Annotated in this window: 58 protein-coding genes and 1 tRNA gene (2 of these 59 only partly in view); 8 read left to right on the forward strand and 51 right to left on the reverse strand. The window is 41.8% G+C overall.

Going from position 1 to position 57,671, the window contains the following annotated elements:
• The 8 genes from RsY01_RS03315 to RsY01_RS03350 all read right to left on the reverse strand — a co-directional run.
• Window positions 1-1,718, reverse strand: the 5' portion of a protein-coding gene (locus tag RsY01_RS03315) for a valine--tRNA ligase (protein WP_094784131.1). 946 nt of this gene lie to the left of the window's left edge; only the first 1,718 of its 2,664 coding nucleotides appear in the window; it begins with the start codon at window positions 1,716-1,718; the stop codon falls past the left edge of the window.
• 62 nt (window positions 1,719-1,780) lie between these two features.
• Window positions 1,781-2,989: a YdcF family protein gene (locus RsY01_RS03320; protein ID WP_094784132.1), complete on the reverse strand. Its 1,209-nt coding sequence runs from the start codon at window positions 2,987-2,989 to the stop codon at window positions 1,781-1,783.
• 300 nt (window positions 2,990-3,289) lie between these two features.
• A complete protein-coding gene (locus RsY01_RS03325; protein WP_180745566.1) occupies window positions 3,290-3,589 on the reverse strand; it encodes a YbaB/EbfC family nucleoid-associated protein in 300 nt (99 codons plus the stop codon).
• A 150-nt stretch (window positions 3,590-3,739) separates the two neighbouring features.
• Window positions 3,740-4,492 (reverse strand): class II aldolase/adducin family protein, encoded by a 753-nt coding sequence (locus RsY01_RS03330; protein WP_094784236.1) that lies wholly within the window; start codon window positions 4,490-4,492, stop codon window positions 3,740-3,742.
• Between the two features lie 14 nt (window positions 4,493-4,506).
• Window positions 4,507-4,779, reverse strand: coding sequence for a hypothetical protein (locus RsY01_RS03335; RefSeq protein ID WP_094784237.1), 273 nt, complete (start codon window positions 4,777-4,779; stop codon window positions 4,507-4,509).
• 22 nt (window positions 4,780-4,801) lie between these two features.
• Window positions 4,802-6,157 carry a PTS galactitol transporter subunit IIC gene (locus RsY01_RS03340; protein ID WP_094784134.1) on the reverse strand — a complete coding sequence of 452 codons (1,356 nt, stop codon included), beginning with the start codon at window positions 6,155-6,157 and terminating at the stop codon, window positions 4,802-4,804.
• A gap of 5 nt (window positions 6,158-6,162) precedes the next feature.
• Window positions 6,163-6,471, reverse strand: coding sequence for a PTS sugar transporter subunit IIB (locus RsY01_RS03345; protein WP_094784135.1), 309 nt, complete (start codon window positions 6,469-6,471; stop codon window positions 6,163-6,165).
• Window positions 6,472-6,558: 87 nt separating this feature from the next.
• Window positions 6,559-7,035, reverse strand: a complete 477-nt coding sequence (locus tag RsY01_RS03350) for a PTS sugar transporter subunit IIA (RefSeq protein WP_094784136.1) — start codon at window positions 7,033-7,035, stop codon at window positions 6,559-6,561.
• Between the two features lie 257 nt (window positions 7,036-7,292).
• On the opposite strand from RsY01_RS03350, the gene RsY01_RS03355 reads away from it, so the two are divergent.
• On the forward strand, window positions 7,293-8,054 hold the full coding sequence (locus RsY01_RS03355) for a DeoR/GlpR family DNA-binding transcription regulator (protein WP_094784137.1): 762 nt from the start codon (window positions 7,293-7,295) through the stop codon (window positions 8,052-8,054).
• Window positions 8,051-9,004 (forward strand): 1-phosphofructokinase family hexose kinase, encoded by a 954-nt coding sequence (locus RsY01_RS03360; RefSeq protein ID WP_094784138.1) that lies wholly within the window; start codon window positions 8,051-8,053, stop codon window positions 9,002-9,004. The genes RsY01_RS03355 and RsY01_RS03360 overlap by 4 nt, the downstream gene beginning before the upstream one ends.
• Before the next feature lie 160 nt (window positions 9,005-9,164).
• On the opposite strand, the gene RsY01_RS03365 is transcribed toward RsY01_RS03360, so the two are convergent.
• The 4 genes from RsY01_RS03365 to rlmD all read right to left on the reverse strand — a co-directional run bounded on the left by RsY01_RS03365 (window position 9,165) and on the right by rlmD (window position 11,459).
• Window positions 9,165-9,250 (reverse strand) — tRNA-Leu (locus tag RsY01_RS03365).
• A 77-nt stretch (window positions 9,251-9,327) separates the two neighbouring features.
• Window positions 9,328-9,582: a DUF1912 family protein gene (locus RsY01_RS03370; RefSeq protein WP_094784139.1), complete on the reverse strand. Its 255-nt coding sequence runs from the start codon at window positions 9,580-9,582 to the stop codon at window positions 9,328-9,330.
• Window positions 9,583-9,627: 45 nt separating this feature from the next.
• Window positions 9,628-10,125 carry a GNAT family N-acetyltransferase gene (locus tag RsY01_RS03375; protein WP_094784140.1) on the reverse strand — a complete coding sequence of 166 codons (498 nt, stop codon included), beginning with the start codon at window positions 10,123-10,125 and terminating at the stop codon, window positions 9,628-9,630.
• Entirely contained in the window at window positions 10,122-11,459 is a 1,338-nt protein-coding gene (gene rlmD, locus RsY01_RS03380; protein ID WP_094784141.1) for a 23S rRNA (uracil(1939)-C(5))-methyltransferase RlmD, read from the reverse strand. The genes RsY01_RS03375 and rlmD overlap by 4 nt, the downstream gene beginning before the upstream one ends.
• Before the next feature lie 36 nt (window positions 11,460-11,495).
• On the opposite strand from rlmD, the gene recX reads away from it, so the two are divergent.
• Entirely contained in the window at window positions 11,496-12,290 is a 795-nt protein-coding gene (gene recX, locus RsY01_RS03385) for a recombination regulator RecX (protein WP_094784142.1), read from the forward strand.
• 241 nt (window positions 12,291-12,531) lie between these two features.
• Here the strand turns inward: recX and RsY01_RS03390 are convergent, their stop codons facing one another.
• Window positions 12,532-13,245 carry a pseudouridine synthase gene (locus RsY01_RS03390; RefSeq protein WP_094784143.1) on the reverse strand — a complete coding sequence of 238 codons (714 nt, stop codon included), beginning with the start codon at window positions 13,243-13,245 and terminating at the stop codon, window positions 12,532-12,534.
• A 96-nt stretch (window positions 13,246-13,341) separates the two neighbouring features.
• On the opposite strand from RsY01_RS03390, the gene RsY01_RS03395 reads away from it, so the two are divergent.
• Window positions 13,342-13,653 (forward strand): DUF960 domain-containing protein, encoded by a 312-nt coding sequence (locus tag RsY01_RS03395; protein ID WP_094784144.1) that lies wholly within the window; start codon window positions 13,342-13,344, stop codon window positions 13,651-13,653.
• A gap of 171 nt (window positions 13,654-13,824) precedes the next feature.
• Here the strand turns inward: RsY01_RS03395 and rpsR are convergent, their stop codons facing one another.
• The 5 genes from rpsR to RsY01_RS03420 form a co-directional block, all read right to left on the reverse strand.
• Window positions 13,825-14,070, reverse strand: coding sequence for a 30S ribosomal protein S18 (gene rpsR, locus RsY01_RS03400; RefSeq protein ID WP_003140392.1), 246 nt, complete (start codon window positions 14,068-14,070; stop codon window positions 13,825-13,827).
• 47 nt (window positions 14,071-14,117) lie between these two features.
• Entirely contained in the window at window positions 14,118-14,627 is a 510-nt protein-coding gene (locus RsY01_RS03405) for a single-stranded DNA-binding protein (protein ID WP_094784145.1), read from the reverse strand.
• Between the two features lie 36 nt (window positions 14,628-14,663).
• Entirely contained in the window at window positions 14,664-14,963 is a 300-nt protein-coding gene (gene rpsF, locus RsY01_RS03410; protein WP_094784146.1) for a 30S ribosomal protein S6, read from the reverse strand.
• 191 nt (window positions 14,964-15,154) lie between these two features.
• Window positions 15,155-15,466, reverse strand: a complete 312-nt coding sequence (locus RsY01_RS03415; RefSeq protein WP_094784147.1) for a hypothetical protein — start codon at window positions 15,464-15,466, stop codon at window positions 15,155-15,157.
• 213 nt (window positions 15,467-15,679) lie between these two features.
• Window positions 15,680-16,516: an undecaprenyl-diphosphate phosphatase gene (locus RsY01_RS03420; RefSeq protein WP_094784148.1), complete on the reverse strand. Its 837-nt coding sequence runs from the start codon at window positions 16,514-16,516 to the stop codon at window positions 15,680-15,682.
• Between the two features lie 408 nt (window positions 16,517-16,924).
• Here RsY01_RS03420 and RsY01_RS03425 point away from each other — a divergent pair, with 408 nt between their 5' ends.
• Complete coding sequence (locus tag RsY01_RS03425) at window positions 16,925-18,523, forward strand: ABC transporter permease subunit (protein ID WP_094784149.1); 1,599 nt, start codon at window positions 16,925-16,927, stop codon at window positions 18,521-18,523.
• Window positions 18,520-19,260 (forward strand): amino acid ABC transporter ATP-binding protein, encoded by a 741-nt coding sequence (locus tag RsY01_RS03430; RefSeq protein WP_094784150.1) that lies wholly within the window; start codon window positions 18,520-18,522, stop codon window positions 19,258-19,260. The genes RsY01_RS03425 and RsY01_RS03430 overlap by 4 nt, the downstream gene beginning before the upstream one ends.
• 485 nt (window positions 19,261-19,745) lie before the next feature.
• Here the strand turns inward: RsY01_RS03430 and dnaX are convergent, their stop codons facing one another.
• Complete coding sequence (gene dnaX / locus RsY01_RS03435) at window positions 19,746-21,374, reverse strand: DNA polymerase III subunit gamma/tau (RefSeq protein ID WP_094784151.1); 1,629 nt, start codon at window positions 21,372-21,374, stop codon at window positions 19,746-19,748.
• Window positions 21,371-21,871 (reverse strand): GAF domain-containing protein, encoded by a 501-nt coding sequence (locus RsY01_RS03440; RefSeq protein ID WP_094784152.1) that lies wholly within the window; start codon window positions 21,869-21,871, stop codon window positions 21,371-21,373. Before RsY01_RS03440 ends, dnaX begins: the two co-directional genes overlap by 4 nt.
• A 56-nt stretch (window positions 21,872-21,927) precedes the next feature.
• Here RsY01_RS03440 and RsY01_RS03445 point away from each other — a divergent pair, with 56 nt between their 5' ends.
• Together RsY01_RS03445 and RsY01_RS03450 are read left to right on the forward strand one after the other, a co-directional pair.
• Window positions 21,928-22,197, forward strand: a complete 270-nt coding sequence (locus tag RsY01_RS03445; protein ID WP_094784153.1) for a chorismate mutase — start codon at window positions 21,928-21,930, stop codon at window positions 22,195-22,197.
• Window positions 22,194-23,402, forward strand: a complete 1,209-nt coding sequence (locus RsY01_RS03450; RefSeq protein WP_094784154.1) for a chloride channel protein — start codon at window positions 22,194-22,196, stop codon at window positions 23,400-23,402. Before RsY01_RS03445 ends, RsY01_RS03450 begins: the two co-directional genes overlap by 4 nt.
• 78 nt (window positions 23,403-23,480) lie before the next feature.
• Here RsY01_RS03450 and RsY01_RS03455 read toward each other — a convergent pair whose 3' ends face one another.
• The 31 genes from RsY01_RS03455 to RsY01_RS03605 all read right to left on the reverse strand — a co-directional run.
• The gene (locus RsY01_RS03455; protein WP_094784155.1) at window positions 23,481-24,671 is read right to left on the reverse strand and encodes an MFS transporter; all 1,191 of its coding nucleotides are present in this window, start codon (window positions 24,669-24,671) and stop codon (window positions 23,481-23,483) included.
• Window positions 24,668-25,693 (reverse strand): inositol 2-dehydrogenase, encoded by a 1,026-nt coding sequence (iolG, locus tag RsY01_RS03460; RefSeq protein ID WP_094784156.1) that lies wholly within the window; start codon window positions 25,691-25,693, stop codon window positions 24,668-24,670. Before iolG ends, RsY01_RS03455 begins: the two co-directional genes overlap by 4 nt.
• An 80-nt stretch (window positions 25,694-25,773) precedes the next feature.
• Entirely contained in the window at window positions 25,774-26,556 is a 783-nt protein-coding gene (locus RsY01_RS03465) for a sugar phosphate isomerase/epimerase family protein (protein ID WP_094784157.1), read from the reverse strand.
• 4 nt (window positions 26,557-26,560) lie between these two features.
• Window positions 26,561-27,544, reverse strand: a complete 984-nt coding sequence (locus tag RsY01_RS03470; RefSeq protein WP_094784158.1) for an aldo/keto reductase — start codon at window positions 27,542-27,544, stop codon at window positions 26,561-26,563.
• A 4-nt stretch (window positions 27,545-27,548) separates the two neighbouring features.
• Window positions 27,549-28,277: a glucosamine-6-phosphate deaminase gene (locus RsY01_RS03475; RefSeq protein WP_094784159.1), complete on the reverse strand. Its 729-nt coding sequence runs from the start codon at window positions 28,275-28,277 to the stop codon at window positions 27,549-27,551.
• A gap of 41 nt (window positions 28,278-28,318) precedes the next feature.
• Window positions 28,319-29,620 (reverse strand): PTS sugar transporter subunit IIC, encoded by a 1,302-nt coding sequence (locus RsY01_RS03480; protein ID WP_094784160.1) that lies wholly within the window; start codon window positions 29,618-29,620, stop codon window positions 28,319-28,321.
• Between the two features lie 20 nt (window positions 29,621-29,640).
• Window positions 29,641-29,982 (reverse strand): PTS sugar transporter subunit IIB, encoded by a 342-nt coding sequence (locus RsY01_RS03485; RefSeq protein ID WP_094784161.1) that lies wholly within the window; start codon window positions 29,980-29,982, stop codon window positions 29,641-29,643.
• Window positions 29,983-29,985: 3 nt separating this feature from the next.
• The gene (locus tag RsY01_RS03490; protein WP_094784162.1) at window positions 29,986-30,327 is read right to left on the reverse strand and encodes a PTS sugar transporter subunit IIA; all 342 of its coding nucleotides are present in this window, start codon (window positions 30,325-30,327) and stop codon (window positions 29,986-29,988) included.
• Between the two features lie 24 nt (window positions 30,328-30,351).
• Window positions 30,352-32,265: a BglG family transcription antiterminator gene (locus tag RsY01_RS03495; protein ID WP_094784163.1), complete on the reverse strand. Its 1,914-nt coding sequence runs from the start codon at window positions 32,263-32,265 to the stop codon at window positions 30,352-30,354.
• 250 nt (window positions 32,266-32,515) lie between these two features.
• On the reverse strand, window positions 32,516-34,624 hold the full coding sequence (locus RsY01_RS03500) for a glutamine synthetase III family protein (protein WP_094784164.1): 2,109 nt from the start codon (window positions 34,622-34,624) through the stop codon (window positions 32,516-32,518).
• Between the two features lie 183 nt (window positions 34,625-34,807).
• Entirely contained in the window at window positions 34,808-36,148 is a 1,341-nt protein-coding gene (gene glnA, locus RsY01_RS03505; RefSeq protein WP_094784165.1) for a type I glutamate--ammonia ligase, read from the reverse strand.
• 68 nt (window positions 36,149-36,216) lie between these two features.
• Window positions 36,217-36,579 carry a MerR family transcriptional regulator gene (locus RsY01_RS03510; protein WP_094784166.1) on the reverse strand — a complete coding sequence of 121 codons (363 nt, stop codon included), beginning with the start codon at window positions 36,577-36,579 and terminating at the stop codon, window positions 36,217-36,219.
• Window positions 36,580-36,693: 114 nt separating this feature from the next.
• Complete coding sequence (locus RsY01_RS03515) at window positions 36,694-37,008, reverse strand: rhodanese-like domain-containing protein (protein ID WP_094784167.1); 315 nt, start codon at window positions 37,006-37,008, stop codon at window positions 36,694-36,696.
• A 77-nt stretch (window positions 37,009-37,085) separates the two neighbouring features.
• Entirely contained in the window at window positions 37,086-38,129 is a 1,044-nt protein-coding gene (ruvB, locus tag RsY01_RS03520; RefSeq protein WP_094784168.1) for a Holliday junction branch migration DNA helicase RuvB, read from the reverse strand.
• Window positions 38,130-38,220: 91 nt separating this feature from the next.
• Window positions 38,221-38,802, reverse strand: coding sequence for a Holliday junction branch migration protein RuvA (gene ruvA, locus RsY01_RS03525; protein WP_094784169.1), 582 nt, complete (start codon window positions 38,800-38,802; stop codon window positions 38,221-38,223).
• A gap of 120 nt (window positions 38,803-38,922) precedes the next feature.
• Window positions 38,923-40,848, reverse strand: coding sequence for a DNA mismatch repair endonuclease MutL (mutL, locus tag RsY01_RS03530; protein ID WP_094784238.1), 1,926 nt, complete (start codon window positions 40,846-40,848; stop codon window positions 38,923-38,925).
• Window positions 40,849-40,907: 59 nt separating this feature from the next.
• Window positions 40,908-41,825: a hypothetical protein gene (locus RsY01_RS03535; protein ID WP_094784170.1), complete on the reverse strand. Its 918-nt coding sequence runs from the start codon at window positions 41,823-41,825 to the stop codon at window positions 40,908-40,910.
• Between the two features lie 104 nt (window positions 41,826-41,929).
• On the reverse strand, window positions 41,930-44,446 hold the full coding sequence (gene mutS, locus RsY01_RS03540) for a DNA mismatch repair protein MutS (protein WP_094784239.1): 2,517 nt from the start codon (window positions 44,444-44,446) through the stop codon (window positions 41,930-41,932).
• Window positions 44,447-44,480: 34 nt separating this feature from the next.
• Window positions 44,481-44,843: a YlbF family regulator gene (locus tag RsY01_RS03545; RefSeq protein ID WP_157905772.1), complete on the reverse strand. Its 363-nt coding sequence runs from the start codon at window positions 44,841-44,843 to the stop codon at window positions 44,481-44,483.
• Window positions 44,824-45,300, reverse strand: a complete 477-nt coding sequence (gene argR, locus RsY01_RS03550) for an arginine repressor (RefSeq protein WP_094784172.1) — start codon at window positions 45,298-45,300, stop codon at window positions 44,824-44,826. The genes RsY01_RS03545 and argR overlap by 20 nt, the downstream gene beginning before the upstream one ends.
• Window positions 45,301-45,358: 58 nt before the next feature.
• Entirely contained in the window at window positions 45,359-47,050 is a 1,692-nt protein-coding gene (gene argS, locus RsY01_RS03555; protein WP_094784240.1) for an arginine--tRNA ligase, read from the reverse strand.
• A gap of 34 nt (window positions 47,051-47,084) precedes the next feature.
• Window positions 47,085-48,965: a DUF2264 domain-containing protein gene (locus RsY01_RS03560; RefSeq protein ID WP_094784173.1), complete on the reverse strand. Its 1,881-nt coding sequence runs from the start codon at window positions 48,963-48,965 to the stop codon at window positions 47,085-47,087.
• 51 nt (window positions 48,966-49,016) lie between these two features.
• A complete protein-coding gene (kduI, locus tag RsY01_RS03565; protein ID WP_094784174.1) occupies window positions 49,017-49,862 on the reverse strand; it encodes a 5-dehydro-4-deoxy-D-glucuronate isomerase in 846 nt (281 codons plus the stop codon).
• 1 nt (window position 49,863) lies between these two features.
• Window positions 49,864-50,697: a hypothetical protein gene (locus RsY01_RS03570; RefSeq protein ID WP_094784175.1), complete on the reverse strand. Its 834-nt coding sequence runs from the start codon at window positions 50,695-50,697 to the stop codon at window positions 49,864-49,866.
• 12 nt (window positions 50,698-50,709) lie between these two features.
• A complete protein-coding gene (locus tag RsY01_RS03575) occupies window positions 50,710-51,357 on the reverse strand; it encodes a bifunctional 2-keto-4-hydroxyglutarate aldolase/2-keto-3-deoxy-6-phosphogluconate aldolase (RefSeq protein ID WP_094784241.1) in 648 nt (215 codons plus the stop codon).
• A 57-nt stretch (window positions 51,358-51,414) separates the two neighbouring features.
• On the reverse strand, window positions 51,415-52,224 hold the full coding sequence (locus RsY01_RS03580) for a gluconate 5-dehydrogenase (RefSeq protein ID WP_094784176.1): 810 nt from the start codon (window positions 52,222-52,224) through the stop codon (window positions 51,415-51,417).
• A gap of 53 nt (window positions 52,225-52,277) precedes the next feature.
• The gene (locus RsY01_RS03585; RefSeq protein ID WP_094784177.1) at window positions 52,278-53,228 is read right to left on the reverse strand and encodes a sugar kinase; all 951 of its coding nucleotides are present in this window, start codon (window positions 53,226-53,228) and stop codon (window positions 52,278-52,280) included.
• A gap of 20 nt (window positions 53,229-53,248) precedes the next feature.
• A complete protein-coding gene (locus RsY01_RS03590; protein ID WP_238594937.1) occupies window positions 53,249-55,552 on the reverse strand; it encodes a polysaccharide lyase 8 family protein in 2,304 nt (767 codons plus the stop codon).
• Window positions 55,553-55,637: 85 nt separating this feature from the next.
• Window positions 55,638-56,462 (reverse strand): PTS system mannose/fructose/sorbose family transporter subunit IID, encoded by an 825-nt coding sequence (locus RsY01_RS03595; protein ID WP_167373213.1) that lies wholly within the window; start codon window positions 56,460-56,462, stop codon window positions 55,638-55,640.
• Window positions 56,449-57,249: a PTS mannose/fructose/sorbose/N-acetylgalactosamine transporter subunit IIC gene (locus RsY01_RS03600; protein WP_094784180.1), complete on the reverse strand. Its 801-nt coding sequence runs from the start codon at window positions 57,247-57,249 to the stop codon at window positions 56,449-56,451. Before RsY01_RS03600 ends, RsY01_RS03595 begins: the two co-directional genes overlap by 14 nt.
• Window positions 57,250-57,258: 9 nt before the next feature.
• Window positions 57,259-57,671, reverse strand: partial view of a PTS sugar transporter subunit IIAB gene (locus tag RsY01_RS03605; RefSeq protein ID WP_094784181.1) — the final stretch only. The gene runs 508 nt beyond the window's last position; 413 of the gene's 921 nt are visible here — the last part of the coding sequence; its start codon lies off the right edge, out of view; its stop codon occupies window positions 57,259-57,261.

A 57,671-nucleotide genomic window follows, 5' to 3' on the forward strand; every position in this document is an offset into this window, starting at 1 on the left:
TTCCAAGCAGCATCCATTTTTTCATAAGAGAAACGGACGTCTTGACCGGGTGCAGAACCATTCGACAAGAACCAACGCAAGGCATCTGCACCATATTTTTCGATGACATCCATGGGGTCAATGCCGTTACCGAGTGATTTCGACATTTTGCGACCTTCTTCATCCCGAATCAAACCGTGAATGAGAACGTCTTTAAATGGGCGTTCATTTGTAAATTCCAGACTTTGGAAAATCATGCGGCTGACCCAGAAGAAGATGATATCATATCCCGTGACAAGGGTCGAAGTCGGGAAGTAACGCTTGAAGTCTTGGGCTGCCTCATCTGGCCACCCCATGGTTGAAAACGGCCATAAAGCTGATGAGAACCATGTATCCAAAACGTCAGAATCCTGTGTCCAACCGTCACCTTCTGGCGCTGTTTCGCCGACGTACATCTCGCCGTCTGCGTTGTACCAGGCAGGGATTTGGTGTCCCCACCAAAGCTGACGTGAAATCACCCAGTCATGGACGTTTTCCATCCATTGCGTGAAAGTATCGTTAAAACGTGGTGGGAAGAACTCAACTGCGTTATCAGTTTTTTGGTTGGCGATGGCATTTTTCGCCAGCTCATCCATTTTAACAAACCATTGCGTAGACAGACGTGGCTCCACAACGGCACCTGAACGCTCAGAGTGCCCGACACTGTGAACCATTTTCTCGATTTTAACGAGTTGCCCCATTGCATCGAGTTTGGCGATGATTTGTTTGCGCGCTTCAAAGCGATCCATATCCGCAAATTCTGCCGCAAGCTCATTCATTGTGCCGTCATCGTTCATGACATTAATCATGGGCAAGTTATGTCCTTGAGCATTAAGACGCTCAACCACATCAAAGTCGTTGGGGTCATGCGCCGGTGTGATTTTCACGACACCCGTTCCCTTTTCCATGTCCGCGTGTTCATCTGTGAGGACAGGAATTTCGCGATTGACAAAGGGTACGGTCACCGTTTTACCGATGATATCTTGGTAGCGTTCGTCTTTGGCATTGACGATAACCGCCACATCGCCGAGCAAAGTTTCTGGACGCGTTGTTGCGATTTCGACATTGCCTGAGCCGTCCGCCAAAGGATAAGTGATGTGGTAGAAAGCACCTTCGACATCTTTGTGGATAACCTCGATGTCCGATAACGCTGTGCGCGCCGCTGGATCCCAGTTAATGATGAATTCACCACGGTAAATAAAGCCTTTTTCGTACAGTTTAACGAAAACTTTTTTAACCGCTTTTGAAAGCCCGTCGTCTAGCGTAAAGCGTTCGCGCGAATAATCAAGCGATAGCCCCATTTTGCCCCATTGTGCTTTGATTGTCGCGGCATATTCGTCTTTCCATTCCCAGACTTTTTCGAGGAATTTTTCACGACCGAGATCATAGCGCGAAATACCTTGTTCACGCAAGCGTTCCTCAACTTTAGCTTGCGTCGCAATGCCGGCATGGTCCATCCCTGGTAACCAAAGTGTGTCATAGCCTTGCATCCGTTTGGCACGGATGATGATATCTTGCAGCGTTGTATCCCAAGCGTGTCCGAGGTGAAGTTTACCCGTGACATTTGGGGGTGGGATGACGATGCTGTAAGGTTTAGCTTTCTTGTCGCCACTTGGTTTAAAAACGTCAGCTGCCAGCCATTTGTCGTAGCGGCCTGCTTCTACTTCTGTTGGGTTAAATTTTGTTGATAGTTCTGTCATGTTTTTTCCTTTTCTTTTCTAGCATTAAATGATTTTCAGTCCAGTGAAAATAATCCCATCCCCTACCCCGCAAACTTAACATTAATCACAATAATCGCAGCAATCACTATCAAAAGCAGCACGGTAAAGGCAATATGCCGTTTTTTATGCATGAGAATGATGGCAACAAATTCTCGAATGAAAGCGTTGGGGAGGAAATATCTAGCAGTTCTGCTGCCGATACCATCACTGTTTAGCCCGACTTTTTTAGCAAACAGACCCGCTCTAAAAATATGGTAATCGTTGCTGACAAAGGCGCTTTGATAGGGCTTGCCTTGACTTCTTTCATCCATCAGGGCTTTGGAAAACTGCAAATTTTGCTGGGTCGTTTTACTGTTTTCTTCCGTGATAATCTCAGCTTTCGGCACCCCTTGTGACAGGGCATAGTTTGCCATGGCTACCGCCTCCGGCATTTTTTCGTCTCGACCTTGCCCCCCACTCATGATGAGTAGCGGCTGCTTTCCTGTCCTTGCTTGCTGTTCCTTCGCAAACGCCAAGGCTGCATCTATTCTACCCGCGAGCAACGGTGTCACAGTCTCACCGTTGAGTAGACCTGAACCCAGAACGATGAGATAGTCTTGATTGAACTTGGGTTTGATGTGATTAAAGAGGAGACTGCTGGTTAGGATGGTCATGAAGCTGAAGAAATAATAGATGAGGAAAATGACGATAACCATGTAGAGATAGGCAAAAACGCTGCCGGCTTTGAGTAAGAAATGTTGGAAAAGAATCAAGGTCAGGAAAGCTAGACCTAATAAAAGCGTCAACATATTGCCTAGCGTACGGCTTTCTTTTTTCAAGACGATGCGGGCATTCCAAAGGAGGTAGATGATCAAGGCATAGCCACCAAAGGAAAGTAGGACAAACGACATGATGCCGATGATGAGGCTGAGAAGGATTGGCAGTGGTGTGGTAAAAGACACACAAAGGATGACCAGATAGCCGATGGTGATGACAATACCGAGGTTCACGATGTAGCCTGTGAGTAAGCGTCGTTTGTCTTTTCGTATCACGAGGTAGGAGACGAGCCAAGAACCCAAGACCATAACCAGCATAAAGGTAAAGAATGCGCCTAAATCTATCTTGCTGTAAGTGATGATGGTGTCGACCAGCAGGACGATGCCTAGCCATAGGGCAAGTGCTGTCAGGCGAAATCTGACTTTTTTAATGCGAACAAGAACCAGATAAATGATAAGCGCCAAGATTAAAATAAGGTCTGGAATGATAACCATGTGGATGCCTTTCTAGTGATTAAACGTAATGAGGAGGGTGGTGATAACCGCCCTAGAGCGGACAAAAAGCGCTCTAATCTATTATGATTAGGGCGCTTTCACGTGGTACCACCTAAATTCCCAGACATCATGTGTCTGGACACTCATTTTTTTATTTATACTCACTTAACTATTGAGTATACGATTATCAAGAAGCAACAATCATGAGGACGTTTGTAGGATTTTCAGCACCCTCCTACTCTCTTTATAAACGCAGTCTCACGATACTCTTCTCGTTTCCTTTATTCTATCAATTTTTAATTAGAAAGGCAATCCTTTTGTGAATTTACCAAGTTTTTGCTCTGTTGTTTTATCAATGTCCACCAAGGCTGCATTAACGGCTTGTGTGATCATGTCTGACAAGGTTTCTGAATCTTCTGGGTCAATCAAGTCTGGTGAGATATCAATCTGTGTCATTTTACGGTCACCTGTGAAGGCAACTTTTACCAAGTCTTGAGCAGACGTACCATAAAAGGTTGTCGCTTCAATTTCAGCTTGCGCAATTTTCATATTTTTTTGCAAGTCTTGGGCTTGTTTCATCATTTTTTGCATATTCATCATGGTCGTTCTAGTTCTCCTTGTATTTCTTTTCTCATTATACCATACAATCATACAACCATGAAGACACTTACAATCATTTTATAGCTATTTATGATTCAAAAATAGCACTTCAAACTATATTTATCTGTTTTGAAGTGCCATATTTAGTTATTAATCTCCACCAGCTCCGATTTCTGTGTGATTGTAGATGGCGATATTTTGCTTCAAGTCATCTAAACTTGCGATATCTTCGCCTTTAGAATGAAATTTATCTGTGATACCTAACGCTTGAAAAATTGCTTGTTTATAGGCAATTTCTGCATTCCACTCCACCGTATCTAAAATGGATAATGCTTTATGAATCGCTTCCATTCCTGTTTTTCCTGTTGCATTAATCAAAACACCATGGCTGTCCAACAATAACATATGAGGTACTGGCAACTGGTTCTCCCGAATATAAGTACTTGTAATTACTGCTAGTTCTTCTGAGCAATTAGGTGCAAACTTCATGACTGGCATAGATCCAACTTTTTGCGTAGCTTCGGTCAAATTAGGCATTGTTAAACCAGTCGTTGCCCAAAACATTGCATTTGGTGCATGTGCATGTAAAACAGCCCTAATCTTAGAATTAGTGCGATAAACCGCTTGGTGCATATTGATTTCACGTGTTAAACTACCGACACCACTCACAATTTCACGATTATCTGGATTTACAACCAAAATTTGAGCTGCCGATAAGTCTCCTAAATAAGCTTCAGACATCATCGTTGGTGTCATGATAATGAAATCTTTTCCAGTTTCATCTGTTGCTAGAAAGGAAAAATTCCCACCTGCAACATTTGTATTTTTTCTTGTAAAAATCAATTTCACAATTTTGGCTAAATCTTCTCTCTCTCGTTCAAAAATCATTCGACCATCTGACATTTTTATTTCCTCCATCACTTTTTCTTAAATAAATTACCTGAATTAAGGACTTCCTGCGCTGCTTGACGAACAGTAGTTACTTCCTCTATTTTCTGTTTTCGTCTTTCATCATATGCTTTAAATAGAATCGGCTGCCCATACTTATAAATATAGAGAGCTAAGCCAATAACAATCAAATTCAGTATCATCTGCTGCATGACTAAGGCAGCAAAGAAAAGACTTATCGCAACAAATAATAATAGATACCATTTTAGTTTCATTTTTTCGTCTTGTTTCACGATTATCATCTCCTTCAACAGTGAGTCAGCATTATTTTTCTTCATAACGTTTACTTGGCACGTCTATTTGTTTCATGTATCGATTTAGTGCAACAAACAAACCTAAGAAAATTACAACGCCTACAATCGCTAACGGATTTAACTTAAATGCTTCTGCAAAAAATATCCTAAATTCTGGACCCTCGATAGAGGCCCAAGTTATTTTTTGACCCGCTTTAAACCCTTCAACAGCACCTGTTTTCTCTGCTAATCCAGTTAAAACAGGCGCTAAGTAAGTCGCTGCATACAGATAAATTGGCATTGAAACAATCCCTAAAACCAACATCCGCACTAGATTACCACCTGTCAATAACAAACCACCAACTGCAATAGCATAATTAATAATGCCGGCTAGAGGCAAGCACTCATTACCAGGTAAAATAATCGCATAACCGATAAAGACAGGGACTAATAAAATGGCTGTTACCCAAATTTCAGACCGGCCTGCTAAAATTGGCCAATCCAAGCCAATATAAACTTCACGATTTTTGAATTTACGTTTCATAAATTCAGACATAGCATCTGCTAAGGGAGATAGGGATTGCATAAACATTTTAGAAATCATTGGGAAAAGCGCCATAGCTGTTGCAACTTGAACAGCGAGATTTAATGATCCTGAAATCCCATAAGCCGCTGCTAACCCTAAGGCTAAACCGATAATGAATCCCATCACAGAATTTTCTGAAAAAATCCCTAATTTTGCTTTCAAGGCTATCGTATCTGACCGTTTATTAAAGAATGGTATTTTATCCATCAACATATTGAAAGGCAGCAATAAAACAGCAGAAGAAGTCATGAAATGGGTCACTGTTACTAGTGGAATTCCTGTTAAATCTTGGATATGTTTTTGGAACATATCTCCTAATTTCAGTTCCAAAACAACTTGTATACTTGCCGTCGCAAAACCAGCAATCAAGCTACCTGATACATAATAAACCAAATAGGCTGTCAAGGCTTTCCCCCAAACGTTCCACATATCAACATTCAGCGTTTTTGTCAAATTTAGAACTAATAAGAGGAAATTGACACCAATTGTCACGGCGAAGAAAACAAAGGCATAAGACCACGACCAAGTGATACTCGCAGCACCCGTCCAACCTAAGTCCAATGCTGGTAAATTAATTCCCGTATGCTTCGCCAATGCCTCAGATGCCGGACTTACTGCATTTGACATGAAACCAATGACCATTGACATCCCTGTAAATGCAATGCCTAATGTCAAAGCAGATACAAAGGCTTTTTTCAATTTCATTCCCGCGAGTAGTCCTAAGAGCAAAATGATTAATGGCACAAAGATAGCCGAGCCCAATCCCAAAATGTAATTAATAATGTCTTGAAATATTTGCATAGTTTTTATCCTCTTTCATTAATTACTGTGACAATTTCCTGATAGACTTCAGCCATTCCCATACCTGTCAAAAATGGAATGCCTGGAAAAACTTTAATCCCTAATTCATCCGCCTTGGCTAAAACCGCTTCATCAGGTTGTGCGACATAGACGTAAATACCCGCTGATGGCAATTCATTTTGAATGGACTTATAATCAACAGCTTCAACCACAAAGTCGATGCCATCATCTTCAAATTGACTAGCAATTTTACTGGCAATCGTCTGACTCGTTGCCACACCACTACCACATGCTACGATTAATTTTTGCTTCATTTTCTTTTCCTCCTTAAGATATACTCATTTAAAACAATCATTTTAACGCTTTATGATCAATCAACACAAGCATCAATACTTGCCATTTCAAGCTAGAACTTGCTTACCTATATTTTCGACAAACAGTTGATAGACTGATTCGGGGCATTTTGTGGCTTGATAAGTCTGCACAAAACTTTCAGTCATAAATAAATCCATGAAAGCTTGTAATAAACCGACTTGATTTTTACCATCCTTAATGCCTAAAAAGAATAAATCCTTCACTTTCATCCTTTGATTATCTCCCATCTGGTAACACGCCACTTCTTGATCCAAGCGACAAATAAAGACAAACGGCTTCTGAATCAATTCAGGTTCTGAATGTGGTAAGGCAATATTCAAATATTGTGTCACCAATCCTGTTGGAAATGCTTCCTCTCGTTTCATAAGGCCTTCCAAATAACCATCATTCACCATGCCAATTGCTTTTAATCGCTTTGCGACAATTTGAAACACCTCTTTTTCTGTTGAAGCATTGATGTTCAAATCAATTAGCTGAAGATTAAACATATCTCTAAAATCCATCCAAACCTCTCCTTCATTTATAAATTGCAGAACGATTGTTACGATTTGTTTTATTTTGTTCTACTTTGTTCTTTATCTATATCATAACACAAAAAAATGGTTTGTCAACGCTTACAACTGAAATAAATGAACAAATTTAAACACATTTTTACAATCACTCTTGCAAAATACTTCTTTTTGCGTTACAATTAAGCTGTAAAACACTTTTTAAAACAAACTTTAACATTCTAAAACAAATAAGGGAGAATTCTTACTCTATGCTTAAACAAGAGAGACAAGAAGAAATTTTAGAGCTAATTCATCAACATACCTACCTTTCAATCGTAGAAATTGCGCAACATTTAGAGGTTTCTGAAATGACGATTAGACGAGATATCACCGAGTTAGCCCAAAAAAACAAACTCACAAAATTATATGGTGGTGCTCAAAAATTAGATCTCCTAGATAGGGAATTATCCACTGATGAAAAAATTCAAACACAAGTTGAACAAAAAAAATATATTGGCAAAATCATCAATAGTTTAATTAAAGATAATGCGATTATATTTATCGGTGCAGGTACTACCATTTATTATGCGCTAGCAGAAATTCAGCGAAAAAATTTATTTATCATCACTAATAGTCTGATTGCCTTCATGTATCTTAAGGAAAACACTGATTATCGTATTTTACTAACTGGTGGAGAATTTTCACCTACGACAGAAGAATTCGTTGGCGAAGTAGCCATTCGCGCATTTGATAACTTAAATATTGATATCGCTTTTGCAGCAACAAATGGTATTTTTGACAATAATGTCACAACTGCTCAATTTGATGAAGGCGCTGTCCAAAATGCTGCATTCGCTAAATCAAAACTATCCTGTATCGTTGCCGATAGTTCCAAGTTTGGCGTTTCTGATGTTTATACCTTTACACGTCTGAGTGATCTTGATTATTTGATAACGGATAACCAAATTTCAGATGAGTTGTTTTTACATTATAGTAAATACACGATGCTATTAAGAGAGGAAATCCAATGATTGTTACCATAACCATGAATCCATCACTTGATTTTACTTATCTTATTCCACATTTTGATCTTGGAAAAATGAATCGCTTTGCTCCACCAACAAAATCTGTCGGTGGAAAAGGGGTTAATGCTGGTCGTACCGCTGCTTTATCCGGTTCTGAAGTTTTATTAACAGGATTTCTCGGCGGAGATTTTGGTACCTTAGTCAAAAAATATTTGGTAGCAGAAAACTTATTTCAATTAGAGATGTTGACAACTTGTGAAGAGACACGCAATGCCATCACCATTATGCATGATCAAGATATTCATACGGAAATTGTTGAAAATGGTCCTAAAATTTCCGATGCGGAAGCCTTCGATCTTTTAAACAAAATTGCTACAACTTCTACCTCACAAAAAATAGATTTAATTTGTCTCTCAGGATCTGTTAATTCTGATAATCCTCAATTATATTTAGAAATGCTGACTTATATTAGAGAACAGATTAGTCGCGATATTCCTGTTTTCATGGATATTTCAGGAATTCAATTGGAAACTATACTTAAGAGCAAGGGTTATAAACCAAATTTTATTAAGCCAAATATTCACGAATTAAGCGATATTTTAAAAAAAGACATTCAGACAAAAGAAGAAGCCAAAAAAGAACTCAATCATCCTTATTTTTCAGGCATTGATTATATCATGATTTCTTGCGGTAGCGAAGGCGCGATTTGTAAAGCCAAAAACACTTTTTATGATATTGACATCCCTCAAATTCATATTACAAATACCACAGGTTCTGGAGATGCTTCTGTCGGTGGATTCGCCCATGCCTTTAACCATCATTACGACTTAGAAGATGCTTTAAAATACGCAATGGCATGTGGTATGTCCAATGCGCAACACGGCGCTGTCGGTGTGATTGATGTTGGCGATGTTACTGACTTTATCAAACAAATTACTGTTAGAAAAATAGATTAAAATTACAAAAATAAGAAAACCAGATGAAGTCAACACACTATAAACGTTGACCTCATCTGGTTTATTTAATTTCTAACTGACACAAATTTTAAATATTAAAGACTTGATTCTTCTTTTTAAAAATCATACAAAAAAACCGAGCACATGGCTCGGCGATTAGTGCGGAGAAAGGGACTTGAACCCTCACGACCAAAGTAGGTCACAGGATCCTTAATCCTGCGCGTCTGCCAATTCCGCCATCTCCGCGAAACAGTACTTTATTAGTATATCAAAGTAGCTGGCACTCGTCAAGAGTTTTTAAAAAAGTTTTTTACTTTAGACAATCAATACTCAACTTGGTCAAACAAGCCGTCAGGTAAATCATGGAAACCTTTGCCTGCTTTATAATTTTCAAATTTGCCTAGCAAAAATTTATAGGCATCCATCCGGCTTTCGTAACGGATAATGGCGTCTTTAGCGCGTTCATCATCTGTTTCATCCGCAACTTGCTGGCTTTGCGTCATCGCCATTTCATTGACCATAATTTGTGTCGCTACCCAAGCCTCAAATTCTTGCATAAATTCTTGTTCGTATGTCATTTCACACTCCTTCTCTGTTTTCTTTACCCTCAGCAAGCCTGAGCATCAATCTCCTGTCACTTTCTGAAATGCCCAACGGGCACCCTCAAACATGACCACCCCGCATTTTTCAAAGCCGAGTTTGGTTAAAATATGCTGCATGATGTGATTATCTGGGTGTGTGTCGACACGAAAATCTTGATAAGCGCTGAAAGCATCAAAAACGGAAGCTAAAAACCGCTGTCCCAGAGCCTGACCACGAAACTGCGCTGACACCGCTAGGCGATGCACGGTCACATAATCATGATTGTCATTGCGCCACGCACCTTGAATCAAATCATAAGCGGGGTCAAATCCAGTTATCACCGCCCCATAAGCTGCAATTTCCCCGTCCACTTTCAAGACATAAGCCACATCATGCGCAATGTCTGCTCTAATATCTACCAAAGCAGGATAGGCGCTTTTCTGCCACTGATCAATGCCCTGCGCCTTCAAAAAAGTACGCGCACTCTCAATCACTGCCACAATTTCTGGCAAATCCGTCAGTTTTGCTTTTTCAATCATTTGCGCACCAACTTCACAACTGCCTCCGTCCTTGCCGTATGCGGGAACATATCGACTGACTGGATATATTTGACATCGTAGACCGTGGCTAACTTGACCAAATCACGCGCCAAAGTCGAGACATTGCAGGATACATAGACCATTTTTTCAGGCTGCGTCGCGATGATTGTCTCCAATAACTTGTCGTCCAATCCTGTTCGAGGTGGGTCGACAATCAAAGCTGTCGCTCTGAATCCCTCCGCCACCCATTTGGGCACCACCGTCTCAGCCGTCCCGACTTCATAGATCCCGTCCGGCACATTGACCTTGGCATCTTCTATCGACGCTGCAATCACATCCATGCCGCGAATACTTCGAACCTTGCCGACAAAGGCACGGCCAATGGTGCCAGTCCCAGAATAGGCATCTATTAAATCATCGTCAGCACTCGCAGCCATCGCCTTTACCGCCTCGCGGTAAAGCACATTGGTCTGTTCAGGATTGAGTTGATAAAAGGCCCGCGGGCTGAGTTCAAAGGTATAATCAAGCACACCCTCTAAAATCGCGCGCTCGCCCCAAAGAATCTCCGTCTCATCGCCATATATCTCAGACGACTTCTTGCGATTGATATTCAAAGCAATCGTTTTAATTTCAGGAAATTTCTCTGTCAAACTCGCAATCGTCCGTGTCAACTCCACTAGAGTCGATGAGATGAAAATAATCTGGACTTCGCCTGTATGATTAGCCCGACGCACCATGACCGTCCGGATACCGTCGAATTTTCTTTCATTATATATCGGAATCCGATGAAAAGTCAGGAGTTCCGTGACTTCATTGATAATCGCTTGCGTTGTTTCATCTTGCACCAAACAATTTTTGATTTCGACTAACTTGTGCGAATTCTCTGCGAAAAGCCCTGCTCGGACTTTCTCGCCCAAAAATCGCGTCTGAAATTGCAATTTCGCCCGATAGTGCTCAGGGTTTTTCATCCCAATCGTCTGACGGACTTCGTAAGTTTCATACCCTTGCGGTTTAAACTTTTGTAGCGCCTGCCTCAGCACATCTTGCTTAAAAAGTAGCTGTTGCGGATAAGCCAAGTGCATGATTTGGCAACCCCCGCATTGCTTGTAAATATGGCACATCGGTACCACACGGTGGGGTGATTTTTTATTGAGTTTGAGCACCTTTGCCGTCGCATAATTGCGCTCGCTGGTCACGATTTCCGCATAGACCTCCTCGCCCTTGAGCGCCCCCGGCACGAAAACCGTCGTTCCCTTAAAATTACCAACGCCTTCGCCATTGATACCGATTTTTTTGATTTTTAGTGGAATTTTTTGATTAATTTTTAGGCTCATGTCTCTATTTTACCATTTTTTGACGTATAATAAAGTATGCCTAAAATTATTTCACTCGAGAAGAAGAAACGTTTATATAAAGTCGTTTTTGACGACGATCGCACGCTCTATGTGACTGAGGATACGATTGTCCGGTTCTTTTTGTCAAAGGGTGCTGTATTTGAAAACGCTGAGATTGAGAAAATTGCTGAATTTGCTGATTTTTCTAGGGGAAAAAATCTAGGGCTCTACTATATTGCTTTCAAACAACGAACTAAAAAAGAAGTCATTCGTTATCTAGTTGACCATGAGATTCCAAATCTGCAAATCACTCAAATTATTGACGCGCTTGAAACGTCACGTTTTATTGATGACAACGCTTATGCTGAGTCTTTCATTCGTGGCAAAGTCCTTAGTAAATCGGCAGGCCCTTATCAAATCAGACAAAAGCTAGTCGATAAAGGTATTGATAGAGCCTTAGCTTTGGAAAAACTAGAACAGCTCTACGACTTTGACACTCAAGTTGACATCGCCACACATCTGGCTGAAAAATTAGTCATGAGCAAGTACAGCCGCCTGCCCCTTAAAGCGCTGAAAATGAAAATCGCAACGCATCTGACAAGCAAAGGCTTTTCCTATGATATCAGTAAAATCGCTATCGCCAATTTAGAACTCGAATCTGACCAAGAAAATGAATCCGAACTCTTGCAAAAAGAATTAGAGAAAATCATGCGCAAATACAGTCGAAAATATGACGGCCATGACCTCAAACAACGTGTCAGTAACGCCTTAGCTAGAAAAGGCTTTGACTTTGATGTCATCAATCGTGAATTGCGCGAGATAGACTTTTAATATAAAAAATACAAAAAAATCTATTATCTACTATCAGATTAGTATTGGATCAACTAGAGGAGGTTGTCGCATGTTTCAATTACTTCTATCAGTCATGATAACGGCACTGTCTACATGGGCACTGGCCAAGTATGCCAAATCAAACAAATTGAGTTCATAGTTCATGCTAAGATTCTAATTTTTTAAGCCAAAAAAGCACCGCATCTTGCTTGATGGGGTGCTTTTCTGTCTTTATCGAGCTTTACTTATCCTTAAAATACGGTGCCAAACTCTGAATTTCAGATTTCGTCAGCGCGCGATAGTCGCCAGACTTCAGCCGTTCATCCAACTGTATCGTCCCGATTTGGATTCTCACCAGTTTGGTCACGAGCTTGCCGACACTCAAAAACATCTTGCGAATCTGACGATTTTTCCCCTCGCTGATGCTAACAATGGCGGTGTGGTCTGACAGGATTACTAATTTGGCAGGGGCTAATGACACATCCCCATCTATCACGAGACCTGCTCTGAATTTTCTGACATCGTCTGCATCCAGTGGCTCCTTCACCTCTACCTGATAGACTTTTTCAACGTGGGCTTCTGGTTTGATCAAATTGCGCCCCAGCTTACCATTATCGGTAATCAAAAGTAGACCCTCAGATAGAAAATCGAGCCGTCCGATGATGTAAAGATCGGCCTTGTCGATGTCGTCTGGAAAAACGTCAAAAACGACTGACAACTCAGCATCTTTGTTGGCTGAGAGGGTACGTGGCGGCTTGTTGACCATGAAATATCGGTGTGGCGGAAAAGTGATGGTGCGACCGTCTAGCCTGAGGTCATGTACGTTACTGTCAACTTGTTCGTTGCGCGCTGTGATGACCTGACCGTTGACTGATACGCGGTGCTCACGCAAAACTTTTTTGATGTCGGACTTTTTGACACCACCATATTGAATTAAAACAGCATCTACTCGCATTTTAGTTCCTATTTCTTGACCTTTTTTGACTTTTAAAATATAATTTAATTATAAGCACATGATACCAATTTAAGATAGAAAAAGCGAGGTAGACCTATGGCTTTTACAAATACAATCGCCCGTTATGCCAGTTTCGGCACCATTCAATCCATCCCTGGTGAGGTCATCGACAGTTTTTGGTACATCATTGACAATAACCTCAAAGGCGTTTTCATCTTGGAAAACACGATTAACTTTGAATTGATGAACAACCACGGGGCACTCTCAGTCCGCTTTTCGCAAGACGATGACCCGAACACGTCGATGGTCATTGACTTTAATTACGAATTTGACAATGACTGGCCACGACTCTTTCATGCCGTTGATAATATGGGACGCGAAACGATCATGACGCCGATGGAAATGTAGGCATTTGCCGAATCACGACACACAAACTGACTGCTAAACGTCAGTTTTTTTTTACTCAAATGCTCCAGACAAACCATCAAAGTGCTACTATTTATTTGTCTACTCCCATCTTCCAGATGCTCGCAGACAAACCAAAAAAACAAGCCTCGTAAGACTTGCCTTCACATTTTCTTATTCAGAATCGTTTGCTACGAATGGAAGCAAAGCCATGATACGTGCGCGTTTGATTGCTGTAACCACTTTACGTTGGTTTTTAGCAGAAGTACCCGTCACGCGACGTGGCAAAATTTTACCACGTTCTGAGATGAAACGTTTCAAAAGCTCTGTGTCTTTGTAGTCAACGTTTTCGATTTTGTTAGCTGCGATAAAGTCAACTTTTTTGCGGCGTTTAAAGCCACCACGACGTTGTTGTGCCATGTGTTTTCTCCTTATATTATTCTAGACAGTTGTCTGTCCATCAGTGATTAAAACGGTAGATCATCATCACTCAGGTTCATGGGTGTGCCACCTGAAAATGGATCGCTATCGCGGCCAAAATCAGGTGTAGCAGATGAAGGCTGAGCTTGTGATGATTGATTGCCACCGAAGTTTGCGTTTGTAGGTTGAGATGGTGACGGTGTGTAACTGCCACCAGTTTGACCACCCTCGCGCGCGCTACGACTTTCTAGCATTTGGAAATTATCAGCGACCACTTCCGTCACGTAAACACGTTGACCTTGTTGGTTCTCATAATTCCGCGTTTGGATACGTCCAGTTATACCTAGAAGCGCACCTTTTTTCGCCCAATTTGCTAGATTTTCTGCGGCTTGACGCCAGATGACGACATTGATGAAATCCGCTTCACGCTCACCATTCGCATTTTTAAAGGTACGATTGACCGCTAAGGTAAATGTCGCCACTGCTTGATTGGCGGGGGTGTAACGGAGCTCAACGTCTTTGGTCAAACGACCTACTAAAACAACATTATTAATCATGTTTTGTCCTTCCTGAAAACTAAAGTGGGCTTAAAATTAAGCGTCAACCTTAGTGATCATGTGACGTAAGATGTCGCCATTGATTTTCGCAAGACGGTCAAATTCGCTTGTCGCAGTTGAAACTGAATCAGCTTCAAGTGTGACAAGACGGTACAAACCTTCGCGGAAATCATTGATTTCGTACGCAAGACGACGTTTTTCCCAATCTTTTGATTCAGAAATCGTTGCACCATTTTCTGTCAAGATTGTGTCAAAACGCTCAACAAGCGCTGTTTTGGCATCTTCGTCAATGTTTGGACGAATAATGTAAAGAATTTCGTACTTTGTAGTAGCCATTGATGTATCTCCTCCTTTTGGTCTAATGACTCGAGTCTTTTCCCGAGTAAGTGAGGGTTGCTCACAAGTACTCATTATAACATAAAATTTGACCTTTTGGCAAGCTTTTTTATTTTGGGATTGGCAAAGCCTTAATCGTAAACTAAAAACCTAGAACTTGACTAGGTTATCAGTTTTTCAGATTTGCTTGTCTAATTTAGCATACTTTTTGAAAAGACGAGATTATGATTTAACTCGTCTTGATTATGGTAGGTCAGCAGCTTTTGTTCATGAATGTCAGCCATTGTTGGACGGTCAATAACCCGACCATCCGTCAAAGTCATTTTCGTGAATTTAAAACCATCATTTTTGTCAGATTCGGTGCTTGTCACACCATATATCATGATTGACGGGTTTTGAATGGGGTGGACTTGCAGCGTAATGGCTGTGCCAACCACAAACATAATCGGTGCCAAAGCATATAGGATGTACCACTTATTTGCTAACAGCTTCTTTTTAAGCATCCGTCTTCTCCTAATTCTTCTATTTTCATTTACAGTAACATTTTAACCTTAAAGCAAACATAACTATCATTAATCAGAAATTTTAAACAAAAGATCCCTATCTCCACCTATCCGACATTAAAAAAACTGATATCGGATTTATATCCAAGATCAGTCAATCTGATGACGTATCTGACAATTTATCTTTCCTCAAAAACCTGCCACTTGAATTTTTCATCCGCCAAATACCGCTGAAATCGCCGCATAGACTAATAAAACAGCACCGAGCGCAATCCGATACTTCCCAAAGAAAGTAAAGTCATGTTTTTTGATGTAATCCATCAGGAATTTGATGACCACGATTGACACCAGAAAGGCAGTGATACTGGCTACCAGTAAAATGGCAAACTGAGACAAACTAAAACCTACACCACTTATCATAAATTTGAAAATTTTCAACAAACTCGCCCCGAACATAACGGGAATCCCAAGAAAAAAGGTAAACTCCGTCGCCACAAAACGTGACGCACCAAGAATAATTGCCCCAAGAATGGTCACCCCAGAACGAGACGTCCCTGGCATTAATGACAAGACCTGAATCAAGCCGATATAAAAGGCAAAGCGATACGACATCTTATCGAGGTTGGTCAACGTATCCGGACGTGTTTTCGCCCATTTCTCGACATAAATGAAAGCAAAACCATAAATGATCAGCATCAATGCAATCGGGACAAATTTATGAAAATGTGCGTCCAACCAATTATCCAGTGGTAAACCGATAATCACTGCTGGAATACAAGCGATAATCACTTTCAACCACAGTTGCCAAGTCAACTGCGTTTCACGGGGCGTTTTACTGGTATCAAAAGGATTGAGCTTTTTAAAATAAATGACCACAACCGCTAAAATTGCCCCTAACTGAATCACGACATTAAACATGTTCATGAATTCAGTCGATTGTTTAAGCTTGATAAACTCATCAGCCAAAATCAAATGACCCGTTGAACTGATGGGTAGCCACTCCGTGATCCCTTCGATAATCCCTAAGATAATTGCTTTAATAAATTCCATTTGATCTACTTTCCATATTTGAAGTTTACGTTTGAACTTCAAGCTAACTTCTTATCAACGCCTAAGTGATAAATCACTAAGGCACGTTGCCTTTGGCTTTTCCGTACGCCGCTAAAGCGACAACTGCAATGCCATAGGAAAATAGATGTTTGATGAACCTGCGCAAGCGCAGAACCATCAATCCCTAAGATCTACAGAAGTTTACGACTATGTCGTACTGCTTTTCAGTATCACTATTTTTACAACTGTTTGATTTCATTATAACAAAACCCCATCAAATTTTGTATATCATGACTGTTTTTTAATGATAATTCTAGCAAGAAGCAAAATACTCTGCCATCTATATTGAACATTCAGTCAATTTTTAGTAGAATTAAAAGATAACCTATGGAGATTAGAAAGAGACCTATGAAAAAAATATTGTCACTTATCTTTGCGACACTGCTTGTCCTCAGTCTTGTGCCCACGACGCTTGTCAGTGCGGCCAGCGATGACAAGGAATTCCGTGTCGGCATGGAGGCAGGCTACCCACCCTTTAACTGGACCCAGAAAACAAAGGCCAATGGTGCTGTCAAAATTGATGGCAGCAACCAATACGCCAACGGCTATGATGTCCAAATTGCTAAAAAAATTGCTGAAAAACTCGACAAGAAATTGGTCATTGTCAAAACAAGATGGGATGGTCTCTTGCCAGCCTTAACCTCTGGCAAAATCGAAGCGATTATCGCCGGCATGAGCCCAACTGCTGAACGTAAAAAAGAGATTGATTTCTCACAAAATTACTATACCAGTCAGCTCGTTGTGATGGTCAGAAAAGATAGCAAATATGCGAAAGCGACATCTATCGATGACTTCAAAGGCGCTAAAATCACAGGTCAACAAGGCGTTTTCCATTACGATTTAATTCCTCAGATGGTCGGTGCCATACAAGAACCTGCTATGGGCGATTTTTCGGCCATGCGTGTTGCCCTCGAGGCTGGTACCATTGACGGCTATGTCGGCGAACGCCCTGAAGGCATCACGGCTGAATCTAAAAACGCGAAATTTAAAATGATTAGCTTTGCTGCAGGCAAAGGCTTCAAGACCAATCCTGAAGATACACAGACAGCTGTCGGCCTACGTAAAGGCGATAAAAATCTCGATAAAATCAATGATATCCTTGCGGGCATCAGCCAAGCTGAGCAGACTAAAATCATGGATGACATGGTCAGCCTCCAAACACATGCGGATAAAGAAACTGGTTTTTGGGCACAAGTCGGCACCATTATCAAAGATAATGGGGGTGACTTCGTTCGTGCAGCTGGCATGACCTTGTTTATCTCAATCATCGGGACTTTCATCGGGACTTTCATCGGCCTTTTAATCGGTGTCTTCCGGACTTCTAAAAAATCAGCGAATGCTGTCCTCGCTTCCCTGCAAACCCTTGTCGGCTGGCTTATCAATATCTACGTTGAAATCTTCCGTGGTACGCCAATGATCGTCCAAGCCATGGTCATCTATTACGGTTCGGCGCAGTTCCTAGGCATTTCCATGGATAAGACTTTAGCCGCCCTCCTCATCGTCTCAATCAATACCGGAGCTTATATGAGTGAGATTGTCCGCGGTGGTATCTTCGCCGTTGACACAGGTCAATTTGAAGCCGCTAGTGCTTTGGGGATGAATCATGGACAGACCATGCGTAAGATTGTCTTGCCACAGGTTATCCGTAACATTCTCCCTGCGACAGGTAATGAGTTTGTCATCAACATCAAAGACACCTCTGTCTTGAACGTGATTTCCATCACCGAGCTTTTCTTCCAAGGGAACACGGTCGCGCAACAAAACTACCAATATTTCCAAACCTTTACCATCATCGCAGCCATTTACTTCGTCTTGACCTTCACGGTCACACGTATCTTGAGATTTGTTGAGAAGAAACTAGACTCTGATACTTACACGACAGGTGCCAACCAAATGCAGGTAGAAGTCAACACGGAAGCAACTGCTAAGTTAGGAGGCGAAAAATGAGCGAAATCGTACTTGACATTAAAAATCTCAAAAAATCATTCGGTCAAAACGAAGTCCTCAAAGACATCCACATGACCGTCGCTTCTGGCGAAGTCATCTCGATCATCGGTAGCTCAGGTAGCGGTAAATCAACCCTCTTGCGCTCCATCAACTTACTCGAGCAACCCACATCTGGCGAGATCCTCTACAAGGGCGAAAACGTCCTCCAAAAAGGCTACGATCTCAACAAATACCGCACCCATCTGGGCATGGTTTTCCAATCTTTCAACCTCTTCAATAACCTAGATGTCCTAGAAAATGTCATCGTGGCACAAACGACAGTGTTGAAACGTCAGCGTGCTGAGGCGAAACAAATCGCCCTCGAAAACCTGACGGCTGTTGGCATGGACAAGTTTGTCAACGCCAAACCAAGTCAACTTTCAGGTGGACAAAAACAACGTGTGGCAATTGCCCGCGCCCTGTCAATGAACCCTGATGTCCTCTTGTTCGACGAACCAACCAGCGCCCTCGACCCTGAAATGGTCGGCGAAGTGCTGAAAACGATGCAAGAGTTAGCCGAAAGTGGCCTGACCATGGTCATCGTTACCCACGAAATGGCCTTCGCCCGCGAAGTCTCTGACCGCGTCATCTTCATGGATAAAGGTGTCGTCGCCGAAAGTGGCACACCAGAAGAAATCTTTGTTAATCCAAAAGAAGAACGGACAAAAGAATTTTTGACCCGTTTCTTGCAGGATTAAAAGCGTACCAAACGGGCAACTCAGATGACATGAGTTGCCCGTTTGATTGTTTTTGGCAGCTAGCCTATCAGGCTATCGCTACGACAACTTTTTGCTACTGCTCCGGTAGTTTTTGGCTACTGCTCCAGTAGTTTTTCGCTACCGCTCCAGTAGTTTTTCGCTACTGCTCCGGTAGTTTTTGGCTACCGCTCCAGTAGTTTTTCGCTACTGCTACGGTAATTATTTTTTACTGTGCCTACAACTATAGCTATCAAAAAACAGCCTTTCAAACATGAAAGGCTGTTTGATTAAAGTGCTTTATCGAATCTCAGCATATTAGCACACTATTTTTTATTTTTCCTGATTATCGGCAACCAAATCAAAATTAAGACTAACACAGTTAAACTGTTCAAAAGCGATTTTGGCAGACTTAAAATGGGGCTATTGCCTAGTACAATCATAAGCAGCATGATTGTACATAGCATGTTACGCAAGAGTGTCATATTTTAGTCCTCAATCACTTCAACCACATCGCCAAACAGGGCTTGCGCTTGATCAACAACGCCATTTTTTTCTGGCGCTGTCTCAGCTTGTGACGTCTCCTCACCACCTCCTACCTGTTGCTTGCGGTGTTGCGCGTAATCTGTTCTGATCGATACCCAATCATCATCGGTCAGAGCGATGATTTCCGGCGCAAACCCGACGATGCTAGACATAAAATTGCCGAATTGGACTTGCAAATCCTGATTTTCACTAGCTTTTCGAGCTGTAAATTCGCTCTTGAAAGTCACGACGACGAATTGCTGAGAGGCCGCAACGGCTGAGGTATTTTGCAACATGGACTTGCCAAAGCCGCTGTCAAAAGAGTTGATAACCTCGTCCCAAGCGTCTTGAATCGCTTGCCGCGCCTCATTTGTCGCCTCGGACAGCGCCTTGAAAACGAAGTCTTTGCTGAAATAATTCCCCGACGTTTTAGGTGCGACTTTTTTCTCTGGCAATGCTTGCTGAGGCGCTTGCCCCGACTGAAACTGACCAGATTGGAGCTGGTTTGTCAGCTCTGTCACTTGGCGTTGCAAGTCCGCAATCATTTGTGAATAGTCAGCGGTTTTGAGGGTTTCTGATAACCGCATGGTCATCACGTCTGCTGCAATTTTTTCCTGCGTCGTCTGTTTCAGAGTCTGCAAAGTCTCCGTTGCAATCTCAATCCAAGCAAAAACCTGAGCCTTGCTCACATTTACCGCCGGTGTCTCAGCTAGGAGCATATCTCGAAAATGCGCCATCAAATCTTCAGTAAAGCGAATCATGTTCTTGCCGTCAGCGAAAATGGTGTCGAGCTGGGTTAGGGCGGCTTCAACCTGCTGATCAGCAATCGCTGAGATATAGGCGTCGAGGGCTTGCTTAGAAATGGCACCGGTCACGAGGAGCGCAACATCAAGCGTCAGGCCGTTTTCTGCAAAACTCAGGGCTTGGTCAAGGGTTGAGAGGGCATCCCGCATCCCGCCGTCAGCCGCATTGGCAATCAAAGCAAGGGCGGCTTCATCGAAAGTCACGCCCTCTGCTGTCAGAACTTCTGCTAAATGCTGGGTGATGTCGTGGCTGGTAATGGCACGAAAGGCAAAGCGCTGCACGCGAGACAAAATCGTCGCTGGAATTTTCTGAATCTCGGTCGTCGCTAGGACAAAGACGACATTTTCCGTCGGTTCTTCTAGCGTTTTTAGGAGGGCGTTAAAGGCGCCCGTCGTCAGCATATGGACTTCATCGATGATGTAAACTTTGTATTTGGCACGAGACGGTGCATAGGTCGACTTATCCCGGATGTCACGGATTTCGTCGACACCGTTATTCGATGCCGCATCCATCTCAATCACGTCTTCTAGCGAGCCATTGGTGACAGCCTGACAAATTTCACAGGTATTACACGGTTCTCCATCCGTTTGATTCGGACAGTTAATGGCCTTGGCGAAAATTTTCGCTGCAGACGTCTTCCCCGTTCCTCTAGGACCTGAAAAAAGATAGGCGTGGGAAATTTGATCGGTGATAATGGCGTTTTTTAAAGTTCTCGCCACCACTTCTTGACCGACCATTTCGTCAAAGCGTTGACTGCGATATTTGCGATATAGGGCTTGATAACTCATTTTGCTGCCTCATTTTTTAGGGTGAACTGACTAAACTGCCAGTCTGTTTTCTCGATTAAAATTTCGGTAAATCGTTCTAAGAAGTCTTGCTCTTGCTGATCATAGTCAGCAAGGACAGCTGAATCTAAATCTAACACACCGATAAGTGCACCATTTTTAAACATAGGTACAACGATTTCAGAGCGTGCTGCCGAGTCACAGGCGATATAATTTTTGTGTTGCGTGACATCTGGCACAATCATCGTCTGTGCTGCTTTAGCAGCCTGACCACACACACCTTGACCTAGGGCAATATTGACACAGGAAACGCCACCTTGAAAAGGACCTAGGACAAGTTTTTCACCGTCAAACAGATAAAAGCCGACAAAGAGTGAGCGAGGTAAAACACCACCCAGTAAGGCACTGGCATTACTGAGATTGGATAAAGCATTGCCCGTCTCATCTAGTAAGGCATCAAGTTGTCGGAGAGCTAAGTCGTACTTTTCTGTTTTCGTCATATTTCCACCTATTTTTTGCTATAATAGTTATATTATAGCAAATTTTGGAGATAAAAATGAACCTGGATGATATTCGCTCAGATATTGATGCCCTAGATGCCCAATTAGTTCAGCTATTGGAGGAACGAATGACCTTAGTGTCGCAAGTCGCCACCTTTAAAAAAATGACCGGCGGCAGAGTGCTGGATAATTCACGTGAACTCGTGATTTTAAATCGGGTTGCCAGTCGCGTTGAAGATTCTGAGTACACGGAGACTGTCGTCAACACCTTTAAAGATATTCTGAAAAACTCACGCGCCTACCAAGAGAAAGTGTTAAAAGATTGAAAAGTTATTATCGCAATATCGTGATTTGGTCACTGTTGGCAGTCGTGATTGGGCTGGTTGTTGGCGCACTAGATGCGCTATTTGGTCGCGTTTTGATTGGCGTGACAAACTTTCGACTGCAGCACTTTAACTATCTGATTCCTTTTTTACCTTTGATTGGTCTACTGATTGTTTTCTTGTATGATCGATTTGGTAAAACCGCGGGACGAGGGATGGGACTGGTCTTTAGTGTTGGTCATCAGTCAGATGAGGTCATCCCTAAGCGGCTCATCCCCCTTGCCATGATGTCGACTTGGCTGACGCATTTGTTTGGTGGCTCTGCGGGTCGTGAAGGCGTCGCCGTTCAAATCGGGGCAACCTTTGCTAACTTTCTAGGCGATATCTTCAACATTAAAAATCGCCATATTATCGTGATGATTGGGATGGCAGCGGGTTTCGGCGGCCTTTTTCAAACACCTTTTGCGGCAACTTTATTTGCACTTGAAGCCTTAATCGCAGGCGCTATCTATTATCGAGCGCTTGTCCCTGCCCTTATCGCCAGTACTGTCGCCGCACAGACCTCGCATTTTCTGGGATTAGAAAAATTTTCATTTCCGCTGACAAAACTACCAACACTTGATGCTAGCCTCATCGCTAAACTAATTCTCATGGGTGCGATTTTTGGCCTCACAGGTTTTGCATTTGCTTGGCTTTTAGCACAGGCAAAATCTCGCTTGACGACTTGGTTACCAAATCCTTACTTGAAAGTTGCCGCTTGCGGCGTCATACTCTCCGTCGCCTTTACCATTCTTGGGAATGGGCGTTATTCAGGGCTTGGGACTGACTTGATTGCGACGACCTTTGGTGGCGGCCATATCTTCCCTTGGGATTTCGCTCTGAAACTGATCCTGACCGTCCTGACGCTTGCGATTGGCTTTCAGGGTGGCGAAGTAACGCCTTTGTTTGCCATTGGGGCTGCGCTCGGTGCAACGCTTGGACTGGCGCTCGGATTGCCCGTGACATTCGTTGCTGCGCTTGGCTATGCTGCCGTTTTCGCTGCTGCTACCAATACTTTTTGGGCGCCAATTCTGATTGGTTGCGAAGTCTTTGGCTATGCGCTCATGCCCTATCTCATGCTCGTCGTCATCACGAGCTACATGCTCAACTTCAATAAATCCATCTATACCGCCCAAGACATGCTTCAGAACATGTTCGAGGGGAAATAGAAAGACTGAAAATAGATAAAAAGACTGTGAACAGATGCCCTGACTTATCGGGGGTGTTCACAGTCTTTTTGAGTGAGCTCAATCTATCGGCATTAACAAAAAGCTTGACAGAAAATAAAGGATAGCGAAAATAAGCAAGGTTTTAATGCCACCTAGCGCAAAAAATAAAATCGAAACTAATCCAGGTCCAAGGACACTACTCAGTCCTGTCCCCATATTTAAAACAGACACACCGATTGCCTTATCACCAGATATCATATGAGGTATCAAGGCAGATAATGGTCCATATCCCGCTAGTCCAATCCCAAAAAGAATGAAGGCAGCAAAGACAACTGGCAGCGACTGTGTCAAATAGAGCGACCATAAAATCAATAAGCATGCCATACCAGTGAGCGGACCGCCAACATACATCACTGTTCTTTTCCAACCTAATTGATCAGAAAGATACCCAAATAGGACACCAGCTAAGGTATTAGCAATGAAAGTCACGCTCCATACCGCACCCCACGTCACTATGCTTCTCCCTTGCGCTTGAAAAATGATTGGCATCATAATCACAAAACCAAATTGTCCAATCGTATTGATGATTTTCGCACCTAACGCTAAACATAATTTGGGCTGCTTTTGATAAATCACTAAACCAGCCCATAGTTCTGATAATAATTTTGGGTTTTTCTTACCTTTTATCTGAAAACTGGTCTTTCCAACACGCAGCATCAATAAAGCCCCAAGTACACCGATAGCCGTCGCAACATAAAACAATTGACTGATGCCCATCATTTTTAAAAGCATAGATGACAAGACTGGCCCGATAATTGTCATTCCTAAATTAAAGGCCAACCAAAAATAAGCGGTCACTTTTCCTAATTGATAGGGTGCTGTTGTGACAATGACAAGTGTCAAGGTCGCATAGGCAAATAAGGGGTAGACCATCCCCTTAAGCGTATAAACAATCAGCAGAAGAATGGCAATATGTTGCTGCAGACTGTAAAGTATCCCAAGCGTTGTCACGATTAATGCTAGTGATGCTACACCGAACATCTTTTTCGACCCAAATCTGATGGTTAAAAAACTGCATAGCCATGAACATATGGCAACGATTAAGCCATTCATCAGCATCATCTGCCTGATAAATAGGTCTGAATAGCCTTCCGATAATAAAAATGAAGAAAGCCAACTGTTTTCAATGGTTGCGCCAATCATGAATAGGGTTAAAGACAAAAAGGGCAGCATGTTTTGATAGCTTTTAGGCTTGCTAATAGTTTTCATACAATCGGTTCTTTTGGATCAACAGGCACCGCTTTTCCTGTTTGAATAGATGCTATGGCAGCCATCGCCACACGTTGAGCCATCACAACATCAAGCGGTGTCGCAGCAAATGGTTGACCTGTCACAAGATTTGAGACAAAGTCAATGATTTCTTGACGATAGGCTTGCTGATAGCGGTCATTGAAAATGGGCAGGGGCTTATCTAATAGCGTTGCTTTAGAGGTATAGTGTTCGACAGTAGAATTTGAAACATTCTCAGCTTTTAACATGCCTTTTGAACCAAATACTTCGACACGTTGGTCATAGCCGTAAACTGCTCTTCTTGAATTATCAATGAGGGCAAACCCGCCATTTTCAAACTTCAAAACAAGGGCAAGCGTATCAATGTCATTAATTTCAGATAGCGTTGGATCGATTAAAGTGGCGCCATTTGCAAAAACTTCAGTCACATTGCTGTGCATCATATACCGTGCCATATCAAAATCATGCATGGTAAAATCAAAAATCAAGCCACCAATACGTTGAATCAGAGCATGAGAAAGCAAATCTGGATCCCTAGACGTAATTTTGACAATCTGTGGTTCACCAACCTCACCCTTTTCAACCTTTTCCCAAATCGTCCTAAACTGATGGTCTAAGCGCCTATTAAAACCGATAGCCATCCGCACACCATTTTCTTTCACGCTTTGCATCACGGTAAGTGAATCTGCTTCTTGACCCGTCATACTTAGAGGTTTTTCACAAAAAATATGCTTCTTAGCCTGCGCTGCTGCTAAACAAATGGCCTCATGTGTATCTGTAGATGTAAAAATAAAGACTGCCTCAATTTGTGGCACTGCTAGCAGCTCATGATAATCTTTAAAAGTTTGTTCAATTCCTGCCTCATGAAGTTTTTCTTGCACGTTTTCAATCAAAACATCTGCGACTGCAACAAGCTCAATGGTGTTGAGCGTTAACATATTTTCAATATGCATCATACCTGCGCGTCCTGCACCGATAACCCCCACTTTTACATTCTTCATATTGTTTTCCTCCTAATTTTTATTGACATGACCATTTTTAAGAAAAACTGAGACAACTAGGTCCCAGCTCATCCTTTACTTTAAATTTCTGATTCTAAGGAAACGAGATAGTCAAAGCCTTTTTTCATACTCTCAAACATCCCAATTTTGGAATAATCTTGTTCGATACAATAGTACTCAACACCATTTTTTTCGCCCCATGCGACAACAGCTTTCATATCAACTTCACCATAACCAACTTCCGTTAAGCTATTTGCCATGTCTTCCTTGTCAAAACCACTGAGGTAATCTTTCAAATGGAGAATTGGTGCACGACCGTTATATTTTTCCAGCGCAGACATGACATCTTCTCCTGCTAATGTCATCCAATAGGTATCTGGTTCTGCGTAAATACCCATGTTATACTCTAAGTCTGTGATGAAGGTCATGACATTTCGCCCATCAATTTGATTGACATAATCATATTCTGGATTATGTAAACCAATGCGATAGCCTTGACCAGAAAGTGTTTGAGCTGCTTTGATAAGGGCTGCCTTAGTTTTACGGTAGCCCGCTTCATTTTGATCCTCATCATCAATATATTTATCGTAAATCGTTCGACAATCAAACAAGTCACATTCATGGACAATACCCTCTAAATCATTCATGAATCGGTCATGTTTAATGTGCATCCCCGCAATTTTAAAGTCATATTTTTTGATTAGTCTTGCAATTTCAAGCGGGTCATGCCCACGCATGCCATCTATCTGAACAGCTTCAAATCCTATTTCTTTTAAAGTTTTCAAAACATTTTCAGGATCTGCTTCAAATTCTTTACGCAAAGAATATAATTGTGCTGCGATTTTCTTTCTCAATGCTGCCATCTGTTTATGCCCCTTTCCATGAGTTTGACCGAAGATCCAACCATGCCATTTGTTCATTAGTCAATTTAATCGTCGTTGCTTCAATAGATGATAACATTTCTTCAGCATTTTCTGAACCAATGATAGCCGCAACTGGAAAATCATAGTTTAAAACAAAGGCTAAGGAAAGTTGAATAGGTGTGATACCAAGTTCTTTTGATAGCACATTCACACGTTCATAACGCTGCCAATTTTCATCAATATAGTAAGCATTGACCATATCTTCATCAGTTCTGTCCTCAGGTGTAAAACGTCCTGAGAAGAAACCGCCTGCTTGAGATGACCAAGAAAATAATGGCAGACCTGTTTGTCTATGCCAGTCAATCATAGCATCATTGGCAGAGACACAATCTGGCCATCTAGGTTCTAACGTTTTGGCAAGGCTTAAGTTGGGACTATTTAAACTAATCGTGTTCAAACCATGCGTTTCACAATAAGCCATAGCTTCCTGAATACGAGGAAGTTCCCAATTCGAAACACCAAAGGCATAGGCACGACCACTTTCGACGACTTCATGCAATTTCTCCATGATTGGTCCAACTGGTTGCGTTTCATCATCACGATGTAACAAAAGCATTTCGACATGATCTGTTCGGAGCAAAGATAAACTAGTTGTCAAATCTTCTTCAATCGCTTCTGGTATGACCCGTGGGACATCAAGCGCACCACGAACTGGATGACAACATTTTGTTAGGATATTGATCGCATCGCGATTGCCTTCTTTCTCCATCCAAACGCCCAAGGCATTTTCACTATGACGATAATGGCGACCTGTGTCAAAGGTATTACCACCCAAAGCTAGAAATTGCTTCATGACCGGCCCTGCCACCTCAAGGTTATCTTCACGGAAAAAATCTCCTGAGCCCATGATAATATTTGAACAAGGCATATCAATGGCTTGTCCATCTTTCTTGCCCTTTACGATAATATTTTGTGTTAATTTTGTCATTTGATTAATCCTCTACTAGTTCTCCTGCTGCTGCATCGACATAAAAATTCGTCTCATTCACTGATTTTTTAAGTATTGTTGACGGAATTTGGCGTGTCATATCAGAAGCCATTGTTTGCTTCACAATTTCACGTTTTTTCTCACCAGTTGCCATGAGAACAAGATGCTTTGTTTGAAGTATTTGACCAAAGCCTAATGTCATCCCTTGTGTTAGAGGCAAGTCGTCATCAAAGTATTTTGACATCACTGTCGTTGTCACCGTGTCTAAATCAATGACATGTGTCATCAAGTCGTCACCAACGCCTGGCTCATTAAACCCGATATGACCATTCATACCGATGCCAAGCAACATATAATCAATCCCATACTGTTCAACAAAAGCATCTGTTTTATCAATTTCTTCTTGCAAATTAGCGTTGTCACCCTGAAAGAAATGAATATGCGCTTCTGGAATAGCCAATGGGTGATAGAGATTGTCATAGAGCGTTTGACGCGTACTCCCTTTCGTATCATACCCTAAGCCCACCCATTCATCTAAGCCAAGAAATTGAACTTTTGAAAAATCAATACTGCCATTTCGCTTTAGGTCAACCAACCGCTTCATAACCGGCAAAGGCGTATCTCCTCCAGCAATACAAATGACGGCATCTGTTTTTTGAGCGACTAGTGCTTGAATTTCATCTCCTATTTGCCCAACAATCGCTGCCGTATCTTTAAATTTGGTTAATCTCATCTCACTTTTACTCCTCTATTTGAACTTCAGTATCATCGCCCTTAAAAATCTAAGTTTAATTCTGATAGAAGCGCATTTTCTTCAGCAGCTGCCGCATTACTTTTCTTCATTTCACTTGTTTCGTACATTTTGAAGAAGGGGTAATACATTAAAACGCCTAATGCTAATACGAGTGCCGCTAAGATCGGCGCCTTCCAATCCATGGTTGCCAAATAATTCGCTAGAAATATTGGTGTCCCACCAACATTTGCTACAGGTGCTCTTACGATACCATAATGGAAAATAAACCATTCCGCCGTTGCAATAATGGGGGTACCAAATACAAATGGGATAAAGAGATAAGGGTTAAAACAAATCGGTAAGCCAAACACGATAGGTTCACTAATTGAGAAAATCATCGGCACAACTGATACTTTACCAATTGCTTTAAGTTCTGCCGATTTACTAAACAAGGCTAATAAAACAAGAGCGCCAGTAAAGCCAGACCCTGTGAAAGCCATAAAATAGTCCCAGAAATTCGGTGCAAAGACATGGGATACAGGCTCACCCGATTGAAAAGCAGTCATATTTTCTGCTAAATATTGGGTCATAAATGGCATGACAAATCCAACCAGTATAGCATAACCATTCAAGCCAATGAACCAGAAGAGCATTTCAAGCAAACTAATCACGAAGACAGCTGTAGGTGTGTCAATACTATTCATGGCTGGTGCCAAGAATGTTGTCAAGACTTCTGGAATCGCCTTGCCGCCAGAGCCAATAGAAACCGTTACGGATAGGGCTACTGATCCAACTAATATCGTTAATAAGGGGGCAATCGACTCAAAAGTTGCTGCTACCATTTCTGGCAGACCTTTAATTCTTATCGTTAATTTTTTCTTAACAAATAAATTCAGCACTTCAACTGAAATAAGGGCACTAAAAATAGCGATAAATAGCCCTCTAGAATCTAAGTAACCAACTTGAAAATTACCATCTACCATTTGACAATCTAAAACAAGCGTCGTAATGGCTGCGCCAATCATACTTTGTAAAATAGGTGCTTCCAGTTGATGCGCATGCGCATAAGATATCGTTAAGGCTGCATAAAGCGATAAAAGGCCAAAGGTAAAGTTAAATGGCAATTGTAGAATCGCAGCATTTTGAATGAAAAACTCTTTAACCACTGTTCCATTAGGAAAAAGATTACCGATTGATGAGATAATCAAAGTGAATGAGCCGATAATCAGTACAGCAATCAAGCTCACCATCCCATTTTTGATAGAGGAGATAAACCGATTTTTCTCTACTTTTGACGCAATCGGCGAAAATCTATTCTCCATAAAATCCATAAATTTATTCATGATGTTTCCTCTCCCACTCTCTATACCTCTGGTTTCAATTTCATCAAAATGGCCGCTTTCAAAATGTTGCCACCATTGACCGCACCATAATCACGTGAGTTAATCACTTCGATGGGTTTATTGAATTGGGCTGCAACTTCTGTTAAAGCATTCAATTGATGTTTCATTTGTGGCCCAACCATCACCACATCAAAGTCTTCAATATACTCTTTTAATTCTCCAGCAGGATGGGCTTCAATTTTAATGTCGACATCTTTTAAAGACTGTGAATTTTCAGCAACTTCTTTCATTTTTGTAACCATAATGCCTGTTGAATAGCCTAAATTGCAGACTAACAAGACGTGTAATTTATCCAATGCCATAAGTCATTCTCCTAATTTTTCTAATTTTGCTTCTAGTTGATTGATTCTATCGTTTAATGCGATCATTTCATTGACAAAAGTTTCTGCTAAAACTGTATTCATCAGCGTATCCTGTGCATGAATGAGTAAGACATTTACATCTGTTTTTTCACCGTTTGCATCAGCCACTAACAAAGAGGTCTGCGCATTGTGCGCGTCATTCAGCAACGCTTTGCCTTCTTGCACTAGTGCATGTGCTTGCGTCATCTCACATTTTTTAGACGCTTCCATCGCTTCGAATAATTTCCCCATTGCATCTCCTGCAATTGAAATTAATTGAAATGAAACTACTTCACTATTAGCCATTACTTATTTTCCTTTTTCTATAAACTAACCGATGTGTTCGGATAATGATGAAAAATCATCGATATTTTTGAATTGATAAATCATCTCGATTGCTTTCTTACTTTCGACAATGCTATATAAATCTGATAAGATCCCATTAATTTTATGATGATCTTTTTGCGCAATACACAATACAATAATCATTTTGACAGCATGTTTGCCCCAAAAGATAGGCTTGTGATTCCTAATAAAGAAAATCCCTGTTTTATTAACAAAAGCTGGATTGCCATGAGGTATCGAAACACCTGTCGGCAAGTCTGTCGAGATATCTGGATCATTCTCTCGTTCTAAGATATCTTGGACAAACTCATCTGATACAAAGCCATTATGAATTAAATTTCTTGAAATTTCCTCTAATGCCTGATTCTTATTCAGATACTGTTTATCCATGATTTGGATTGAATTAGGCGTAGAACTGTACAAGGCCATAAAATGCTTAACTGTAAAGGACTTCATTTGTTTCGAAGCAACTGCTTTCCGATTAAATAACGTGTAAAGATTACTGATATCTTCCGCATTTAATACATCTGAAACAACCTGTACCTCAACATCATCACTGGCAAATGGTACCGTCGAGATTACAAAATCATATTGTGTTAGGTCCTTATATTTGAGTTGTGAAATGGCTGAAACTTCCATTGTATCTAGCGAAGGGAGCAATTGATTTAATTTGTTCACGAGTAATTGCGACGTTGCCAAACCTGTCGGACAAACGACTAAGATTTTGTTCGCAATATGATTTCTTTCCAAGGCAGATTGGATATAGATTGCGAGAAATCCGACTTCATTATCATTAAAGGCAAGGCACATTGCCCTCTCTAATTCCGTCACCACAAGCCAAACTGCTGAAAAAGTTATGGGATACTCAACTTTAATCTGCTCTAAAAATGGATTTTCGATCACTTCTCTGATTTGCAATCGTGAAAGCAAAGCTGGAAAATGTTTGCTTAAAGCTTCCTTTAATCCTCCATCTTCTTTGAGTTCAACACCCAAGCACTGCTCCATTTTGTCAATAAATGTTGCGACCAAATTAGGAATATCTCCGCCTTCATACTGTTCATGTGCAGCACCTAATTTATTATTTGATAGATAAGTTTCAAATCGTCGCATATCTGTACTAGAAAATTCAATCCCCATCCTTTCAGTGACTGACACCAACAATGTATTGCAGGCATCAAATGAAACATCAACTTCTCCTTGAGGGTGATATCCCTTAGAGGCACGGTAGACTAAGATAATAAAAACATTTAAAGCTTCTGCCATATAGATATCTGCTATCTCTATGGTATAGCTTTTTACATGCTCGTAAAGAATTTCCCAGCATGTCTCGACAATCTCCCTACCATAGTATTTTGAGAGTGTTTTTAATTTCTCTTCAAAATTTATGTCTAAATTTTGGTCATGTATTCGACAGATAAATTTGTTAAAAGTGAGAAAAGTATTTTGTAATTGTGTTTCACTGCCGACAATTTTTGTGCCTTGAAAACTGCCGATTAGCTCTGCACCATTTTTCTTAAAAAATGTTTGCTTTAAAAATAGCAAGTCATTCTTAATCGAGGACTTACTCACAAGAAACAACTCTGATAAAACTTCATAAGTCACTGTTTGTTCTTGAAACAGCAACATATCCATCATGTCAAATCGCCTAGCAAAAACTGAACTATCCTCACTCGGCATTACACTAATCAGACCTCTCTTTTTCAGTCTAACACCTACACCAGCCTTAGAAATAAATTCAAAATCACCATTTTGAAGCAATTCATCTCGAATCCGACTAATGTCGTTGGATACTGTTCTAATAGAAACATTTAATTTTTGAGAAATAAATTCTTTTGTTAAAAATTTATTTGCTTTTTCAAGAAGCAAAACCAACTCGAGTTGTCTTTTATTTAACATCATCGCTTTCTCCTATAGTTTATGTAAGCGGTACCATTCCTTACACATCTAAGTTTACACTATTTAGATAGGCAAGGCTATGACAAAAAAGTGCCTGAAGTTTCAGCCTTATTTATCTCATTCATGCAAAAAACTGTGAACGGATGCCCAGATTTACCGGCATCATTCACAGACTTTTTGAGGGATAAAAAAATCATATCGGCTTTAAAACCGACATGATTTTCTACTTTTTAGAGCAATATAGTCACATTGCTTAAACTTCAAACAACAAATCACCATAAGATGGCATTGGCCATGCTTCTTTATCAACAATCATTTCTAATTTGTCGACTGGTGCGCGGAGGGCATCCATGGCTTTAAAGACAACTTCATTGTAGAAACGAGCTTGTACTTTACCTTCTGCTTGTTGTGTCGCTTCTGAGGTTACTTGCTCAAGATTAGAAAGTGCTGCTTTGGCTTCTTTCAGTAATTCTGAAACTTCTTTCAAGATACCTGCTTGAACAGCTGCATCACAGCCTGCCGCTTTAACGGCAAGCACAGTGTCTGCCAATGATTTGGTATATTTGATGACAGCGGGGATGATTTGCTTGGTCGCCATGTCAATCATGGTAAGAGCTTCGATGTTGATAACCTTACCATAATTTTCATACTTCACTTCTTCACGCGCTTTTAATTCCGTCGGTGACAAGACACCGTACTTGTTAAACAAGGCGATAACATCGGCATCTCCCAAGACTTCAGTGGCATCAACCATTGTCTTGAGATTTGGTAAGCCACGTTTTTCAGCTTCAACGACCCACTCATCAGAGTAGCCATCGCCATTGAAGATAATCCGTTTGTGTGCTTTGGCGTATTCTGCAATCAACGCATCAACTGCTGTCTCAAAATCATCTGCTTGCGCCAAACGTTCTGACGCATCATCAAAGGCTTCCGCGACAATCGTATTCAAGACAATATTTGGTGACGCGATAGAGTCACGTGAGCCAACCATACGGAACTCGAACTTGTTACCTGTGAAGGCAAATGGTGATGTCCGATTACGGTCAGTCGCATCTTTCGAAATATCACGAAGGGCAGCAGAACCCGTCGCCAAGACGCCACCTTTAATAGAGGTTGCAGCTGAGCCACTCGCCACGTATTGATCCATGATGTCTTCTAATTGCGAACCAAGGAAGATTGAGATGATAGCTGGTGGCGCTTCGTTGGCACCTAAACGATGGTCATTACCTGGGTCAGCAGCTGATTCACGGAGCAAGCCAGCGTATTTATCCACTGCTTTGATGATACACGCCAAAACTAACAAGAACTGTTTGTTTTCGTGTGGTCGTGAGCCTGGTTCGAGCAAGTTTTCACCCATATCCGTCACGAGCGACCAGTTATTATGTTTACCAGAACCATTGACACCGGCAAATGGTTTTTCATGCAGGAGACATTTCATGTCATGACGACAAGCAATGCGTTTCAAGGTTTGCATGACCACTTGGTTTTGGTCAACGGCAACATTGGCATTGGCATAAATTGGCGCAATTTCATGTTGAGCTGGTGCGACTTCGTTATGCTGTGTTTTTGACGTCACACCCGTTTTCCAAAGTTCTTCATTGACTTCTTTCATAAAGCCAGCGACACGTTGGCGGATGGTGCCAAAGTAATGGTCATCCAATTCTTGACCTTTGGGTGCTGCAGCACCAAATAAAGTACGACCAGCGTAGATTAAGTCTTTACGTTTTAGGAAGGTGTCTTCATCGACCAAGAAATACTCTTGTTCCGCCCCAACAGAAGGTGCGACGCGAGTCGCAGTCGTATTGCCAAATAGGCGAAGCAATTTAATAGATGCATCAGAAATCACTTGCATAGAGCGGAGCAAGGGCGCTTTTTGGTCCAATGCTTCACCGTTATAAGAATAAAATGCCGTTGGAATCAAAAGTGTTGTGCCCGCCGCATCATGACGAACGAATACTGGAGAAGTCGTATCCCAAACCGTATAGCCACGCGCTTCAAAGGTCGCACGCAGACCACCTGATGGGAATGATGAGCCATCTGGTTCGCCTTTAATCAATTCTTTACCAGAAAAGGCCGTCAAAACACTCCCATCTGCTTTAGGTGCTGTGATGAAAGAATCTTGTTTTTCAGCTGTGACGCCTGTCAAGGGTTGGAACAAATGCGCAAAGTGTGTTGCACCCTTGCCAATCGCCCATTCTCTGATTTCATTTGCGATGACATCTGCTGTCGCAAGATCCAGATCTTTGCCTTCTTCAATTGATTTTTTAAATTGTTTGTAAATGCTCTTAGGCAAACGTTGCTGCATGACTGCATCCGTGAAAACATCTTCAGCAAAGATTTCCGGAATATTGACTTTCTCCATCGTTAAGTTCTCCTGACATTTTATATGTTATAACTTCTAACACCATCATTATACATTATTTCTGAATTGAATGCAACAATAGTTATAATTTTTTGAATTTTCTTTTTACTAACATTCGTTTTTAATCGCTTATCAAAACACACCCGTCCTCAATCGCTGAGCACTGGTGTGTTTCGGTTTATTTTAATAGAGATAAAGATAGTTATCAATTTCCCATTGTGAGACAAACTGCGCATAAGACGCCCACTCCACTTTTTTGGTTGCGACAAAATTAGTGTAGATATGCTCGCCCAAGGCAGCTTTCACGACATCATCTTCACGCAAGGCTTTCACGGCATTGTGCAGAGTTGACGGTAGGTCTGTGATACCGACGGCTTGACGCTCATCACCCGACATCATATAGATATTATTTTCAACTGGCGCTGGCGCTTCAAGTTTCCGGGCAATGCCATCCAGACCGCATTCTAGCAAAACAGCTAAAGCCAGATAAGGATTGGCTGTCGGGTCAACTGACCGAAGCTCCAAGCGCGTTCCCAAACCACGTGAGGCGGGTACTCGAACAAGGGGCGAGCGATTTTGCCCCGCCCACGCCACATAAACAGGCGCTTCATAGCCCGGCACCAAGCGCTTATAGGAATTCACCGTCGGGTTGGTAATGGCGGTGAAATTATAGGCATGCTCTAAAATACCACCCAAGAACTGGTAGGCAGTCTCTGATAACTCCAACTCACCTTTTGGATCGTAAAAGGCATTGTTACCTTCTTGGTCAAAAAGGGACATGTTACAATGCATGCCACTCCCATTGATCCCGAATTTCGGCTTAGCCATGAAGGTCGCATAAAGCCCGTGCTCGCGGGCAATGGTTTTGACGACCAGTTTGAAGATTTGGATATTATCGCAGGCCTCGAGGACATTGGTGTACTTGAAGTCGATTTCGTGCTGACCAACAGCAACCTCGTGGTGACTAGCTTCGACTTCGAAACCAAGGTCGGTCAAGACATTGACAATTTCGCGGCGGGTATTATCCGCTGTATCTGTCGGCGCAAGGTCGAAATAACCCCCTTGGTCATTGACTTCAAGTGTTGGATTGCCTTTTTCGTCTAGTTTGAACAAGAAAAATTCAGGTTCAGGGCCAAGGTTGAATGACTTGAACCCAGTTGCCTCCATATGCGTCAAGGCGCGTTTGAGGTTGCCACGAGGATCTCCGGCAAATGGTGTCCCGTCAGGGTTATAGACATCACAAATCAAGCCTGCAACTTTACCATTTTCGTCTCCCCAAGGGAAAATAATCCACGTATCGAGGTCAGGATAGAGATACATGTCAGATTCGTTAATGCGGACGAAGCCTTCAATAGAAGAGCCGTCGAACATCATTTTATTGTTCAAAATTTTATCAAGCTGTTCTTCTGTCGCAGGCACTTCGACATTTTTAAGTGTGCCTAAAATGTCTGTAAACATCAGACGCAGGAAGGTAACATTTTTTTCTTTGACTTCTCTGCGAATGTCTGCAGGTGTAATGGTCATGTTAAGTAGCTCCTTTAATATGTAAGAAAGGCGTGCTGAACACGCCTACTTTTTAATTGCCGAGGGCATTATCTTAGATTTGTGTTAGGCTTGTTAAATCTCGATTGTTGCATAATTTCTTGTTCCAAGATTTTGCGTACCTCAGCATCAGAAATGGACTGACTTTTGACTTTAGCCAACTCTTCCTTGCTCTGTTCATAGACACGCTTAATCCCCGCAATATTTAAGCCATCATTGAGGTAGTCCTTAATTTCAAGCAGGACATCCATATCGTTCAGCGAGTACATGCGACGATTACCGTCATTTCTCGCTGGGAAAATCAAACCTTGATCTTCGTAATAACGAATTTGACGCGCTGTCAAATCTGTCAACTGCATGACTGTGCCAATTGGAAAAACAGCCATTGACCGTCGTAATTCACGTTCTTTCACAAATAGACACCTCCTCTATCTTCTCATTATATAAAGACTTTTCAGAAAAGTCAACGGCTAATGTAAGGTAAATTCACATCTTAGATTATCGTCGTTTGATGTCCTTTTTACAGCTTAATAATCATCATTATTTCGAATGATTTCACCATGATAATCAATCATGCCGGGTGCAACCATTTGGATATCAAAGCCAGCATCTTCAAAAATATGACTGGCACGATAGGCTTTGTTGGTCGTCCGACAAATGACATAATAAGATTTAGCCGGATCTAGTTCGAACTTGCCGTCCTCGACATCGTCAATCGGAATGTTGACGGCCGTCGGAATATGAAAGCTTTCAAATTGCTCCCGCGGGCGGACATCTAAGACATTTAGACTAGGCATATCAAGTCTTTCAAACGTTTCTAATGGCACGAGATTAAAAGTCATGGCTTACTCTCCTTTCTGCGATTTCAATTCTTGAAATCTTGAAACTTGACCTAGGCTAGCGCTCCATCCAAGCAGGGTCATTCGCGAACTTTTGTCCGCTCAAAGTCCTTATCATAACTGTAGCCAAAATGTTCATAGGCCTTAGCCGTTGCACAGCGTCCTTGACGCGTCCGCACCAAAAAGCCAGACTGAATCAAATAAGGCTCATACATATCTTCCAGCGTTTCGCGTTCTTCCGATATATTAACCGCAAGCGTGCCTAGACCGACTGGGCCACCATTATACATCTCAATCATCGTTTTAAGAATTTTTTGGTCGACATAATCAAGACCTGAGGCATCCACGTCCAACATGGTCAGGGCTTGGCGGGTAATGGTGTCGTCAATCAAGCCTGTTCCTTTAATCTGCGCATAGTCTCGAACACGCTTAAGCAGCCGGTTAGCGATACGTGGCGTGCCACGGCTCCGACGCGCCATTTCATAAGCCCCGTCACCTGTAATGTCGACCTCAAAGATGTCAGCAGTACGCTCGATAATCTCGGTCAAATCTTCTAAGTCGTAATAAGCCATGTGAGCATTGATCCCAAAACGCGCCCGCAAGGGATTTGAGAGCATACCTGCACGCGTCGTTGCACCGATTAAGGTAAAAGGCGGCAGCTCCAAATGGACGCTACGAGAGCTATCCGAACCACCAATCATGATGTCAATGTAGAAATCTTCCATGGCACTGTAAAGCACCTCCTCGACAGACATGGACAGGCGGTGGATTTCGTCAATGAAGAGGACGTCACCAGCCTCTAGCTCATTCAAAATCGCAACCAAGTCGCCCGCTTTTTCGATGGCAGGGCCAGAGGTCTGTTTGATGTTGACGCCGAGTTCATTGGCGATGACGAATGCCATGGTCGTCTTACCCAAACCCGGTGGGCCAAAGAGTAAGACATGATCCAATGATTCCTCGCGCATCTTCGCAGCTTTGATGAAAATATCCAGCTGTTCTTTAATTTTATCTTGACCGATATATTGGTTGAGATATTGCGGTCTCAGGGTTCTTCCGGCGAGTGTCTCGTCTTGTTCCAGATCGTCGTCCTGTAAGGCTCCTGATATTAGTTTATCGTTTTCCATATCTTTATTGTATCAAAAAAACGGGCATTTACGGTAATTTTTGAAGTCAGTCTCACATTTTACTCAATAAAAAAACCAATCTTGCGATTAGTCATTTCATCATCAATTTCAAAGCTGTTTTGATATAGCCTTCGGTTGAGTCTTGTATGCCTTCGAGCTTTTTTTGGACTTTCTTGAGTTCAGTCGCTTTGTAGCCCAAGGCGACTAAGGCTTCTAAAGCGTCATCCAACTCTGTACTTGCTGGAAGCTGTGGTCTTGCGACGTTTGCTGCAACATTTTCAAACTTACCTTCGAGGTCTAGTACCATTTGGCTGGCTGTTTTTTTTCCGACACCCGGAAACTTGGTCAGGTATTTGATGTCGCCGCTGTCAATGGCGGTGACGAGCCCGATGTTATCGTCGGCTGCGATGATGGCGAGCGCTGATTTGGGGCCGATGCCTGAAACAGAAATCAACTGTAAAAATAAACGTTTTTCTGTCTCATCTGTGAAGCCATAAAGGGTGTGCGCATCGTCGCGGATGACTTGATGAACGTAGACTTTGATGTCGGCATTCACGAGGCTTGAAAAAACATAAGGGTTGGCAACATGGAGGAGGTAGCCAATGCCTGAAACGTCAAGCACAATATAGGTCGGCGTGATTTTGACGAGGGTGCCTTTGAGATATTCGTACATAATTTCCTTCTATTATTATAAATTAAAACTGAGTATGCCAGCCAACCCTTGTGTGATTACCAACTCACAAGCTCGTCGGCGATAAGTTAATTTGGGATGACTTAAAGATAGTGCCGACTTTTAGAATTGGGTATGCCAGCCACCTTTGTGTGTTTGCTGAATGCGTCTGAACATTTTTTCAAGGTCTGTGTTTGAAAAAGTGACGAGGGCTGGTCTGCCGTGGGGACAGTTATAGGGATTCTCACATTGCGCCAGCTGTTGCAACAAATCACGCGCACTGGCAGGGTCAAGATACATATTGGCTTTAATCGAACTTTTACAGGCAATCATAATCGCCAAGTCTTCACGATATTTTTTAACCGACACTTCACGCCCGTCCAATAATAGGTCAATCAATTCATAAGTGGCAGACTCGATTTCATCATCTTGCATCCAAATCGGATGTTCCCGTAAAATTAATTGTGTGTCACCGTAAGCGTCCAAAAAGACACCAGCCTCAGCGAGCAAGTCTTTTTTTTCAAGGACCGTCAGCAGGTCATTTTGTGGCAGATTGATAAAGATTGGCGCTAAAAGTTGCTGCTGATCATAATTGACTTGACCGATTTTATCGCGGTAGTATTCGTACTTCACACGTTCTTGCGCCGCGTGTTGATCGACGATATACAGCCCGTCTGGCGACTGACATAACAAATAGGTGCCGTGCATTTGCGCTAAAAATTCAAGTTCTGGGAAGGTTTGGTTGACCTTTTCGTCTGCTTCAGTTGCTAGTTCAACTGATTCGGTCATTTCGATTTTTTGCGATGGCTCAGCATCATGACCAGATTCTAAAGCTTTGACGTTAATTTCTTCTAAATCTGACAATGTCTCTGGCACTTTTTCAAAGGTCGCATTTTCTTTCACGTAGAAATCCTGACGCGCCGTATCATAATAAAGCGATTTGTTTTGCAGTGGCAACTGTGTCTGCTCAGGTTTTGAAGTTGGAAAAACTGGTTTTGTCTGCTTGGTTAAATTCTCCAACGCATCTGGAATCAAGGTTTCCGGCTGCAAAGCCTGGCTAATGGCCTTAGAAATCAAGACCATTAACTCACGCTCCTTTGAAATTCTCACTTCTTGCTTGGTCGGGTGGACATTGACATCGGCCAAAAAGGGATCGATTTTAATGTCGATGACCGCAATCGGAAAGCGACCGACCATGAGTTTTGAGCCGTAACCGTCGACAATCGCACGATTAATCAGAAAATTTTTGATATAGCGACCATTGAGCAAGACAGTGATATAATTTCGATTGGCGCGGGTCAGCTCGGGCAGGCTGATATAGCCCGTCACCTCAAAATCGAGGTCTTGCGCTGAAATCGCAATCATTTTTTTAGCCGTCGAAATGCCGTAAACACCCGCCAGCGCTTGCTTCAAATCGCCCGTGCCAGCCGTTTTCATCATCTCACGACCGTCATTGACCAGCGCGAAAGCCACCTCAGGATGCGCGAGACTCAGGCGGTTGATGATGTCCGTGATATGCCCAAGCTCCGCTTGCAAACTCTTGATGTACTTGAGGCGGGCGGGTGTATTATAGAAGAGATTTTCAACTTTTATCCGTGTGCCGACGCGTTTGGGTGCTGGGCTATTTTGGATAATCTCACCACCTTTAGCGACGAGCAAAGTGCCACTCTCATCTCCATTATCAGCCACCGACGTGTTAATGGTCAACTCACTGACACTGGCAATGGACGGCAGCGCCTCGCCCCTAAACCCAAGCGTCCGAATACGAAAGAGGTCGTCGACATCTTTGATTTTACTGGTTGCATGGCGCTTGAGGGCGAGCGCCACTTCATCGTGGGCAATCCCTTCGCCATTATCAATGATTTCAATTGATTTAAGCCCAGACTCCTCAATCTTGACCGTGATTTGCGTTGACTTGGCATCAATGGCATTTTCTAGTAATTCTTTCACCACACTAGCCGGTCGCTCAATCACTTCACCCGCTGCGATTTTATTGGCTAAATTATCATCTAACTCGATGATTTTTTGATGTTTTTCCTGTTTTGTCATGGTTTTATTATAACAAAAAAAGCGCCTATTTGCTTCAGCAACTTCAGTGCTCCGATATATCATTTAGATAAATTAGGATAGATTTCTTGACCTTTATTCAACAATATCTCATATTCAACTTCTTCAAATTGTTCAATTTTCCCTTCTGGAGATTGTGAAACTTGAAATGTAACAGACGATATTCCATCCTGAGTTTCAATTTTCCGAACAAATTCATCTGTATATTTAACAATGATGCTACATTCATCTATACCTGATTTTTGTCGCAAATCTATTTTATTTAAAATATTACTTACTTTACAAAAACTTACAGTATTTAATGAAAACAAGCGTGATTTATAAACAAACAAATCACTTTCTTCTAACTCCGGTTTCCTTATTATTCTTGCTTGTTCTGAAATTGAATAATAACCAATTAACAAAAATAACATTGAAGCGATACTTACCAAATTATATAAATTAGCATATTGTGTAATAGATTCTAAATAATCATGTTTCAAAGCTTGATATGCCTCATTCCATGTATATAAAGGGTAATCCTTTTTATTCTTTTTTTTCAAAGTATGCTTAAAAGGCTTATAAATTTTATATTCTGATTTTGAAACAGTTGCAGACATTAAAATAAAATTAACTTCTCTATTTTCTAAATCCCAGTCTGTTAATATTTTGTATAAACAGTCATAATCATAGTATACTTTATCTCGTTTTTTTCTTTCATCATTCTCAAACTTCAAGTCTATGGAATCAAAATATAAATCTTTTGAAATAGATTCAATTTGTCTAGCACAACCTAAAATTAGATTCGCTATTTTTAATGAGTGAACACCACTATCAAAATTGATATCATCAAAAGAAATATCATATGACAAATCAATAATTTGTTTTTCTATTTCTTCATAGGAAACTCTATATAAATCACTTTTCTTGTTCACAATTTGCTCTTTTCTAACCCTTAAATACAATGATTCACTTGCCAAAACCTATTTTCCAAATTTCACAAAACAGTAAATTTGATATACCAAACTTTACTTCTCTTACGTTTTACGTATTCTAGGTTTTGGCGAGTAAACCACACAGTTCGTCACACCAGCTTCTTCAACTCATAAAGCTGGTTCATGGCTTCCATCGGGGTCAGATTCATGATATCAATATTTCGGACAGCTTCTGCCAACTCATCTGACCCTGTAAACAAATCGAGTTGCTGCGTCTCTGTTGCTGTATCTTGAACGACTGTTTCGACTGGTAATTTAGGCGTATCTGCTTCTAATTCTGACAAAATCACCTTGGCACGTTTTAAGAGTGGACTAGGCAAGCCTGCAATCTTCGCTACATGGATGCCGTAAGATTTATCGGCTGGTCCTGGCTCTATTTTATGGAGAAAGGTCACTTCACCATTCGCTTCGAGCGTCGCGACATGCACATTCTTCAAGTGCTCCAGGCTATTTTCCAGTGTAACAAGCTCATGATAATGCGTCGCAAATAAGGTTTTGGCGCCAACATGCTCATGAATATACTCAACAATCGCCTGAGCAAGTGCAATCCCATCATAAGTCGCCGTGCCACGCCCAAGTTCGTCAAACAAAATCAGCGAGTTTTTGGTCGCCCGACGAATGGCGTGATTGGCCTCCATCATCTCGACCATGAAAGTCGACTGACCACTAATCAAATCATCCGCCGCACCGATTCGGGTGAAAATGGCGTCAAAAATCGGTAACTGGACTTGTTCTGCTGGAATAAAACTGCCGATTTGCGTCATGACAACGGTCAAAGCCAGCTCTCGCATATAGGTCGATTTCCCCGACATATTCGGTCCAGTAATCAGCTGAATCATTGTCTCCGCATCAAATTCAATCGAATTTGGCACGTATTCCTGAGCCCCCATCACTTTTTCAACTACCGCATGCCGACCATTGATGATGTGGATTTCTTGCCCATTTTTAATGATGTCAGGCTGGATATAATGGTTGTTTTCAGCGACAACGGCTAGGGATTGGAGCACATCTATTTCAGCTATCGTTTTGGCTAGTTTTTGGATGCGAGCGATAAAGCTTTCTGTCTGATCACGCACCTGTAAAAAGAGGTCGTATTCTAAACTGGCAGAGTTTTCCCGTGCATCCAACATCTGACTTTCCAGTCGCGCTAGTGCTTCAGTACCATAGCGCTCAGAATTTTTCAAAGTTGCCTTACGAAAGAAATGGTCAGGGACTTGTTCACGATTTGAATTGGTCACATGGAAATAATAGCCATCTTTTTTATTGTAATCAATTTTGAGATTATTAATCCCAGATTTTTCGCGTTCCTTGGTTTCAAGCTCCGCAATCCAAGTCGTGCCGTCACGCATAATCACGCGATAGTCATCTAAGGTTGGATTGAAACCATTTTTGATGATATTGCCCTCTGTAATGGTGGCAGATGCATCAGGAGCAATGGCACTCGTAATCAATTCAAACAATTCAGGCATGGGGTCAAGCTGCGTGATGAGCGAAGTCAAAATGTCAGCCTGCATCTCCGTCAACACTGCCTTAATCGCAGGCACATTTGACAGCGTCTGAGCCAGTTGCAACAAATCCTTGGGATTGGCTTTGCCAAAAGAAACGCGCGAGGCGAGGCGTTCAATATCGTAAACCCCTTTGAGCGTTTCTGTTAAGTCAGAACGTTCAAAAAAGTGGTCGAGAAAAGTCTGGATAATCGCTTGGCGCGTCTGAATGGCTGAAGCACTGACCAAGGGTCTATCAATCCAAAGTCGCAACATCCGCGTGCCCATGGCCGTCTTGGTTTCATCTAGCAACCAGTAAAGACTGCCATGCTTTTTACCCGTCCGCGCATTTTGGAGCAAGTCCAGACTTTTTTTACTGGCAGCATCCATAAGCAAGAAATCTTTGATTTCATAACGCTGAACCGCCTGCAAATGCGTCAGATGACGTTTCTGCGTTGTCATGACATAATTTAAAAGTTTTGACGCCACAGCAATCTCTAAGTCAGCTAAACCAGCATCAATCAAGTCGGCATTGTCAAAGCCTATTAATTCTTGTGAGACAAGGACGTTAAGCTGGGTTTCGAGGATTTGGCGTTGCACATCATCTGTTGACAAAGCGTAGCCTGTCACCACTTCCCGCGCTTTAAGGGCTAAGATTTCATCGACTACGGCTTCAAAATCAGCTAACGATGTCACAAAAAACTCCCCCGTTGCCAAGTCGAGATAGCTGAGGGCATAGTGTGTCTGGTCTCGGTCAATCGCGACGAGGAAATTATTTTCCTTGCCCGTGTTTAAAGCATCGACGGCAGTTCCCGGCGTCACAACTTGTACGACATCCCGTTTGACCACGCCGACCGCTTTTTTCGGGTCTTCCATCTGCTCGGCAATGGCGACTTTATAGCCTAAATCAATCAGAATATCAATATATTGCTGGACGCTATGGTGGGGTACACCTGCCATGGGTATCGGATTGACCGAGTTTTTATTGCGCGAAGTCAGGGTCAGCTCTAAAATTTGCGCTGCCTTGACGGCATCGTCATAGAAGAGTTCATAAAAATCGCCCATTCGAAAAAGCAAAAAAGCATCTGGATAATTTTGCTTAATATCCAGATACTGTTGCATGCCGGGGGAGATTTTTTCAGGTGGTGTTGCGGCTTTAGTTGTCACGATAAAGTTCCTCGTTAATTTGTGTTTCTAGGGTTTGTAGGAGATGCTGTAAGAGATCGTTTGCGGCGACCAGCTTACGGCGATAATCTATAATCAAAGGCTCGTCATTGAGCTGGGCTTCGATTGCTTTTGAGCGCGCCATGGTCTCTTGATAAGCCTTGACTTTGTCGATTTTTTGATACAAGGTTGCTTGTTTAGCCAGCTCTTTCATCTCACTTTCAAGCGCGTATAATTCCTTGGCAGCTTTCAAGCGTTTTTCTGCTGCTTGAAAATCAAGAACTACAGGATGTTGTGACACTTGCACTAAAAGCGCTGCAAGAGCTTGATTATAGTCAGTTTGGCTGGATGGCATCTCGTATTTCTCTTTCAAAGTTGGCAGCACTTGCCTCATCTTGACAGGTAATCAGCAAGGTATCTGCGCCCGCAATTGTTCCCAAAATCTCAGACCGATTGGACGTATCAATGGCATCTGCAACTAAATCAGCCTCACCTAAACCAGTATGCACAACGAGGATAAACATGGCACGACGCACACTTTGGGCATAGGCTGACATGGTAGCCATTAAACTCATAGCCGTTCGAATCACACCAGTATTTTCAGGTTCGCCCTCATAGTCGAAAACGGCATAAAAACTCCCCTCATCATAACGATTTTTAATGATCCCAAGCTCCCGAATATCTCGCGATAAGGTCGCCTGTGTCGTTGTAATCCCTTTTTCTGAAAGCCGTTGTGAGAGTTCTTCCTGTGTTTCGATTTTGTTATTTTGGATTAACTGTCGAATAATTTTTTGACGTTCTAATTTCTTCATAGTGTATATTATAGCATAGACTGAATATTTATGCTGTTATCATTTTTAGCGTCAAGCCTTACATTTCTTCAGGTGCTTCAACACCCAAAAGTCTGAGACTTTCTTTCAAGACGATGCCAGTGGCGTAAGCCAAAGCAAGACGCGCGTCCTTCTCCGCATTGTCATCCAAAATCCGCGTGTGGGCATAGTACTTGTTGAAGGCCTGAGCGAGGTTGATGGCGTATTTGGCAATGGCAGAAGGCTCGAAAGTCCGTGCTGCTCTTGCGATAACGTCAGGGAAGGCTTGCAAGAGCTTGATGATTTCCCAGCTTTCGTCATCGGTTAGGGCGAAAGTTTCGCCTGTCATTGCTTCCGGTTGGAAATCTGCCTTGCGTAAAATCGACTGGATCCGCGCATGGGCGTATTGGACATATGGCCCCGTTTCGCCTTCGAATGACACCATTTCCTCTAAGTTAAAGTCGTAGCCGTTAAGGCGTTCGTTTTTCAAATCATAGAACTTGATAGCGCCAACACCAACGGCGTGAGCGACGGCTGCTTTATTTGGCAAATCAGGATTTTTCGCATCGATTTGCGCTTGCGCCCGTTTGACCGCCTCATGCAAGGTTGGTTCTAGTAAGATGACATTGCCCTTACGGGTTGATAATTTCTTACCTGCTTTTGTGACCAAGCCAAATGGTACGTGGTAGATATCGTCCGCCCAGTCATAGTCCATTTTTTTGAGGACAGCCTTGAGCTGTTTGAAATGACCCGACTGCTCTTGACCGACAACATAGAGTGATTTAGCGAATTTATAAGTTCGTTTGCGATACAGCGCCGCAGCCAAATCACGCGTGATATAAAGCGTCGCGCCATCTGATTTTTTAATCAAGGCTGGGTTTTCAAAGCCTTCTAGCTCAACAACCGTTGCCCCTTCAGATTCTGTCAGCAAGCCTTTTTCAGACAAGATGTCGATGATTTCGGACATCTTGTCATTGTAGAAAGCTTCACCATTCATGCTGTCAAATTCGACACCCAACTCCGTATAAATGCGGTCAAATTCGACCAGCGATTCATCTCGGAACCATTGCCATAAGGCCAAAGCTTCTGCATCGCCATTTTCCAATTTTAAGAACCAGTCACGCGCCTCAACATCAATCGTCGGATCATCTGCTGCCTCCGCATTAATTTGCACATAGAGTTTAAGCAACTCAGAAATCGGATTTTGACGAATGGCAGCCTCATTGCCGTATTTTTTATAGGCCACGATGAGCATGCCAAACTGCTTGCCCCAGTCGCCTAAATGGTTGATTTTAACTGGATTGTAGCCTATTTTTTGATAAATCTTAGCCAAGGCATCCCCAATCACAGTCGAGCGTAAATGGCCAATTGAGAAAGGTTTGGCGATGTTGGGTGATGACATATCAATGGCAACATTTTCGCCATTTTGCGCCAAGGTCGCATAGGTCGTGCCTTCTGATAAAATGTCTGATAAGACTGCTGTCGCTGTCGCTGATTTATCAAGGAAAAAATTGACATAAGGACCCGTTGCGACGACTTTTTCAAAGCCTTCTGGTGAGATTTTCTCAGCAATATCAGCCGCAATCACCTGAGGTGCTTGGCGCAAAGTTTTCGCCAATGAAAAAGCAGGGAAAGCCAAGTCGCCCATTTCAGATTTTTTAGGCGTTTCCAGTAAATTACTGATATCATCGATACTTAAAGCGTTATCCAAAACCGCTGCAAGCGCTTGGGATACTAATTGTTTATCATTCATCATTATAATCAAGTCCTTAAAATAGAGTAGTTAGCTATATTTTACCATATTTTTGAGTATCTTGCGTGAGTTTTTTTCCGGTAAGGCAACGCCTTGGATGGTCTGTTGACGCCAAAGTTACCCGCACCGATTTCTCGTCTCCTCGAATTATGTCAACTCCTTTTTGAGTTAAATAAATGTGTGGCATCTCTGGCGTTTGTCCTTGAGGAATACCTGCAACCAGACTAATCAAGAGGTGTCTTCCCGGTAGTAATTTTGCTGACAAAGTTGGTAAAATCGTACGTGGATAAAACAGATTGGTGTTGACTTCTGGGCGAATCATTTCTGCTTGATCAAAACCCAAAATATTTTTGATTAAACTTTGTCCGATTTTTGTATCGACTTGCGCTAATGACTGTGTTAAAATAGTCCTTTCTTCACGCAAAGCGACTGAAAAACCGCCTTCATTTAGAAACACCTCACGCTTTGTATCAATTTCATGAATCCGGACATGTGCATGTCCACAAGGGACAATCGTGCTCTTGATGTTGACACCCGTCATCGGTTGCCATTGATGGATAATCTGGTCATTTTTAATCTCAAAATTTGTATCTAACCCCTTTGGTCGAAAGTAACCGCCATCTTCACTAATGGCAAGCACATTGTCATAAGCTCCCGTAGCGTAAGTGTCGCCACCTTTTGGTACACTAAAACCAAAATGCGTTGAATAGACAAACTTGCCATATTTTGCTGGGGCATGACTTTGATTTTGGATGAACTGTCCTGCAGGATAAAGTAAGACATGGTCTGATTGCCCAACATGTTCAATTAAATGTCGCACGCTAGGCATTGCTTTTGTCTTTACTGACAAATTTGTCGGTAGCGATTTTTCTCGCCAAAAAGGATGACTAGCCGGAATCGCTAGAACAATAAAGCTCTTGAACGCCCAATATGCCGAGCCCGGCGCATTATAACCCTCAGACATGTTGAGATTTTCATAACGGTAACCGATACTCAAAAAATCAGCTTCTGTAAAAATCGCTTCTTGCATCCATGCTTTCATATTTCGAGCAAAAAGCCCTTTGATAACACCCCAAGGTAGTGCTTCGACATCTGCCAAAGCAAGCGCTCCCCAAAAAGCTGCCTGCGCAAACCGATATGTTAAACTCCGACCAAAAGGAATCGCAACACCAGACTTATCAAACCAATATTGGTAACTCTGAGCAAACAAAATCGCACGTGATTTCATTTGTGCGACTCTCAAAGCATCCTCTTCTCCCATGACTTTCACATAAATCAGACTATAAAAATGAAACCCCCAAGAAATATAGTAATCAAACTGCGTTTCTTTACCATCAAAATACCAGCCCTCTCCTGCATAGCATGCTTCAATATAAGCAAAATCGTCATCAATCCGATTTTTTTCATAAGGCATGCCCATTTTCTTCATGGCCACATTGATCAATATTCTAAAGAAACGCCAATTATTTTTAGGGATTTTATGCTGATTAATCTGTAAAAGCCAAGCTGCCATATTTTTTTGCTGGTCTTGCGACAAAACATCCCACGTTTTTGCTTTGGCTAGTAAAAAACACACCGCAATCGCCGCCATCTCAACAAACTTTTGATGATAATCCGTCAATTTACCATAATAAACCTCACTTTCTGGATCACAAGCTGCTACCAAACCTGTCAATAACTGCTGGCTTAAACTGTCGTCATCATTTTCTGCCAAAAATGGGCCCATCCCCCAAATCAACCGACAAAAAGTTTCCATTTCGCTGGTTTCTTCATCATAAATAGCACCATGGTTTCCCAACTTGAGATGCCCTGTACCTGCTTTCAACTTTTCAGAAAAAGGCGCCATCATCAACAAGAAGCCTTGCCTAACCTCGTCGTAAGATTCCCAGTTCAACTCTCTTAGTTCTTCTAACATATTCATCCCTCACAAAAAATATCTCAAGGTCTGCCAAGAGATAATTTTTTATTATTTTAGCTCATCCATATCAACAATATCCATATCTGTATACGTGATATTTTCCCCACACATGGCCCAGATAAAGGTATAGTTACTTGTCCCGATTCCAGTATGAATTGACCAGCTTGGGCTGATAACAGCTTGTTCATTTCCAACAACCAAATGCTTGGTCTCATCTGGTTTACCCATAAAGTGGAAAACTTTATTATCTTCTTCAAGATCGAAATAAACATAGGCTTCCATACGACGCTCGTGCGTATGACATGGCATGGTGTTCCAGCCACTGCCTTGCGCTAAATGTGTATAACCCATTTGTAATTGGCAAGAATCACAGACATTTGGATGAATATATTGATAAATCTTGCGTTCATTCATACTACTTGAAGCTCCTGTTGCAAGCGGTTCAATGTCGTCAATTGAAATTTTAACATTTGGATATTTGTGATGGGCTGGACTTGAGGCCACATAAAATTTTGCAGGTGTTTCTGGATCAATACTCTCAAACTTGACATCACGCGTTGCTTTGCCAATGTAAAAGCCATCTTGATTTTTCATGTCAAAACGTTCGCCATCAATCCACAAGAGACCAGCACCACCAATATTGATGACACCGAGCTCCCGACGTTCCAAGAAATAAGTCACACCTAGTTCCTTATCCAAATTAATCTCAAGCGCTTCATGTGATGGTGTCACACCCCCAAAAATTAAACGATCATGATGCGTATAAGTCAAGCGGATTGTGCCTGGCGTAAAAATTTCCTCAATCAAAAATGCTTCCCGTAATTCCTGAGTTGTATAACGTTCAATATCTTTTGGTGCATGTGCGTAACGTGTATTTAAGGTTTGTTGTATCATCTTATTCTCCTATCCTATTTTTCCCAAAAACTTCAATCTGCGTCAAAGCTGGAAATGGTGACGTATCTTCTGCTTTTTCCAATTTTTTTAATGTGACCCATTTCGTTTTGACCGCAGGGAATGTCAAGCGTTGAAAATCGGTCGACTTACTTGTTGAAAATAGCAATGTTTCTCCATTAGAAAGTACCATTGTCACACTTTCCCAGTAACTATCATGCGGAAAATCTGCTCTAAACAAAAGCGCAATCTGATCAATCTCAACCCAGCGCCCAAAGTCAATCGTCAGACTTGCATCTGCTTGTTGATTGATGCCCCAAGAAGCAAAAGGGTATGAGCCATGTGAGCGATTCGCATATTTACCATCAATCGCATTTTTAGCGAAAAAGACCGAATCATCGCGCGTTTCAACATTTGCATAGGCATGAGGAAAAGCACCAGAATCTTGCTTTTGGTCATGGGCATTAAAACTCAAATTTTGATACTGCACTATCTCAAAATCATAGGCCTTTCTTACCATGAGATGATGGCGGTGAGATTGAAAAGCTGTTTCAACAGATGAGCGACTCAAATTCTCCGCCAATGGTACTTTGAAAAACCATTCTTTTTTCAGCAAATAAAGCAAAGAGGGGGCCAAAGTTTCATCTAACTGAATCATGAAATAGCCTGTTTCGTCTGTTTTCAACCGAATTTGATCACCATTTTGGTAGATATAATCCTTAATCCCCAAAGTACAGCATGTTTCATGTTGCACAGAAAATGGTGCAGGTAACTTGTCATGATCCACTTTGCCAATCACGACCTGTTGATCTTGATTCAATATTTCAAGCCTTAACATCTTATCTCTTTTCTAGTGGTTAGCTTGAGAGTGATGAAAAGCTGACATCAGTTCTCGCGCATTTTTTGTGACAGCTTCATAATCCCCATTGCTTGCCGGCGCAGTGATGCCACCACCCGCACTAATAGCTGCTGCACCTGCCTCAAACCATTCGGACACATTAGCGGGACTTACGCCACCCGATGGTAAAATATTGAGGTAGGGAAACGGTCCTTTCAGATCTCGAATCATTTGAGCGCTGACAATATCTCCCGGAAAGAGCTTAATAAGCTCTGAGCCGTATGTCAACGCTTCTTGTGCTTCTCTTGGGGTAAATATCCCAGGCACATAGGGAATCTGATAAAGGTTACAGATTTTTGCAACGGATTGATTAAAAGATGGACTCACAATAAATTGTGCACCTGCAATAATAGCTAAACGTGCTGAAGTTGCTTCTAACACTGTACCAGCACCTATGATGATATCTGTCTCAGAATACTGTTCTACCAGACGAGCAATGACTGCGTTAGCCTGTGGCACTGAGTAAGTCAACTCAATACTTTTGATACCGCCGGCAACAACAGCTTCGACCAATTTGATGGCATTTTCTGGCGTGTCACTTCTCACAACGGAAACAACCCCTGAATCAATAACTTTTTTGAGTAAGTCTGCTCTTTGCATCTTTTCTCCCTTTTTTAAACTAATCTGTTCAATTCTTTCTTCTAACAAACATGAACCTTATTCTGGTTGCTTGCCAATATAAGCAAGAATACCACCATCAACATAAAGCACATGACCATTCACAAAATCTGATGCGGGGGAAGCGAGGAAAACAGCTGGTCCTTGAAGGTCTTCTGCTGTTCCCCAACGCTCTGCTGGTGTTTTGGCAATAATAAATGAATCAAAGGGGTGACGACTGCCATCCGCCTGGATTTCTCTGAGTGGCGCAGTCTGTGGTGTTGCAATATATCCTGGGCCAATCCCATTACATTGGATGTTGTATTGCCCATATTCTGAAGCAATATTTTTGGTCAGCATCTTCAAACCGCCTTTTGCTGCGGCATAAGCTGACACTGTTTCTCTGCCAAGCTCAGACATCATTGAGCAGATGTTAATAATTTTTCCACCACCTTTTTTAATCATGTTAGGAATAACAGCTTTTGCCATGATAAATGGACCGGTAAGATCAATATCAATCACTTGGCGAAAATCTTCAGCGCTCATTTCAATCATCGGAATACGCTTGATGATGCCTGCATTATTAACAAGGATATCGATGGTGCCCACTTCTTTTTCAATTTGCGATACCATCGCTGCCACACCCGTTTCATCCGTGACATCACAGACATAGCCATGAGCTTTGATGCCAAGTTTAGCATAAGCTGCAATTCCTTTTTTGACACCTTCAGAACTGCGGTCATTAAAAACGATTGTTGCACCAGCTTCAGCATAAGCTGTCGCAAACGCAAGGCCAATCCCATAAACTGCACCTGTTACGAGGGCAATTTTTCCTTCTAATGAAAATTGATTTTTTGTGTTTTGTGTCATTTTTTCTCCTTCTTTCTGTGATTTCACTTTATGACATTTTGAAATTTGATCTTCTAACTACTGTGCATAAATGTTTCAAGTACTTGACGGTTGGGATAACCATTATTGTCTCCAACCGATTGCACCGCAAATGCACCGATAGCACAGGCACGTTGGACAGATATTCGCAAAGTTTCTTGGTCAAGCAAACCTGAAATCAAACCAGCTGCAAATCCATCACCTGCGCCCACAGTGTCAACCACATGTGCGACTCGATAACCTTCAACAGTGAATATCTCCCCATTTTTACTTTTGACATAAGCACCTTCACTGCCATTTTTGATGATAACTGTCTGTGTAATCTCGCTTTGATTTAAATAAAAATCTGCAATATCAGATAATCTTGATAAACCTGTCAATACCCTGCCTTCTGAAATGCCCGGTAAAATTATTTTTGCAGATTTTGCCAAATCGTTGAGCGTTTCTCTCATGACTTCTTCTGATTGCCATAGGGCTGGTCGAAGATTGGGATCAAAAACTGTCAAAGTGTCTGTCATTGCCAACTCTGTCAATAAACTTCTTACCGCTGTCAAGCCATTTTCTGAAATGGCCGCCATAATGCCCGTCAAATGAGCAACCTTAATTTGAGATAAATCTACGTTTGTCAGTTGTTCTAAGTCAAAATGAGTGGCAGCAGATTCCTTGCGAAAATACGCCACTTTAGGATCGCCATTTGATACTTTTTCCTTCAAGTAAAATCCTGTCGGATAATCTGAAACCTGTGTGATAAACGTATCACCAACACCTGATTTTTCGAGTTCTGCTCTGATAAAATTCCCCAAAGAATCCTGACCAACTTTTGCCACGTAAGCCGCATCATAGCCTAATCGTGAAAGACCAATCGCAACATTTAACTCTGCCCCAGCTAAAAATTTTTTAAAATGAACAGCCCGAGTCAAAGGTAGATCTAACTCATCTGAAGCGAACACCACCAATGGTTCGCCAATTGTGATAAATTCCGGCATTTTTCTTCCTTCTTTCAAGACTATGTCACGACAAACTGCTTGCCTGATCCTAAACTTCCAGTAAAATCAATCGTCAAAATACCTGTCAATGAATCAAACGACATGCCCTTATCCAAGGATACAACTTCTAGGATATCTTTGGGTAAGGTCACATGAACGATGCTCGCAGATTGTGTTGGATCCGAAATAGTATAAATCGTCTGCTCTTTTTTCACTTGCTTCATTAGAGAAATTGCCTTATCTGTCGTAATACCTGCAATTGTTCCACCTGTCGGATGCCAGAAATTGACACCTAGATAGCCATCATCTGCCAATTCAACAGCTTGTATATGATCTGTATTTGATAAGATATTTAGCTTATTATTTTTTTCAAAATGAGTCATCGTATCTTGATTAGCACCTGGTATTGTCACATAAGCATAAGCGTCAGCTTTAGGATTTTTCCCGTGATTCATGATGAACTTTTGATAATTTCCTGTATAAAGCTGATGACTTGGAAAGGCAGAATTAATCTCACTATAAGAACCTTCCCGCTGTTCACTAGATATTTCGACTTTCTCTCCTGTTGGAAAGTAATAGCCAATTGATGCTTGTTCATGATCTGACTGAAGTAAAAGCCATTTTTTATCAGAATCAGACTTATCCGCTAACACCTCATATTGATAGGCATCATTAAGCAAGCGATTATCAACAATTGTTTCAATGCTTGCTTTTGTTGTTCCAGTAATGCCTGCACCCAAAGCAACAGTCATCCCATCAACGACAAACCAAGATTTCTTAGCCTGTAAATTCATAGGAAGGACAGAACCATTATTCTCTGTTCCTTTTTTATTCAAGGCCATACCAAGCGCTGCTTCTTGATTGGCAGCAACACCTCCAACCCATTTTTCTGGTGAGGTTACCGTTTTAAAAGCAGATACTTCATCGGCTAGCGGCACTGTATCCACTGTCGTTCCCGGCAAACGGTAAGGATCAACTGTTGGCCAATAGGAAGCGCCAAATTGCACCCCATCATGATTGAACAGATAAAACATCCCATCAGCCGTATGCCAGCCATGTTTATTCTCACCATTTCCAGCTTCAAAAGATGAGATTCGATTTGAATAAAGACTCAAACTCGTCATATAATAAGATGTTTGTTGCACAAACCGATCCATTGACGCAAATAACTTGGTGCCACTGAATGGTTTATCATCGCCTGTCACAGAGCCATCAGCCAACAACTCAACTGTCATTTGTAAATCATTGTAATCACGCGCATTATTCAAGTAATAATCAGGATTTTCAAGCATCCAATATTTCACCGATTCACGTAATTTTTGCTGACTAGCCTCCGGTGCTAAATTTGCGACAATCAGTAAATTATACATCGTCGTAGAGCCAAAGCCTGTCTGAGTTAGCGTTGGTGCTCTTGAAATTGAACGACCATTGACGCCTGGAACCATTGCTCCCTGATTGATTAAAGGCAGAAAAGAGGTTGTAACTGTTCCAACAAAATCGTCAACTGTTTGAGCATCCATCTCAAACACGGTTCCTTTGGTCAGTGACAAAATCTGACCAATACCTTTTATCAAAACATTGCCGTAAGACCCTGTATAGGGAATATCCTTATGCTGTATAAAAGAACCATCTGCATAAAACCCATCTCCACTGGTCACTTTTTGGAACACATCTTTTACGCTGTTTGAAGCTAAGGTTATCAGCGCTTCATCCTGTTGCAAAATGCCTAGACCTAAACCTGATAAAGCCAAATCTGTTCGATTCGCACCTGTCGTTGAAAAATTAATGAATTTTTGAGGGACACCAATCTGCCAATCCCACCAATTACCATAGTATTTTTTGCCATCATAGCCTTTTTTATTAACCATGAAGTCCATACCATGTTCAATCGCTGTACGCAATTTTTCATCATGATAAAGACTTGTGCCTTTGCTACCATAAGCTTGAGCTAGAGTAAAAAGATTAGAAAAATGCGTCGTCAGATTGGCTGATGCCGTATCACCAGCCTTCAAAGACCAAATCGTCGTCCTTTCTTCCGATAAATCCATTGTTTCATAAAGTTTAACTGCCTTATCAGATAAATTTTTGACATACTTTACCACCGCAGGATTCTGCGTATCATAATCAGCTAATATTAATTGATTTCGCCATTTATCTCGCATCTTGGTAAATTGGCTAAAATCAGTCTGAATCGGAAGCACTTCAACATCGCCTGATAAATTGGCAACATCTGATGCATAAGTTGTTGCAGCAACATTTAAAGTTCCGAAAAAGCATAACATGACGCCGAAACAAATGATGAAGCCGCTATATAATCTTTTCATATTTCCCCTTTTAAAACTCATATATGCAATTAATTTCCTACCCTGTCTGAAAAACAGGAAGCCCAAAAGATGGGCTTCTTCAAACCTATTTTCCTGGCGGAAGCGGAGCGCCTAAGAGACCAAATGCACTTAAGATAATCGTTAAAATCAGTACAATCCAAATCACGCGAGTTGAATTTAGTTTCTTTTGCCCTAGCATCCAATAAGTCAACAAAGTCAGAAGAACTGGAATTAAGGCAGGCAATATACCATCTAATGTTGTTTGTATTGAAAGCGAAACGCCATTATGTTTATAGACCAGTGGTGTCGCTACTTTAATAACTGTCGGAATCAAGGCACCGATGACAGTTACGCCGAGCACTGTCGCAGCATTTGTGAACGCTGATAATTTATCTTTTAAGGTCGTTACTAACTTGACACCTTGCTTATAGCCAAGTGGCAAAAGCGCTGCACGTCCAAATAATAAGGCAATATTGGCTAAAATCCAAAGCAGACAGCCAACGACTGAACCTTGCAATGCTAAAGTTCCTGCAACAGAACCAAAAATCGTCCCCCAAATAACATGGAAAAGAGAATCGCCAACACCTGCAAGGGAGCCCATCAAAGCTGTTTTCAAGGCAACAATGGTTTCTTTAGCCTGATAACCCTCTTTTTCTTCAATCGCAATATCAATCCCCATAATTAAGTTACCAAAAATGGCATTTGTGTTAAAAAATTGATTGTGGGTCTTCGCCATGTCTTTAAGCTCACTATCATTCTTATAAAGCTTTTTCAAGACAGGAAGGATGGCATAAAGATAACCAGAACTCATCATCCGTTCATAATTCCAGTTTAGCTGACTGCCGAGGATATAACGCCAGCTCATTTTATTCAAGTCTTTTTTTGTAATTTCTTCTTTATTCATCACCATCAAATCCCCCTTCGAAAGTTTGATTACTTGTAACTCCAGCTTCTATTGACTGGCTAGATTTTGACGTTTCTCGTTTAAATACTAACATCGCTGCAACTAAGCCAACAATCGCAATCCCCATCATTGGTACATTAAGATAAGCTGCTAGGAAAAAACCTGCCAATAAGTAAGGTAGATATTGTTTCGTTGGCAGGTAGCGTAAGAGAATGCCGACACCGACCACAGGAAGCGTACCACCAGCAACTTGTAACCCCGTCATTAACCATTCTGGCATGGCATTGGTCAAGGTAGTAACAGCTGCATCACCTACAATCAGCATTAATAAAATCGGAATGGCTCGCGAGAAGCCCCACAAGAAAGAACCAGATAGCACCAATCGAGGAATACGACCATAATGCGCTTTATCGATTGCCTTATCGATACGATGGAGTAGGAAGACATTAGAGAAACGAGCGAAAACATCAAGTTGTAACATCAAAAGCGCAACGGGAACTGCTAAGCCAATGCCATAGGCTGCACCTTTTCCTGAGATAATTGCAAACGCTGTTCCTAAGATTGCACCCGTAAAGTAGTCTGGCACAGAAGCCCCACCGAAAGCCGCAATGCCTAAACGCATTAATTGAAGTGTTCCGCCGACCATCAAACCCGTCTTCAAATCGCCCATAATTAAGCCAGAAACCATGCCCGCAATTGCCGGCTGTGTCAACGAATTAGAAATAAAAGAATCATTAATCGCAATGAAGGCATATAGTGTGATTAAAATGATTTGTATAACTGTTAAATGCATTATTCTCTCCTAAATTTTATTTAATCTTGCCATAAAATCAATTGATGGCTCGCTCGGAACTAATTGCGCACTAATCTTGACACCTTGTTCGAAAATTTTCTTGAAAATTTCTGCTTCTTCAGGCATTATCTTAATACTCTTAGTCACTTCCTTAGCCCCTTCCTTATAACTCATATTGCCAACATTTAAAGTCTCTAACTGACCACCAGCATTGATAAAAGCTAAGACATCTGTTGGATTTTTAAAGAGTAGGAAGAGACGTTGTAAGCCATATTTTCCAGAGTTAATAGTCGCAGCGGCCTTGGCAACAGGTAAAACGGATAATCTCATGGCAGATGGGGCAGCCATACGAAGTGATGATTTTTGAAGTGGATCCGTCGCTGCAGCATCATTGATGACAATGATACGCTGCGTATTTAAGC

It is taken from the genome of Pseudolactococcus reticulitermitis (assembly GCF_002260845.1).
GTDB lineage: Bacteria > Bacillota > Bacilli > Lactobacillales > Streptococcaceae > Pseudolactococcus > Pseudolactococcus reticulitermitis.

Bases quoted from the DNA above. Each gene is read 5' to 3' on its own strand.
- RsY01_RS03405 (WP_094784145.1), bottom strand. From the start codon at position 14,627: ATGATTAATAATGTTGTTTTAGTAGGTCGTTTGACCAAAGACGTTGAG.
- RsY01_RS03340 (WP_094784134.1), bottom strand. From the start codon at position 6,157: ATGCAAATATTTCAAGACATTATTAATTACATTTTGGGATTGGGCTCG.
- RsY01_RS03360 (WP_094784138.1), top strand. From the start codon at position 8,051: ATGATTGTTACCATAACCATGAATCCATCACTTGATTTTACTTATCTT.
- RsY01_RS03545 (WP_157905772.1), bottom strand. From the start codon at position 44,843: ATGCCATCCAGCCAAACTGACTATAATCAAGCTCTTGCAGCGCTTTTA.
- RsY01_RS03330 (WP_094784236.1), bottom strand. From the start codon at position 4,492: ATGTCAGATGGTCGAATGATTTTTGAACGAGAGAGAGAAGATTTAGCC.
- RsY01_RS03560 (WP_094784173.1), bottom strand. From the start codon at position 48,965: ATGTTAGAAGAACTAAGAGAGTTGAACTGGGAATCTTACGACGAGGTT.
- RsY01_RS03475 (WP_094784159.1), bottom strand. From the start codon at position 28,277: ATGAGATTAACCAAATTTAAAGATACGGCAGCGATTGTTGGGCAAATA.
- RsY01_RS03495 (WP_094784163.1), bottom strand. From the start codon at position 32,265: ATGATGTTAAATAAAAGACAACTCGAGTTGGTTTTGCTTCTTGAAAAA.
- RsY01_RS03325 (WP_180745566.1), bottom strand. From the start codon at position 3,589: ATGATGAATATGCAAAAAATGATGAAACAAGCCCAAGACTTGCAAAAA.
- mutL (WP_094784238.1), bottom strand. From the start codon at position 40,848: ATGACAAAACAGGAAAAACATCAAAAAATCATCGAGTTAGATGATAAT.
- RsY01_RS03490 (WP_094784162.1), bottom strand. From the start codon at position 30,327: ATGGCTAATAGTGAAGTAGTTTCATTTCAATTAATTTCAATTGCAGGA.
- glnA (WP_094784165.1), bottom strand. From the start codon at position 36,148: ATGACCATTACACCTGCAGACATTCGCAGAGAAGTCAAAGAAAAAAAT.
- RsY01_RS03335 (WP_094784237.1), bottom strand. From the start codon at position 4,779: ATGATAATCGTGAAACAAGACGAAAAAATGAAACTAAAATGGTATCTA.
- RsY01_RS03425 (WP_094784149.1), top strand. From the start codon at position 16,925: ATGAAAAAAATATTGTCACTTATCTTTGCGACACTGCTTGTCCTCAGT.
- RsY01_RS03455 (WP_094784155.1), bottom strand. From the start codon at position 24,671: ATGAAAACTATTAGCAAGCCTAAAAGCTATCAAAACATGCTGCCCTTT.
- RsY01_RS03415 (WP_094784147.1), bottom strand. From the start codon at position 15,466: ATGCTTAAAAAGAAGCTGTTAGCAAATAAGTGGTACATCCTATATGCT.
- RsY01_RS03350 (WP_094784136.1), bottom strand. From the start codon at position 7,035: ATGGATTTTAGAGATATGTTTAATCTTCAGCTAATTGATTTGAACATC.
- kduI (WP_094784174.1), bottom strand. From the start codon at position 49,862: ATGATACAACAAACCTTAAATACACGTTACGCACATGCACCAAAAGAT.
- RsY01_RS03575 (WP_094784241.1), bottom strand. From the start codon at position 51,357: ATGCAAAGAGCAGACTTACTCAAAAAAGTTATTGATTCAGGGGTTGTT.
- RsY01_RS03430 (WP_094784150.1), top strand. From the start codon at position 18,520: ATGAGCGAAATCGTACTTGACATTAAAAATCTCAAAAAATCATTCGGT.
- RsY01_RS03440 (WP_094784152.1), bottom strand. From the start codon at position 21,871: ATGACGAAAACAGAAAAGTACGACTTAGCTCTCCGACAACTTGATGCC.
- RsY01_RS03595 (WP_167373213.1), bottom strand. From the start codon at position 56,462: ATGGTGATGAATAAAGAAGAAATTACAAAAAAAGACTTGAATAAAATG.
- RsY01_RS03580 (WP_094784176.1), bottom strand. From the start codon at position 52,224: ATGACACAAAACACAAAAAATCAATTTTCATTAGAAGGAAAAATTGCC.
- RsY01_RS03370 (WP_094784139.1), bottom strand. From the start codon at position 9,582: ATGACATACGAACAAGAATTTATGCAAGAATTTGAGGCTTGGGTAGCG.
- RsY01_RS03570 (WP_094784175.1), bottom strand. From the start codon at position 50,697: ATGTTAAGGCTTGAAATATTGAATCAAGATCAACAGGTCGTGATTGGC.
- iolG (WP_094784156.1), bottom strand. From the start codon at position 25,693: ATGAAGAATGTAAAAGTGGGGGTTATCGGTGCAGGACGCGCAGGTATG.
- RsY01_RS03470 (WP_094784158.1), bottom strand. From the start codon at position 27,544: ATGACAAAATTAACACAAAATATTATCGTAAAGGGCAAGAAAGATGGA.
- ruvB (WP_094784168.1), bottom strand. From the start codon at position 38,129: ATGGAAAACGATAAACTAATATCAGGAGCCTTACAGGACGACGATCTG.
- mutS (WP_094784239.1), bottom strand. From the start codon at position 44,446: ATGCAACAGTATCTGGATATTAAGCAAAATTATCCAGATGCTTTTTTG.
- RsY01_RS03585 (WP_094784177.1), bottom strand. From the start codon at position 53,228: ATGCCGGAATTTATCACAATTGGCGAACCATTGGTGGTGTTCGCTTCA.
- RsY01_RS03480 (WP_094784160.1), bottom strand. From the start codon at position 29,620: ATGAATAAATTTATGGATTTTATGGAGAATAGATTTTCGCCGATTGCG.
- RsY01_RS03375 (WP_094784140.1), bottom strand. From the start codon at position 10,125: ATGATTGAAAAAGCAAAACTGACGGATTTGCCAGAAATTGTGGCAGTG.
- RsY01_RS03465 (WP_094784157.1), bottom strand. From the start codon at position 26,556: ATGGCAGCATTGAGAAAGAAAATCGCAGCACAATTATATTCTTTGCGT.
- recX (WP_094784142.1), top strand. From the start codon at position 11,496: ATGCCTAAAATTATTTCACTCGAGAAGAAGAAACGTTTATATAAAGTC.
- ruvA (WP_094784169.1), bottom strand. From the start codon at position 38,802: ATGTACGAATATCTCAAAGGCACCCTCGTCAAAATCACGCCGACCTAT.
- rpsF (WP_094784146.1), bottom strand. From the start codon at position 14,963: ATGGCTACTACAAAGTACGAAATTCTTTACATTATTCGTCCAAACATT.
- RsY01_RS03345 (WP_094784135.1), bottom strand. From the start codon at position 6,471: ATGAAGCAAAAATTAATCGTAGCATGTGGTAGTGGTGTGGCAACGAGT.
- RsY01_RS03355 (WP_094784137.1), top strand. From the start codon at position 7,293: ATGCTTAAACAAGAGAGACAAGAAGAAATTTTAGAGCTAATTCATCAA.
- RsY01_RS03485 (WP_094784161.1), bottom strand. From the start codon at position 29,982: ATGGCATTGGATAAATTACACGTCTTGTTAGTCTGCAATTTAGGCTAT.
- RsY01_RS03500 (WP_094784164.1), bottom strand. From the start codon at position 34,624: ATGGAGAAAGTCAATATTCCGGAAATCTTTGCTGAAGATGTTTTCACG.
- RsY01_RS03600 (WP_094784180.1), bottom strand. From the start codon at position 57,249: ATGCATTTAACAGTTATACAAATCATTTTAATCACACTATATGCCTTC.
- RsY01_RS03515 (WP_094784167.1), bottom strand. From the start codon at position 37,008: ATGACTTTTAATCTCGTGCCATTAGAAACGTTTGAAAGACTTGATATG.
- RsY01_RS03445 (WP_094784153.1), top strand. From the start codon at position 21,928: ATGAACCTGGATGATATTCGCTCAGATATTGATGCCCTAGATGCCCAA.
- dnaX (WP_094784151.1), bottom strand. From the start codon at position 21,374: ATGAGTTATCAAGCCCTATATCGCAAATATCGCAGTCAACGCTTTGAC.
- rlmD (WP_094784141.1), bottom strand. From the start codon at position 11,459: ATGAGCCTAAAAATTAATCAAAAAATTCCACTAAAAATCAAAAAAATC.
- RsY01_RS03390 (WP_094784143.1), bottom strand. From the start codon at position 13,245: ATGCGAGTAGATGCTGTTTTAATTCAATATGGTGGTGTCAAAAAGTCC.
- argS (WP_094784240.1), bottom strand. From the start codon at position 47,050: ATGAATGATAAACAATTAGTATCCCAAGCGCTTGCAGCGGTTTTGGAT.
- RsY01_RS03590 (WP_238594937.1), bottom strand. From the start codon at position 55,552: ATGAAAAGATTATATAGCGGCTTCATCATTTGTTTCGGCGTCATGTTA.
- RsY01_RS03395 (WP_094784144.1), top strand. From the start codon at position 13,342: ATGGCTTTTACAAATACAATCGCCCGTTATGCCAGTTTCGGCACCATT.
- rpsR (WP_003140392.1), bottom strand. From the start codon at position 14,070: ATGGCACAACAACGTCGTGGTGGCTTTAAACGCCGCAAAAAAGTTGAC.
- RsY01_RS03420 (WP_094784148.1), bottom strand. From the start codon at position 16,516: ATGGAATTTATTAAAGCAATTATCTTAGGGATTATCGAAGGGATCACG.
- argR (WP_094784172.1), bottom strand. From the start codon at position 45,300: ATGAAGAAATTAGAACGTCAAAAAATTATTCGACAGTTAATCCAAAAT.
- RsY01_RS03320 (WP_094784132.1), bottom strand. From the start codon at position 2,989: ATGGTTATCATTCCAGACCTTATTTTAATCTTGGCGCTTATCATTTAT.